General features: G+C 34.3%; 35 protein-coding genes (1 of these 35 only partly in view). 7 read left to right on the top strand and 28 right to left on the bottom strand.

Features of this window, described 5'->3' with window-relative positions; genetic code table 11:
- Positions 1 to 233: 233 nt before the first annotated feature.
- A complete protein-coding gene (locus tag ABMA78_RS08730) occupies positions 234 to 1,364 on the top strand; it encodes an ISL3 family transposase (protein WP_392859064.1) in 1,131 nt (376 codons plus the stop codon).
- 326 nt (positions 1,365 to 1,690) lie between these two features.
- Here ABMA78_RS08730 and ABMA78_RS08725 read toward each other — a convergent pair whose 3' ends face one another.
- Complete coding sequence (locus tag ABMA78_RS08725; RefSeq protein ID WP_392859062.1) at positions 1,691 to 3,301, bottom strand: ATP-dependent endonuclease; 1,611 nt, start codon at positions 3,299 to 3,301, stop codon at positions 1,691 to 1,693.
- 314 nt (positions 3,302 to 3,615) lie between these two features.
- On the opposite strand from ABMA78_RS08725, the gene ABMA78_RS08720 reads away from it, so the two are divergent.
- A complete protein-coding gene (locus tag ABMA78_RS08720) occupies positions 3,616 to 5,322 on the top strand; it encodes a DUF6119 family protein (RefSeq protein ID WP_392859060.1) in 1,707 nt (568 codons plus the stop codon).
- An 83-nt stretch (positions 5,323 to 5,405) separates the two neighbouring features.
- Here the strand turns inward: ABMA78_RS08720 and ABMA78_RS08715 are convergent, their stop codons facing one another.
- The 23 genes from ABMA78_RS08715 to ABMA78_RS08605 all read right to left on the bottom strand — a co-directional run bounded on the left by ABMA78_RS08715 (position 5,406) and on the right by ABMA78_RS08605 (position 24,922).
- Complete coding sequence (locus ABMA78_RS08715; RefSeq protein WP_392859057.1) at positions 5,406 to 6,239, bottom strand: hypothetical protein; 834 nt, start codon at positions 6,237 to 6,239, stop codon at positions 5,406 to 5,408.
- Positions 6,229 to 7,821 (bottom strand): alkaline phosphatase D family protein, encoded by a 1,593-nt coding sequence (locus ABMA78_RS08710; protein ID WP_392859054.1) that lies wholly within the window; start codon positions 7,819 to 7,821, stop codon positions 6,229 to 6,231. The genes ABMA78_RS08715 and ABMA78_RS08710 overlap by 11 nt, the downstream gene beginning before the upstream one ends.
- Before the next feature lie 209 nt (positions 7,822 to 8,030).
- On the bottom strand, positions 8,031 to 8,420 hold the full coding sequence (locus ABMA78_RS08705) for a hypothetical protein (protein WP_392859052.1): 390 nt from the start codon (positions 8,418 to 8,420) through the stop codon (positions 8,031 to 8,033).
- A gap of 28 nt (positions 8,421 to 8,448) precedes the next feature.
- Entirely contained in the window at positions 8,449 to 9,420 is a 972-nt protein-coding gene (locus ABMA78_RS08700) for a zinc dependent phospholipase C family protein (RefSeq protein WP_392859049.1), read from the bottom strand.
- A 60-nt stretch (positions 9,421 to 9,480) separates the two neighbouring features.
- On the bottom strand, positions 9,481 to 10,188 hold the full coding sequence (locus ABMA78_RS08695) for an RloB family protein (protein ID WP_392859047.1): 708 nt from the start codon (positions 10,186 to 10,188) through the stop codon (positions 9,481 to 9,483).
- Complete coding sequence (locus tag ABMA78_RS08690) at positions 10,172 to 11,443, bottom strand: ATP/GTP-binding protein (protein WP_392859044.1); 1,272 nt, start codon at positions 11,441 to 11,443, stop codon at positions 10,172 to 10,174. The genes ABMA78_RS08695 and ABMA78_RS08690 overlap by 17 nt, the downstream gene beginning before the upstream one ends.
- Positions 11,444 to 11,780: 337 nt before the next feature.
- Complete coding sequence (locus ABMA78_RS08685) at positions 11,781 to 12,878, bottom strand: tyrosine-type recombinase/integrase (RefSeq protein WP_392859042.1); 1,098 nt, start codon at positions 12,876 to 12,878, stop codon at positions 11,781 to 11,783.
- A 9-nt stretch (positions 12,879 to 12,887) separates the two neighbouring features.
- Positions 12,888 to 13,073, bottom strand: coding sequence for a helix-turn-helix domain-containing protein (locus tag ABMA78_RS08680; RefSeq protein WP_392859039.1), 186 nt, complete (start codon positions 13,071 to 13,073; stop codon positions 12,888 to 12,890).
- 8 nt (positions 13,074 to 13,081) lie between these two features.
- Positions 13,082 to 13,390, bottom strand: a complete 309-nt coding sequence (locus ABMA78_RS08675) for a single-stranded DNA-binding protein (RefSeq protein ID WP_392859036.1) — start codon at positions 13,388 to 13,390, stop codon at positions 13,082 to 13,084.
- A 17-nt stretch (positions 13,391 to 13,407) separates the two neighbouring features.
- Positions 13,408 to 13,812, bottom strand: a complete 405-nt coding sequence (locus ABMA78_RS08670; RefSeq protein ID WP_392859033.1) for a hypothetical protein — start codon at positions 13,810 to 13,812, stop codon at positions 13,408 to 13,410.
- Positions 13,813 to 13,998: 186 nt separating this feature from the next.
- On the bottom strand, positions 13,999 to 14,709 hold the full coding sequence (locus ABMA78_RS08665; protein WP_392859031.1) for a hypothetical protein: 711 nt from the start codon (positions 14,707 to 14,709) through the stop codon (positions 13,999 to 14,001).
- Complete coding sequence (locus tag ABMA78_RS08660; protein ID WP_392859028.1) at positions 14,709 to 16,229, bottom strand: helicase HerA domain-containing protein; 1,521 nt, start codon at positions 16,227 to 16,229, stop codon at positions 14,709 to 14,711. Before ABMA78_RS08660 ends, ABMA78_RS08665 begins: the two co-directional genes overlap by 1 nt.
- The gene (locus ABMA78_RS08655; RefSeq protein ID WP_392859026.1) at positions 16,219 to 16,776 is read right to left on the bottom strand and encodes a hypothetical protein; all 558 of its coding nucleotides are present in this window, start codon (positions 16,774 to 16,776) and stop codon (positions 16,219 to 16,221) included. The genes ABMA78_RS08660 and ABMA78_RS08655 overlap by 11 nt, the downstream gene beginning before the upstream one ends.
- Before the next feature lies 1 nt (position 16,777).
- Positions 16,778 to 17,560, bottom strand: coding sequence for a TrbI/VirB10 family protein (locus tag ABMA78_RS08650; protein WP_392859025.1), 783 nt, complete (start codon positions 17,558 to 17,560; stop codon positions 16,778 to 16,780).
- Positions 17,557 to 18,039: a hypothetical protein gene (locus ABMA78_RS08645; protein WP_392859022.1), complete on the bottom strand. Its 483-nt coding sequence runs from the start codon at positions 18,037 to 18,039 to the stop codon at positions 17,557 to 17,559. Before ABMA78_RS08645 ends, ABMA78_RS08650 begins: the two co-directional genes overlap by 4 nt.
- Positions 18,036 to 18,329, bottom strand: coding sequence for a hypothetical protein (locus ABMA78_RS08640; protein ID WP_392859020.1), 294 nt, complete (start codon positions 18,327 to 18,329; stop codon positions 18,036 to 18,038). Before ABMA78_RS08640 ends, ABMA78_RS08645 begins: the two co-directional genes overlap by 4 nt.
- A gap of 13 nt (positions 18,330 to 18,342) precedes the next feature.
- Positions 18,343 to 19,731, bottom strand: coding sequence for a hypothetical protein (locus tag ABMA78_RS08635; protein ID WP_392859019.1), 1,389 nt, complete (start codon positions 19,729 to 19,731; stop codon positions 18,343 to 18,345).
- Positions 19,728 to 20,387 (bottom strand): hypothetical protein, encoded by a 660-nt coding sequence (locus tag ABMA78_RS08630; protein ID WP_392859017.1) that lies wholly within the window; start codon positions 20,385 to 20,387, stop codon positions 19,728 to 19,730. Before ABMA78_RS08630 ends, ABMA78_RS08635 begins: the two co-directional genes overlap by 4 nt.
- A 1-nt stretch (position 20,388) precedes the next feature.
- On the bottom strand, positions 20,389 to 22,347 hold the full coding sequence (locus tag ABMA78_RS08625) for a VirB4 family type IV secretion system protein (RefSeq protein WP_392859015.1): 1,959 nt from the start codon (positions 22,345 to 22,347) through the stop codon (positions 20,389 to 20,391).
- On the bottom strand, positions 22,340 to 22,606 hold the full coding sequence (locus ABMA78_RS08620; protein ID WP_392859012.1) for a hypothetical protein: 267 nt from the start codon (positions 22,604 to 22,606) through the stop codon (positions 22,340 to 22,342). The genes ABMA78_RS08625 and ABMA78_RS08620 overlap by 8 nt, the downstream gene beginning before the upstream one ends.
- Positions 22,607 to 22,615: 9 nt before the next feature.
- Positions 22,616 to 22,936 carry a hypothetical protein gene (locus tag ABMA78_RS08615; protein ID WP_392859010.1) on the bottom strand — a complete coding sequence of 107 codons (321 nt, stop codon included), beginning with the start codon at positions 22,934 to 22,936 and terminating at the stop codon, positions 22,616 to 22,618.
- Positions 22,937 to 22,946: 10 nt separating this feature from the next.
- Positions 22,947 to 24,785 carry a hypothetical protein gene (locus tag ABMA78_RS08610; protein ID WP_392859007.1) on the bottom strand — a complete coding sequence of 613 codons (1,839 nt, stop codon included), beginning with the start codon at positions 24,783 to 24,785 and terminating at the stop codon, positions 22,947 to 22,949.
- Complete coding sequence (locus ABMA78_RS08605) at positions 24,782 to 24,922, bottom strand: hypothetical protein (protein ID WP_392859005.1); 141 nt, start codon at positions 24,920 to 24,922, stop codon at positions 24,782 to 24,784. Before ABMA78_RS08605 ends, ABMA78_RS08610 begins: the two co-directional genes overlap by 4 nt.
- A gap of 479 nt (positions 24,923 to 25,401) precedes the next feature.
- Between ABMA78_RS08605 and ABMA78_RS08600 the strand changes: the two genes are divergently transcribed.
- From ABMA78_RS08600 to ABMA78_RS08585, 4 genes are all read left to right on the top strand, one after another.
- The gene (locus ABMA78_RS08600; RefSeq protein WP_392859003.1) at positions 25,402 to 26,193 is read left to right on the top strand and encodes a hypothetical protein; all 792 of its coding nucleotides are present in this window, start codon (positions 25,402 to 25,404) and stop codon (positions 26,191 to 26,193) included.
- Complete coding sequence (locus tag ABMA78_RS08595) at positions 26,190 to 26,537, top strand: hypothetical protein (protein ID WP_392859001.1); 348 nt, start codon at positions 26,190 to 26,192, stop codon at positions 26,535 to 26,537. The genes ABMA78_RS08600 and ABMA78_RS08595 overlap by 4 nt, the downstream gene beginning before the upstream one ends.
- 73 nt (positions 26,538 to 26,610) lie before the next feature.
- On the top strand, positions 26,611 to 27,045 hold the full coding sequence (locus ABMA78_RS08590; RefSeq protein WP_392858998.1) for a hypothetical protein: 435 nt from the start codon (positions 26,611 to 26,613) through the stop codon (positions 27,043 to 27,045).
- A gap of 8 nt (positions 27,046 to 27,053) precedes the next feature.
- Positions 27,054 to 27,959 (top strand): hypothetical protein, encoded by a 906-nt coding sequence (locus ABMA78_RS08585; protein WP_392858996.1) that lies wholly within the window; start codon positions 27,054 to 27,056, stop codon positions 27,957 to 27,959.
- Between the two features lie 816 nt (positions 27,960 to 28,775).
- Here the strand turns inward: ABMA78_RS08585 and ABMA78_RS08580 are convergent.
- The 3 genes from ABMA78_RS08580 to ABMA78_RS08570 all read right to left on the bottom strand — a co-directional run bounded on the left by ABMA78_RS08580 (position 28,776) and on the right by ABMA78_RS08570 (position 37,782).
- Complete coding sequence (locus ABMA78_RS08580) at positions 28,776 to 36,890, bottom strand: RHS repeat-associated core domain-containing protein (protein ID WP_392858994.1); 8,115 nt, start codon at positions 36,888 to 36,890, stop codon at positions 28,776 to 28,778.
- Between the two features lie 26 nt (positions 36,891 to 36,916).
- The gene (locus ABMA78_RS08575) at positions 36,917 to 37,192 is read right to left on the bottom strand and encodes a hypothetical protein (protein ID WP_392858992.1); all 276 of its coding nucleotides are present in this window, start codon (positions 37,190 to 37,192) and stop codon (positions 36,917 to 36,919) included.
- A 329-nt stretch (positions 37,193 to 37,521) separates the two neighbouring features.
- Positions 37,522 to 37,782, bottom strand: coding sequence for a DUF3892 domain-containing protein (locus ABMA78_RS08570; RefSeq protein ID WP_392858989.1), 261 nt, complete (start codon positions 37,780 to 37,782; stop codon positions 37,522 to 37,524).
- A 135-nt stretch (positions 37,783 to 37,917) separates the two neighbouring features.
- On the opposite strand from ABMA78_RS08570, the gene ABMA78_RS08565 reads away from it, so the two are divergent.
- Complete coding sequence (locus ABMA78_RS08565; protein WP_392858988.1) at positions 37,918 to 38,709, top strand: helix-turn-helix domain-containing protein; 792 nt, start codon at positions 37,918 to 37,920, stop codon at positions 38,707 to 38,709.
- Positions 38,710 to 40,311: 1,602 nt separating this feature from the next.
- On the opposite strand, the gene ABMA78_RS08560 is transcribed toward ABMA78_RS08565, so the two are convergent.
- Positions 40,312 to 40,933, bottom strand: the final stretch of a protein-coding gene (locus tag ABMA78_RS08560) for an FG-GAP-like repeat-containing protein (RefSeq protein ID WP_392858987.1). 4,877 nt of this gene lie beyond the right edge of the window; 622 of the gene's 5,499 nt are visible here — the last part of the coding sequence; its start codon lies beyond the right edge, outside the window — the gene reads right to left on this strand; it ends in the stop codon at positions 40,312 to 40,314.

Below are 40,933 nucleotides of genomic sequence, written 5' to 3'. Positions count from 1 at the left end.
AAGTAGCAAAAAAGAAAGTTGTCAAAAAAGTAGCAAAAAAGAAATAAAATGGGCTCTTCACACTTGAAGGTGTTTTCACCGCGTTAAGCAAACTTAAGACAAGCATGAGATTTTAACCAGTTATAATTTTGGTTACCACACTAAAACTGTAACAAGGAAAATCACTCATGCTCGAGAAACAGCTTACTAAATTTTTGCTATTACCTAAATTAAAACTTTTAAAAATTGAGCATATGACTCATAAGAAAGTTCTAATATTCCATTGTGAATCCAACTCTAAGACCGGCTTTTGTCCTCATTGTGGACTGGAGTCTAAGCGAGTCCACGACTATCGCATTGTTCGTGTCCTAGACTCACCTCATGAAACCAGAAGGCGTGTTCTAAAGATTAAGAAGAAGCGCTTTCGTTGCATGGGTCTTGGATGCAAGAAAGTTTTCACGGAACAGCTTGACGGTATCACAAAGCACGCAAAGATTACTGAGCGTATGCAACGTCATATTCTCTACAAAGCTTCAAACTTCGCAAACCTTAAGGATGTGCAAAAGACACTTTCGATTGGTACTAAAACAATCTACAAGAAACATTACAAACAACTGGAACTGGAGTGGCGAAAACGAAAGAATGATCCATGGCCAAAGACTGTAGGTATCGATGAACACAGCTTTATACGCAACAAACAGTATGGGCACAAAGAATTTGCAACTGTCATTGTCGATTACAATAACAAGCGAATAAAGGAGCTTGTTCCTGGTCGAACGGTTGCAACACTTCAACATTCTTTGAGGTATATCAAAGGCCGTGAGAATGTTAAAAATGTGGCCATTGATTTGTCTCCTACTTACCGCTCATTTGCACAAAGTTATTTTCCAAATGCAAAAATTATTGCAGATAAATTTCATGTCGTACGACTTCTAAATAACACTTTAAATGTTTATCGAAAGAAGATCTTTGGCGACAAGAGAAAGCTTCGAATCAGAAAGCTTCTTTTGATGAACGCAAAAAATATCGACTACTTTACTCGCTTTGAATTTCATAAAGAGCTTAAGAAATATCCCGAGCTCTGGGAGATTTATATGGCCAAAGAAAGCCTTCACAAACTCTACAGGTGCAAAGGAGAGAAGTGGGCACGCAGAGTCTTTAGAAAGCTCACAGATGCCTTAGCGCTTACAAAGATAAAGGAATTACAAACGTTTAGACGAACCCTTCTGAAATGGCAGGGCGAAATCTTGAATTATTTTGAAAATCGTATTACAAATGCCCGGACCGAAGAATTCAATACTGTCTGTAAGCAGCTCCAGAAGCGGGCTTACGGGTATAAGAACTTTTATAACTATAGGTTGAAAGTTCTCTATGCTTGTCAATAAAGGATGAGTGCGGTGCGTACACCATTAAGGGAGGAGAGCCATAAAATGGTATTCTGCCACACCGTTGCCACACGACAAGGCAACCACCACGAAAAGCTGAATAATATTAAATAGTTAGAAGATCGTGGTGGAGGTGCCGACAGACTCATAAGGCTTAGTTTTCATTGAGATTACAAAGCGAAGTGTAGCCAAAATAGCCACAACGGCCCTTACTTTCGATAAACGTTCCCACTACTCGTTTGTGTAACGTTTTAGTAAATCCATTTTAATACTAATTATAAGTGTAGGCAAGGTTTGGAAACAATAATAACTAGGAATCAACATTCTCAAAGATCATTGCACTTTTTGATAAACTCAAGTGCTTTTGAGGCACTCTCTTTAAGATTATTTTCATTGATATCTTCTATTCCAAATTTCTGACTCTCACAGTAATCAATATATGCAAGAGCGATATTAACCTTTGTAATTGACTTTAACTTATCTAATTTATGAATGCTGCTAACAACATTAGAATATTTGTTTAGATTTAGAGGACCTTTGTTATCTAGTGCGCTTAACAATACTTCTGACTTAAGGTAATTTTCGATTGTCCTTCCAGTTGTTTCTAAAACTTTTCCTGAAGAAGACCTAACCTCTGCACTTAGTCGTGTTTTTGTTTCATCGAGTAAAGAATCCTCATCTTCTCTATCACTATCATAAGTGTAAATTATATTTGGGTTAATTTTTAGCATATCAATCAAATAAGAAGTTTCAGAAGACGTATTGGCACCAAAATGAGATCTAATCTTGCCACCATAAAAAACAAAGCTATAATGAACTCCTTCGTTTATTTCATTATCAGAAAGAAGTTTTATAAAATAGTTCCAATAAATCCTATCAGAAGGCCCTTCAACCCAAATCAAACAATTACTCATCAAGATATCACTTGGCATTGCTCCTAACTCTTGAACTAATTCAATTTTCTCTATGCTGTCTTTAATAAACTGAACGTTTGTACAGCCAAACTTCTTATACAAGCGGAAAAGAGTGGCTTGTTCCTTCTTAGATATGAAATCAATAATTGATGAAGAATGAGTTGTCATAAAACAATATGCATCAACATCAATTAACCTTTTATAAATATAAGCGATAAGTTTTTTTAAAAGTCCGGGGTGGAGTTTATTCTCTATTTCTTCAATTAAATACACGTACTCCTTAGCATTCTTATCTTCATACCATGGCAACAGTTCAAACATGGCAACAATCTGAAATATAGAGTTCAATCCATCACCACTCCTAAAAACAGAGTAGTAGTTTTTATCGTCTTTAACTTTAAAAGCTAAAACATCTGAAGCACCACTCGCTTCAATATTAAACTCTGTAATTGGCCGATCAAGATTTAATATCGAGTTCACAATTCTAATATATTCATCTAAACGAGACCCATTTTTTCGTTCACCAATAATTAAACTCTTAATTAGCTTAGTAGTACCTTTACCATCAACACTAAATACAAAGCTCCCACTAGATACTTCTTGGTGTTTTCGACGGTCATGAAGACGAACAACAGTCTTGTTTTTAAGTACATGATCTTTTTCTAGAGGTCTTTTTAGCTCTTTACGAAGTCCATCATCCCTAACTTCATAATGAATAGGAACTGGACATATGGTTAATCCCTTAGTTTCTTGCTCTGATTGAATTCTCTGTCGTACAATCCTTCCTGATTCTTTATCAAACTCCCACTCGAATGAAATTTCAGGGTAATGTATTTTATCATGATAAAACTGTTTATCAGAATCATTAAAAGACCTACGAATCAAAGATGCTACCGCATTCTCGATAGTTGTCTTCCCTGCATTATTTTTACCAATCAAAACATTAAGATTACTTATAGGCCTCAAACTAACACCTATTTCATTAACACCAAGGTAATTTTTAATGAAAATCCCATCACTCATAACTATCTTTTCAATTACTTTTTATTACGAATATTGAAAGAAAAAATAATCAAATCTCCCATTTATATTATTGTATAACTACGACATTGTGTAGGCAATAACCGTATAGAATATAAAACTAAGTAAATGAAATACAAAAAACATTCTAGAGATAAAATTAAGATTTGAAACATACATCACTGAATTTACTCTAGCGATTATCTCATGCTTATTATTGACATCTGCAATAGACTCTCAACAACTAAAGAATTAAGTAATAAAGGTCGAAAAAAGGGATATACGTTCATAAAAAACTAACATTTCAGGAAGTACAAATGCCAATAAAAAAAAATACTCGCTATAGTATTTATATGTCACTCGAAAAAATAACAAAGAGATCTTTAAAGACGGGGAAATCAGAGAAAAGAGCGATAAAGCAAAGTGATTGTATTTCAATAGATAAAGATAGTCCAAGCGTCAAATCATATAAAATAAATACTTCAGATTTGAAAGGGAACCTTTATATTACAAAAGGAAAAAGTAATCCTCCAGACTGGATTGATATGTGTGAAAACTTAACAAGTGGCGAAGACTTAAAAAAGTCTTACAAAAGACATTCTATTTCAGCTGTTGCCATAGTCAAACTAAAAGGATCGAAAAGATATTTTATACTTACTTTTGGACATGGTCACCAATATGTAAAAGAAAGCTCAGTAGAGAAAAATTTTGGGAGAAACGTAATTCTTAATACGGTCGATGCTGATAATTTTAAAGCACTAAGATCTCTATCCTACGATAACACACCATGGCATAAGGAAACGCAGGCAACGATTGCTTCAAACCTGGCTCTTTTCGAATATAATGGTGACTATGAACTACTAAAGCGAGTTACTGCTGAGTTTAATGAAAATATCCCTAAAAAATTTTTCAAAGAAAAAAGGTCTAAAGAAAACTTAGTCTCCTCAAGTGTAACAGGCCATGAATCACTTAGTCTAAGCTCAAAAATAGGAATAGACGAATTCCCTGATTTTTTTAAATGGATTGAAGGGCAGTATAAAAGGAAACAGTACAAAAAACTTATACCGAATATTGACGCATTCGAGGAAATTAAAGACCTAGAGAGAATAAACAAGTTAAATAATAGTCTTATAAAACAAATCCAAAAAAGGCATAAAAGACTAAATGTTATAATTCCAGACTTTATTGATATGGAAAAAGTTGATGCTTATTCAATCAATGATCTAGAAAAAAGCGATGAATTATCATCAGATGAAGTATTATTGTACCTACAAAACAAAGAAAAAATTACGATTGATATTTTAAAAAGTAATCATATTAAAGTATATTCTGGTGATACAATACAAGACAAATGGACTATTTATAAATGCATAACGACAGAAGTTATTATTGGCTCTAGTACATATGCACTAATAACCAACAACTGGTATAAAATAGATAAAGACTTTTACTCAAAGATGACGACAAATTTAAACTCTTATTTGGTCCAAAAAAAGACACATTCTAACTATTGCGATCTAAAGAAATTTAATAAGTCGATACATAATAACGAGGCTGGTTATAATTCTGATCACCTTAACATCAATGATCAAAAATATGTACTAGACCAGAAGTTTGTATATTTTAACAAAGGGACAAACAAGATTGAATTGTGTGATATATTATTTAAAAACCAACTAATTCATGTAAAAAGGTTTGGCAGCACAACAGGAATATCCCACCTTAACTTTCAAAGTATAATCTCTGCTCAAGTCATTAAAGAATTCCCTAAAGAAGTTGAAAAATTAATAAAGAAAGAAATTAATAATAGCACACACGAAGATTACATAATTTCAAAATTAAAAGAATTTGACTTTACTATTCACTTGGCCATAATTTGTGAAAACAATAGTTATGATAAAAGTAAAAAAATAAAAAACTTCTCAATATTTAATCTTATTAGTTTAAGTAAAACAATAGAAGAATTAAATAAGACTATTGGCCCAGGAAAATGTTTTATACAGTTGATTGAATGTACAAACTAAAATGGTGTTACTGATGAAAACACAATATATAAATAACAGTCTATAAATACTTATAAACTGTTATTTTTTATTTCTAACAATAATTAATACTCTATACAATATTGATCACTAAAGAGATCAACAAGACCTTTATGTGCACAGGCTCTATTAGACACAATCATTCTTTTCTTTACCATTTCAAGATATTCATTCTCTCGAACACAACCTTTAAAGTCATTTCTTCTAAAAGAATCAAGGTTATTATTCTGCCTAATATATTTCTCCATTCTCTTCTCTTTAAACGGTATTATTTTTGACTCTGCAAATTTCCCAACACCATTATTCAAGAGGTTAAAGCTAATTGTTACAAATAAAAATACCATTCCCCTCTTTAAATTCCTGACTAAAAAACGCCCCGAAAACTTAATATATAAAACGGAAATAAAAGGAACCAGTAACATTAGTATCAACGCCACTAATACACTAACTTGTCCACCATAGCCGTTGTATAGACAATTACGGATAAATAAGACCAACATATTAATTTCTAGATATATTGCTAGCTCAGTAAGCCCAAACGCAATAAAAAACAAAGTACTGACCGCCCCTAATAACTTCCAGAAATTTATTTTAAATTCAAAGAACTTAAATAGTACTGTTAAGACTATAAGCATAAAAGAAGTCGAATAAATTACTTTCACATAATCTAGTACGATCAATCGAAAAAAGGGAGTTATCCCTTCCTTTACAGGCGAATAAGGATAGTCATCAACAAAGAAAAACTCACTGTAATTATTAACTATAAATTTCAAGCTAACATAATAAATTATGCTTAACGATATAAAAAGAAAAGCATAGTCATCTACTCTCCATACCTTCTCTTTAAACAATAGTAATTTCCTGATTGCAAAGTCCAGTATAATCTTCTTAAATTCCATAAGTATCATCCTTTTTCTTTGTAATCTCTTTTCTTTCTACATTAATTGTATTAATTAAATCATTAGTATTTATCTTGTATTTCTGATTGATTACTTTTGAATACTCAAAATGATGCGAAGATTGTAAAAACTCTTCATCAAACGTCATAAGAAGAAAATTTCTTTCAGCAATATACTCATTATTTAACTGATATATATTTACTTCTTCTGTACTAATAAGATTAATTCGACTTTTTGATGTCGTTAATTTTTCAACAAAGGAACTCATTGGTTCATAACCGATAGGACTACTTACTAATATAGGAACTTCATATACCTGTTCCTCAGACTTAATATATAAAGTAGCACTTCCTCCAATGTGAATATCACCCGATAGGAACTGAAATGAAATGCCATTACTTAAAGGAGGAGTAATTATTTCCATTATCTTTTTAAAATCTTGACGATTCTTTGAACTCCCTAAAGAATCATCAAGGTCATCAACCAGATCTGCTACCATAGTTTTTCTAAAAGCTTTTCTAATATATTCATCTGTTCGACCAAGTTGTCCAATTGTACTTAACAGCAACGACCTCAAGTAACTTAATCCCTTTCCAAAATATCGTACGCCACCATCTAAACAAGAAGAACTTCGTGCTATTATAACGGGAGAAACTATCGTCACATTTCTGATATTTTCTGGTAGGCCCAATATACTATTTCTGAAATCATCAAAATCATCCTTAGACATTAATCTTCCTTTAGAAGAATCTCGATGTGTTCTTAGATCTAACAAGTAAATTCTAGTATTCAATATATCAAGATAAGTACTATGTGATTTTTTGAATTGATTATTAGGATTTCGTATAGCCTGAAATGCAGAGAAGCACTCATTTGCAACCTCAAAGTATTCTTGCCAACGTTTTCTACTATTTTCCGACTTGAACTGTTCTGGTCTGCTACCATAACCATCAGTAATATCGTGGTCATCCCACATAGCAATAGAAGGTATTCTAGCTAACAGCTTTTTACGGGATAATATTCCGAAATATGCTAAATAGTTTCGGATGAACTTACGACGTAACTCAGAATGGTTGATATCATTTTTCATATTCTTTTCAAGATTGTCGTTGTATACCTGATCACCTGCTAGAATCACTAACTCAATGTCCGCCTGAATTGCTTCGGTATAGAACTTATCCCACATATTGAAGCGTTTTGACTTAGTTTCTTTAAAATGAAATGGGTTATTACAAGATACTGAAGCTATCTTTTTTATTTCTGATTGTTTTATATTTTTAAAATGTAAGTCATCAAAAATTAATCCATCGATATCTCTAATTAACTCTCCATTCCTTTTAAATAGATATTTTACTTCAGTACCAAAAGGAATCTCATCAGGTAAATCAAAAATACGTAAACCAAACTCTTTGTCAAAGTTATGAGTTCTTGACTCAACCTCTAAGTGCTTTGAGCCTGAAGTGAACACACATGTAATTTTACTTTGAGATTCATCAAATGGAAGTGCAAGATATACACTATAAGATTGTTGATTAAATCCAATAAATGGACCTACATACTTAGGTAGTTGTTTTCGACTCATTACAGTCCCTCCTGTGGACATTTAAGTTTAAAAACTCTTGACTTAAGTATGGATTTGATGTGAAGATAATGATCCGACCCAATTATCTTTACAAATCCAAGCTTAAGCTTCAAGTTTTGTGAATTTAATTTTTATAACTGGAGGACACTTAATCCTCCAGTTCTATTTTTCATATAATCACTACATATAACCTATACAAAATATAATTTTCATAGCTCAATTTTCTTGGAAATCTCTTCTAAATTTATTGGCCATTTCTTTTCTCTTTTATAGTAATCTAAACCTGCTGTTCGCGCATTATCACAAAGTATGACCTCTGCTTCAGAAGACTCAATACAAACTACAAAATTTATCTCAGATGTTCTGAAAAACATATTAACAGAATAACCAGTTAAAAAGCTTACATACTCTTTCTCACTATCAACCGACCACTTCTCAATTAATGCCAAATAGTTCTTGTCATTCAGTTCAGCAAATTTTAACTGTTCTTTCCCTCTGTTTATTTTTGCTCTTAACGTTTTGTTGAAATGTGCCATATCAGTTTTAATATCAACAAAGTCATTATCTGTTGGAGTAATCGTACAACTTAGTACACACAAAAATACTATCCATTTAACAACATACATCTCACAGCTCCCAGTAAACCGCTGGTTCATTTAAATTATACCCGTCAATTCCATTTGATAAGTCTATCCTTCTTCCAGTATCTAAATTTATCGCCGGTAAATCACTATTATCAAATTTATGAATATTATCAGTTTCGTAAACATACCCATATGCTTTTTGAGAGATTGGCTTTAAAGCTTCAAAGAACTTAGGTACACAATCTTTTAAAAAATGTGTTTCAGAGTTTCTAAAGTTAGCAGATCTTCCATCTATCGTTTTATTAGTTAAAATCAAGTCGTCACTTATTGATGCTAAAATATCTGATTTATCCTTATATAGAAAACCACTTAACCCAGGTACTATAGAGTAATATTGATTATTTTCATTTGCAGCAGACTCAAATAATAGTTCCATACACTTAACCCACATTTTTATATCTGACGAATTGGTGTACTTTGAATATGAAGAGTTTATACATTTTGAAAATAATTCTGCAACATGATCAAAACTAGCTAAAGGGTTCTTCAACTCATCTTGAAAATTTGCACAATTTAAGTCAGCTTTTTGAATATAATCAGAAAATATAACATCTAATCGCATTTCAAGTAATCTGTGTTTTGTAGCATTATCACCTTCTTTGTAAGGACCAACTTTGTCTCGAACAAAAGGATGTATAATACCATCAGCCACAATATGACTAATGAAACCAAGAAAAAAGGCAAAACACTCATCTTTCTGATCCCCAACAGGCATTCTTCTAATTTCTTCTAGTGCTTTTATTGGTATACATGTTGCATCTGTATTATGAAATAGGTCCGCTATTTCCTTCATCTCTTTACTAGTTACTTGAGAATATGGTAAGTCAGGCCCAACAGCTCCTAATTGAAAATAATCAAGCTTCTCATCAAGTAAGAATCCTAAAGGTGAATCATCCAGCCCCGATTCATTTGTAAAATGTTTCGCAAGTAAAATATGAGTAAATCCAGCAGGCATAACTCCCCCTATGAGTTTATTATTCTTAAAAACATCTCTATAATATATAAAAGATATCTTCTATTCTCGACTATTCCTTTCTGCTATTTTATTTAACGTACAAACTAATTCATACATTTTGGTATAAGGATTTTCTTGCAACCAGAAAACAGGATTTTCAGCAACTGCTAACTTGTCTTCAAAGATAGCCTTTGCTCTTGAAGCTGCTTCATCTATTTTTGGGAGCAAGATCTCAAACATTTCTTTGGTAATTCTCTTGTTAAAATTTTCAAAACCTGGAATCATTCGAAGTTTTTGTAGAACTTGACCTTGATCCATAGGAGGTACTTCATTCTTAAAGTGTAAATAGAGCCAATAATCAAACGTTGGATTAGATATTGCGAATTCATAAAAATCACAAGAATTAATTATTTGAAACCCTGTATTCGCATTCTCAATTAAACTTTGACAATACTTTCCATCTTCACCAACAAGGTGTTCATCCCCATCACAAACTACAAAGCCTTTATCACCTGCTACTTCATTAAATATATCTTCCTTTCTTTGTTTCTCAATTTCCCTCTCTAGCTCTTTTACACATGTCAACAAGTCTCCACCGGGAGCTTTCTTAATCGTTACAATTGGTTCTGCAATGCCTAAAGCCAATCTTAAACGATCAAGATAATCATACTCAGTCTCCCCCTCGACAACAATAACCAAACGAGACGATTTCCTTATGGTTTTTGGATTACTTCTTTTCCTATAAGACATATCAACTAATTCTCTCAATTACATGATACTCAAAAACCGAAAGACTATCTTGCACATCTTCACGAAACAGTTTATCACTCTTTAAAACAGGTAAACCGAGCATTCTTCCCGACAAGTATTTCTTCAAGAATGGGTCCCTCTGTCTTATATCCTCAATCTCTATAAGAGAAGTAATTGATGTTACTGCAGATTTATTTTTTTCTGCTAAATATATCTGCTCCCTACAAAATATTAAATTATCAAGTAGATTCAAATCATGAGATGTAAAAACTAATTGAGCACCATTCTTATTGAGCTCACTATCTTGAAACATCATAATAATTTTCTTACTTATTAAGTGATGTAGATGAGCATCCAGTTCATCAATAACTAACACAGTCCCCCTTCTGAAGGTATTTAAAATAATTGCAGATAATCTAAACATTTGCCTGATCCCTTGAGATTCTAAATACAAAGGCATATCATACTCATTATCGTTTACCTTCAATACAACCATAATTTCTTCATTTACAGACTTGATATCAACAATCGATGGCTCAAACAATGAAAGAAAACCTGTGACAGCCTTTCTGAAAGACTTATATTTCAACTCCCGTAAAAGAAAATTCTTTCTAGCTAAAGGAATATCATCTTTCCCTCCGTCCTCTTTCAACGGAACCATTTTCAAAGAAAGAATTAAACGACTCAATTCTTTTAATTCTTCATTGTCAAATGACAAAGAGTAAAACGAAAAGAAGAGCCTCTTATCATCAAGATTATCCGCTAGCTTTCGGTGCATTTTAGGAATCTCATACTTTGTTGGAGTTCCTATCCCCCAGTTCCACTGATACCCCCCACCTAAAAACTCTCTTTTAAATATATCAAAAAATTTATTATTCTCACCTTTAGAGTTTATTACTATTGATAGTTTTTCAAAAAGAACCCTCTCTTTATTTAGGATTAGAGTGTACTCATAAATATTCTTGTCAACACCAAAAACAGAGAAGAACTCAATAGGAGATTCCTTTGAGTGTTTATCAAACATGTAAGTAGAAAATCTAACCTTATCCTCGTAACCACTTACGCTTCCATCGCTTACAATATGAGCAAAGAAACTCATGGCCTCTATCAAGTTTGTTTTACCTGACGCGTTAGCACCAAAAACTCCAGCAACAGGAGATACTGGAAACTTTGAATACTCTCGCGTTAAACCAAACCCTTCTTGTGCAACAGACTTTGAAGTGAGCTCAAAATCAATGGATTGATTTTCTCTCAGAGACTTATAATTCTTCACAGAAAAATGAACTAACATACTGTTTTTCCTTGGTTAAATTAATTATATCACAATCCTTCGGTTTTTTTTACCACACTTTCAACATAATTCAACAAATATCTTTAATATCAATAACTTAAAAAAACTGAAACAATTATATAAATTCAAATAAGTACTAGTTTAAGAATTTTTGAAAATCGTATACTTAGAAGTCATTAATTCAATTTGAATTGATAATATATGTAACGTAGATGTGTAGAAAGCAATAAATTAAACTCCAGTATTATATTTCATTTTTAGAATTTATATTATCATCGCTGTTAACAAAATGAGTTTAAAATCTAGAGCTTTAATCAGTCTAGGGTAAAAAGCAAAGCCCCTCCGTAGCCCCTCTCTCATCAATCCCGGCCAACCTCAAGTAAACACCAAGCGTCTTCAAGTCACGCCACCCACAAATCTTCATTACCTTAACCGGCTCAACACCTGTTCCAATTAACTGTGTCGCAAAGCACGCCCTCAATGTATGAAAGCGAATTTCAGGTAAGCCAATAGACCTGCAAAAAAGTTTTAAAACCTTAGCCTGTTTTCCTCCTATCCAAAGAATAGGCCTTGGAAGAATATATTCGCGTGTCGCCCCACTCTTTATCTCTAGCAGCAACGAGCGAAGCTCAGAAGATATCGGAACGCTTCTCCAGTAACCAGCTTTCGTGTCTTTGTATTCACCTACTTTAAAGTTATATGACCTCTCCACCTTTATTAGTGATGCCTCAAAATCCACATCTTCCCATCTAAGAGCAAACAACTCTCCATTTCTCATTCCAGTAAGAAGGGCCAACGCCCAAATGTAGTACCAGTCATGCTCCTGAGCCTTAGCCTCATAAAGAAGTTTTCGTATTTCGTGGGGCTTCAGAATCTCGGGCCTCTTATCTTGTTTAATGACAATTTTTAAACCAAAGACTGGACTATGTGGGACTCCTCGAATTGTTCTATTTTCGATGGCCCAGTTGTAAATCATGTTGATGGTATTTTTGAGACGCTTTTGAAATGCTTTACTTCTACCTTCCTCGATAACACGATCGAGAGCTTCACGGCCGTCGCCTTTTGTAATTTGAGAGGCGGGCCTATCGAGCCATTCCACCGTCCAACGATGGAGCATTGAAACATAGTCTCTGATGGTTGCAGGGTTATAGCTCTTTTCAATATAAGAAGGCTGGGCGACTTCAGCCGCCCACTTCGCAATGATCATTCTCCATGTAAAACCATGTCCCTCTTCTTGTGCAACCTTTTGAGAAAGCTCCTTAATGAGTTTCTTTTCTCGACGGCTTGCCTCTGCCTTTGTCTTCAACCCTTTCACACGTTTTTGGCAACGGATATGTGGCATTGCGCGACTTCTAATGTTTACATATACAGAAAATTGAGAGTTACCACTTGGCAAAATTTCTTGAGTAATGGCCATCACAACCTCCTACAAAAATGATGTTTCTAATAATTGATCTAGCTCGGCCCTTTTAAAGTAAAGTCTTCGATTCCACTTTCTTTTAATTAGTGTTCCTTTACTTACGAGAAGCCATACAGCATTACGTGTCTTGCCAAGATACAATGCTGTTTCATCTGTATTGAGCCACGTTTTATTCAGGAAAATTTTCTCCAACGATCCTCCTAGTTAAGATTAGTGAATCCTACGAGACGAGCATTCACTTCCTCATAAGATTTCATATCACCATCAACTGTTTTGAATGACTTTGTTTCAGCACGTCCTTGAACAAAAACCTCATACCCTTTCTTAAGATATAGATTACAAAGTTCTGCTTGTTCATCCCAAACCGTAACCTTTCGCCAATGTGGAGGATTATCTTTTCCCTTATAGATAGCTACAGATAAATGGCATACTGGTTTTCTTTCTTTTGTATACTTAAGTTCTGGATTTCGCCCTAATCTTCCTATAAATGTTTCGTATGTATTTTCCATCTTCAATCTCCTTGCTATTAATTAAGTCCAAGCTTCTTTAGTAAAAAGTCATCAAAGGACAAACTCTGCTTATTTTTCTTATTAAAATCCTCCCAAGCCCTTTCTAGTAATTCTCTTTTGCTTAAGCTTAATTCTTGAATCTTTTCAATGTCCTTTGGACTAATCTTCTCAATTCCAAATAAGGATAAGTCCTTGAAAGTAATTTCTTTGCCGTAGTCTTTATTGTTAGAGGCAACAAGAAGTTCCATTACTTTGCTAAGGCTTTCCTTATCCTTTGATAAATCCACAAAAAACTTAGTTTGCTCTGGATTTATTTGGAATTTAATCTTTACATTTTTTGGCTTTCTTCCGCGCTTTTTTATTTGCACAGTCTTCGCACTAACACCCAAGCTTTCTTCTTTTCTTCCTTCCCCTACACTCATTACTAAACACTCCTTTTATTTTTTTCGCCCCTGCCATTTTCTTTTCCTAGGGACATAGAGAGTGACTTTTTGACCTCCTTCACTTATTCGTAGAGTGAGGGAGGTCAAAAATCATCTCGATAATGGCCCGAAATCATTCAATAAAATGGCAGGGGCGAATTTTGTTTAACTTCATTTGACTCTAATTTAACCTTTCTCATCACCAAAAAGACTCCTAAAGCTCAATTCTCTACCTAGATAGAAGCACTCTGACTTTTCATAATTAAATTTGGTTGCTGTCATTTGCTTATCTAGTATTAGGACTATGGCCTCTTGAATATCTTGCTTCATCTCCTCCAAAAAGCGTCGGTAAGTCTTAAATAATGTCTCCTTATTCGTGATAAAGACTCCATAAGTGAAAACACTTCCAGTTGCATATCGACGGTACTTTTCTTTGACTCTGTTTTGTGACTTTTGAGTAAGCTCGACTTCTAATGCAAGTCTGAATATATCCTTTCCCTTTCGCACGCTGGCCTCAGCATCTGGTAAGAGCTGATCTCCTGATATTTGATGAAACATTCTTCCATTCATAAATGAGTCGTTCTTTAATAATTCTTTTAGAACTCGACTTACAATTAGATCATGGGTTAAATTCTCATCACAAATTTCATAGGTGTAATCATGGTCAGTGTATTTAAGCCCTTTGTTCGTTAGATAAATGTGCTTATTCTTTCTGCCAAGAAGTACCCCTTTAATAAGTCCATGCGTTTCAAGCTTTCGGACTTTCTTTAAAAGGTTATGATAACCAACATCGTAATTGCACATTTCACTTAGACTCTTCATGTCCACGACTTTCCATTGCCCAACAATATTGATGATGTCCTCATAAACCCCTTGGGGAATAAAACTAGTTTTCATCACCTACCCTCAATTAACAAAGGGCTACGTTTTTTTACTGAATAAGGTTTGTTTTTTTTGGATTCTCTAGTATTCTCTTTTTCGATAACTACCTCCTTATTTATAAATTTGACGTTATCCCAAACGATCTTAGGGTCGATATACTTCACGTTAAGAAGATCAACTTTTGTTGGGTAGTGCCTCAAAAACACACATTGCCCTACGTTTAAATTCTTTAAGATATTGGAATGAACAATTAACTCCTCAACTGTTCTCTGTGATCCTTGGGCCTGCTCTTCCCCATCTTGAACACGTATTGTCTGTTTCTTTGACTCCATCGTTCCAATAGACTCAGCAAATAATCCTGCACCGTCTTTTATTCTTTGCTTAAAAAGAAACCAATTAGAAGTATTCTCTAAGACTTGGGCACAAAGTTCAGAATCATATTTTGCGATATCACTTGGAGACTGAAAGGCAAAAGTAAGCTCCATCTTTGCCCCTCTTACCTTATTTAGAATTTCGATAAACTCATCTGTAATAATTGCTGATAGCTCATCAATATAAAGTCCCATCTTATCAAGGTGACCTTCGTTAATAGGAGTTATATCTCGATAGGTTTTATAAGCTGAATAAGAGATGTCTCCTAAGATCACTTTCCCAAGAGACCTGGCAATTTCAGCAAAGCCTAGAACAGATAATCCGATATAGACGCATTTATTGCTCTTCCTAATATCAGAAAAACTAAGACCATCTGCTCTATTAAGCTTCTGACCAAAGTCTGATCTCATAAGCTTTTTAAGACGTGATAAAATCCCTTGAATGTCATCTCGCTTATAAAGGCTTTCTTCTTTATTCTTAGAATCACTTATTTCAATAAGCTTGTTGTAGATGCTTTCAAGGTTAACTAACTCATCTTTGCTTTTAAGAATTGAAACCGCATCCTCGATAGCATCACGACAAATTTGGGCGTAATGTTCCTCACTCCATGTAAAGGATTTAAAAATACGATCTGCGATATTCGTACTTGAACCATCCTTAACAGGATTTAAGGCACTAGCTCCCTCGCCATTCCAGTATTCAGAAAAGACATAAAAATCCCGTCCTGTTAACTTACAAAGATTGATAAAGTTCAAAAGAGAGCCGTTATCGCCCTTAGGGTCAATAAAGACCACAGGCTTTCCTTGTCTCATGTCTTCAAACATAAGAGCATCAAGAAGAACGGTTTTTCCGGAACCACTAGCTCCGACCACCGCCGTATGAGCTGATTTATTAATTTCGCTTCCCATAATATTTCGTTTGGATGTTACGGAATAACCGATAGCCTCATCAAGTAGAGTGCGTCTGTCATTTTTAAGATCATCTCTTTCAATCTTTTTAATGGTATTCTTATTATTTCTTTTAAAGACATACTTATCCATTCCAAGAACAAGTCCTGTGGCCATTAATTGGCTTAGTTTTAAAAGAATCTCTGACATTAGATCAATTACAGGGACTAAGGCTTCTCCAAGCCCAAAGTCTCCTGATTGCTTCTTATTGCTCATTATTTTCTCCTTCTGAATTGTTATTAATTGAATCAGGTGTCTCTCCATAGGCGTGTTCATAAACATCAAAGGCCGGAATATAAAAAGTTTTGTTCCCTTTTTTTACGTAACGCTCTTTGGATTGATATTTGATTAGAAATTGTCTATTTACTTTGCCCTTAAGCTCTTCAGGTAACTCCTTAACTGGAACCTTGTAAGCTTCTTCTTTACTGAGGTTGGCATCTATATTGAGATTTCCTAGGCCTATCTCGATTACATTAGGATCATACGGAATATTAGTTTTCTTCTTATCCACAAGCATTTGATTGAGCTTATAGTTTCGAGGATCATCCTTATAAAGGGCATAGCCAGCAAGAGCCGCCAGTCCTGCTCCCACAAGCCCAAAGACGGCAGCATTTGCACCACGACTTTCTTTATTAGGACTAAGCATTGCTCCTGCCGTGGCTCCTGTTGCTCCACCGGCTAAGGAGCTATAGATAAGAGTTTTCTTCATGGTTGAGCATGAAGTCATGCTCAAAGTTAAAATTCCTAAAAGTATTCGTTTCATTCTATTCTCCATCTAACTTTAAAGACTTATTAAAAAAGACAAGAACTTCTTTTCCAGAGTTCACATAAGAGATCGTTAAATTCTTCTCTCCTGACTCGATCATCTTGTTCTTGGCATTAGTTACGATACTACTTAGACCGTCCATGATCTTATTCTTGGCCGTATTTTGATTAAATGTGCCAAAAGGAGAACTTACTCCACCTTTGGCCACATCAAACGTAGCTCCTAGAAATGACGCAAAAGAAGAAGTTAGAAAGGTTTTCTCTTCTCCTGAGTAGTAATAATCAGCAATGATTCCTTCCGCTCCGTCTAAATCCCAAATATCCACATCAACGTCGTATTCTTCGCCATCTATAACCAAGAGGTCACACTGGCTCGGAACACGTTTTTCAAAGCTAAATCCAAGACATCGAAGTTCAGCTCCGTTCAAATCAGAGTTTTCACTATTTATTCTCACGATAAATTTTGAAGGCTTTACATTCATGGCCAAAACTGAATTTAGAATAATTCCACGAACGCGTGTAAGGGCCATGATTTTCTCTTCCTTCTTTCTAACGATGACTCGCTTCTCAGACTTCTTTAGCAGTTCTAAGATCGCTTGATCCTTTTCAAGTAGACTCTTAGTATGTTCATCAAGTTCGCTCTTTTTATTCTTCCTAACAGTTCTTTTTTGAACCTTCTTAGGTACTGGCTTCTTGTACTGATAGCGATTTGAAGCAGGGATCTCACTAAATCCCGCTTGAGCGTATGAATGTAGAAGTAATAAGACAAATACCCACTTCATAGAGCACGTCCTTGGTAGTAGATCATCTTTCCATCTAAGAAGATTGGAGGCCCTTTAGATAAGTAGCTCTTAGCCTTGATTGTTAATTCATTAACCTTAACTGGTCTTTTAGACTTATTTACAAAGAATAAAGACTTAGGACACTCAAAGAGCTGATATTCTTTCGTCTCTTTTAAGAGAGTAAAGTAAGTGCATCTTTCTGCCTTACGAATCTCAACGTCCTTATTTGAGAAATTCTCGCTATATTTCAGATTGAAATGATATTTTTCCTCTTTGAGAAACGTTATGAAATTTCGGCTAAAGCCTTTCTGCTTTGGCTCGTAGACAAGACTTTTTCCTTTATTTAACTCATAAATCTTAAAGTCTCCCTCTTGGCCTCCTACATAGTCTTGAACCTTGTTTGGAAAGTTCACGCTTGTAAGGTGCGACATAGATAGAAAGATCGTAAATATATGTCCTGTAATGATGTAATAGATCATAGTGAGTCCTCCCATTGATAACGAGAGGCCAGTCTTTGCTCTTTCACATCAGCAATTTTATAGAAATGAGGAAAACTTGCATTCTTCTCCAAAGCAACTCGAAAACTTCGATGCCCCTTGCTATCTTTGGCCACAACATCACAACGAAAGCCACTTAATTGCTTTATGAGTCCAATTTCTTCAATCTCAAAGGTATGCTCTTTAACGTCCTTTAAAACAGACTTGTTAAATAGCTTCTCCGTAGGATTATTTTCAAATAACTCTCTCATTCCCATGTAACACGCTTCCATTGCACTAAACCTCTTATTGTCTTCTTTGTGGTTGATTAATATTCCTGTTCCTAGAATGAGGATGTGAGTTAGTGCGCTTATTAGAGCGATATATATTAGAGGTCTTTTGATGTGGTCGATGGACTTTGCCATGCTTTTGTACTGTTCCATTACTTACACTCCTTTTATTGCTTTGCAGATTAGTAGATTCTTTTGGGCCTACCTTAGGATTTATTTGGTGAACTTGCTTAGACTTATAAGCAGGGTTCTTTCTTGTTGGAGCTGAAATAAAATCAACTCCTGATGATTTACTTGAATTTTTAAGAGTCACATAATCCGAATCATTCACATGAGGTGGGATATGACCTTTTATATGTGTATGCCCAAGTCCAGTATGCTTAACTCGTTCTGCCTGCTTTGGTGCTGGACGAGAACTACCTCCACTTGATGTGAATTTATTCATGCCTGCAATCTTGGCCTTCTTAGCGAATTGATAGCCACCTTTGGCCATTCCTTTAGCAAATGTTGCCTTTGGGCCAAGTGGGCCTCCGGTTGCCATCATTGCTGCATTATTGACGGTGTTTTTTGGTAGATTCATCACGTAATTGGCCCCAATACTTGCGATAATTCCACCGGCCTGAGAGATACCGCTTCCATTTAAAATCATGGCCCCAATAAGTGGAGTAAAAGCGATAAATAAAGTCAGGATAAAGAGAAGAGTTGTTCCCATCATCGAGCCACCAATGATATGTCCTGAGACATAGCCCTTGTTAATCTCTGTTCCAATCATTGAAATAATAAAGACAAGGACGTGAGGGACAATTAAGCACCACAAATAGCTTAGAATTGCCCCTCTTAGGATATTTCCCATAGATGGAAATAGATAGATCAGGCATGGAATTCCAATGAGCCCATACCCAAGATAGTAAACGAGAGAATACACAACTTTTAAAATCACAAAACAAAGCTTTGTGATGAAATAAATCGTTATAGTGAAACCATCATTAACGAATGAATCAAAGAGGTGGTATTTCAAAAAGGCCAATGCACCAGTAAAGGCATTACTATCTTTAAAGAAATCCTTCTTCTTATCCTCAGTCATTGAATCCCAATGCTTAAAACCATCAAAGAAATCCATTAAGAGAATATTTTGTTGTTTCTGCTCTCTTAAAACTTGATCAGCTGTGTCCATTGATGATGCTATTGAGCTTTCATAAACACTTGTAACCGTCGTTAAAATTAGAATAGAGATAAAAGCTCTCTTCACTAACGTAAATGGCTCTAGGCGATCAAAGTATTCAATGATTACTGCAAGGATAAAGACACTTGGAAGGAGGCTAAGAAAGAAAAGCCTATACTCTTCAATAAGTGTGCTTAGGTTGAAGCTTTGAACTAAAAGAAGGTCTCGCATGATACTTGTCATAGCTTCCCACCTTTCGTAAGAGCTTCATTTACATCTTCTTTTTTGCCATCAACTCCAATCCAGTTTTTATAAAATTCTTCACGACGAAGTTTTTCGACGGTCTGGCTCTTCTTAATGCCAAGATCAACTTTTTGGTATTCAAGATTATCTCGCCTTATTTTAGAGAGAATCTTCCCGTTAAGGGCCGTATTCATGGCCGTGTTTTGAGTATGTTTACTAATTGAGCCCTCACTTGCACTCATTAGCTCTTGATTATGTGACTCTCGCTCATCGGCCATCGAATTTACGACTTTCTCCCAATAGCGATCTGTAAAGTCTTGAGCCTCTAAAACGTCCTTTGCCATAAAGTCGATATTGCTCTTTAAACCTTGTAGATTCATCTTAAGTCTAAGCATGACTTGGTTGAGCTCTTGAAGGTTTTTAGGCTTCATTTTATTAGCTTCTGCTATATCAAGAACGTGTTGCTCAATACGACGTGCAATGAAGTAACGCCTCATTGCGATAAAGTTATATTTATCTATCTGATCACTTGTTTTCTTAGCGACCTCTAGGATTTTTAGAGTATTTGAAACGGTTGATGCTGTATTAGAAACAAGCATCACAAGTGCCGCTGTATCGCTATCTGGCATAAAAAATGTGCTCGCATTTGCTCTCATGCTAAATATCAAAGTAAATGACATTGCTATTTTGAAAATCTTCATGTCGTAACCTCACATAGGCCTCAATAGCCTCTTTACTTGAATCAAAGAACTCTTCAAACTTAGAAAGAAAGTTTTCTAGCTGTTTGTCTTTGCCAGCTTCTGTATGAAACAGCTCCAACTCCAAGGGAGTTAAGTAGTTTCTAAGAATTTTTCTAAAACGATTGTCGGTGGATTTTAGATAGCACTCTGAAAAGACTCCTTTTTGAAACTCTAGGGAGCCAATGTTTTCAACATCAAAGGAAGTGATATCGTGTCTTTCTTCCATCTCTTGAGGGAAGAAGACTTTAAAATAGCAGTTGTTTGTTATTGAATTAGCGAGATCATCTCCAAGACTAGAGAAGTCTTTAAGAGATTGGGAAATCGCAATAGGAAAAGCACCTGTCTTTCTAAATGTCCTAAAGCACTCGTCAATATATGAGCTGTGATCCCCAAGAAAACTCCAACACTCATCAAAGACGAGAATCTTTTCTTTTTCAGGTATATTTTTAAAATATTCCAAGATAAAGATGATAATTGGTGCAATTACGCTCTTTGGGTAGTTTTCTACGTCAACGTATAGGATGCTCTTTGTATCTATATGCTCATCACATATGTAGTCTTTAAAGTCTTCAAAATAGAGATCAATTTCAGCGAAGTCTTCTTTTAGATTATCTATAAATCCAAAAAAGGATTCGCTTTTTGGTAGGGCCTCTTTTATGGCCCTTAAAAGCTTTCCTTTTTCTAACTTTCCAAATCTTTCCACATCAACAACAGAGAGAATAATTTCTCTTAAATACATTGGGTCTTTAAATTGAAATGGATTGAACTTGTATTCAAGATTACTTCCTCCGTAATACTTTGTGAGCTTACGAAAAGAGCCTCCCTTATCTAGAATTACAGTTGGGTGATCCTCAATGAGGTGATGGACAATCTTGTTTACAAAAACAGACTTGCCACCGCCACTAATACCAGTAACGAGCATATTTCTGTTTTTAATAGCGTCTGTGAATGGATCAAAATAGATTGTTCGCCCTGAGTTATCATGAAGCTCCATTCCTTCGTCCATAAGAAAGCTTCTCTCAACTGGTAAGAGGTAACGTAGATGGCTTGTCTTATTTGGAAGAGTTCTTAATCCTAAGCGAGGCTTAACTCCAGGAATAAGTTCATTGAAGATTGAAGTTAGTCCTGATTTAAAGTTTCTAAGTGATTGCCCCTCTGCAAAGACTTTAATCCCGCGTGAAAGCATCTCGCTAACAAAAGCCTCACTCGTTGAGTTTAGCTCTTCTAGAGAATTGGAGCGTAGTAGAAAGAACATCTCCATCTCAAACATGGATTCACTTCCATGAATAAGATCATGCATGAGCTCTTCTGCTTGAGAATATGCTCCTTCACTTGAAATATCTCTTTTAGACTTTAGAAAACTAGATAAATGTCCTGTTCTAATTCGCTCAAGCTTATTAATGGACTTATCTTTGGCCTTCTTCTTAAAACTTAGAACATAGTCAACATCTTGAGGGATTAAGTGCTCATGGGCCTCATCATCTGAAAACTCGCTTACTGAAAACGCTCTTAAGTATTTCCCGTTAAAGCTTATGTAGTCATCATAGATTCCAACTTCTGAGAAAATCTGGCTAGTTTGAAAAAAGCACTCTAAGGGCCTATTTTGTTCCTTAAATTCAATTCCTGAAAAACTTGGAAGTTGAGTTCCATTAGTTTCCAAGAAAGAACAATCAGCAACTTTATAGAACTTGAAATAGCTATCAAGATTTAAGTTATTAAGGCTTCTGGCTAAAGACTCAAAAAATCCATCTCTTTCAACATAATCCATCTGTGAAGTATCAGATGGAAGCATTGAGTAAAACCATGAAACATCACCATGTATAGAGGTAAGCCTATTGCCCTGAACTTCCAATACTGGAAAAGTCGATTTACTCATGACGACCTCCAAGCTCAAACTGCCAAGAAAGTTTCTTGTCATCATTTAGGTGAGCAAAGAAGCCTTGTTTTAGTCTTTTGCTTACAAACTTTAGGCACACTAGAGTCAACGCAATTATTGCGAGAGAGTAAAGACCTGAAAATTTCATCCAAGAAAGGATCAGGTAACTTGAACCAACTACGAGAAGATCAATTCTTGTAAGGCTTGCAAGCATAGTGGCCTTCTGGTTTAGCAATGTGGGAAAATGGTTTCTACTCATCTATGACTCCTAACTAAAGCTTTGAATTAGGTTTCTAATCAGCTCTAGCCCCGAGCCAGCAAAGATTGATAGAATCGCCACATTTGCCGCTTTCTTTTGGTATTCGTCCTGCTTAAAAAATGAAAGTGTGACGAACATAATAAAAGAAGCTCCGGCCACCGCCCCCGCAAGGGGGATGAGATAGGTGGAGGTGATGGTTTCAAAACCATTTTTGAGCTTGCTGAACGCAAATGTATGGGGAGAATATATCAAACTCGTTACTGCCATTGTCCACGCTAAAGGACAGGCAATATCAATTCGTCTTTGACTTTTAACTGATATGGTTTTCATTATATGCCTCTTAATTGTAAAAATTTGTTACAGAACTAGTTACAGAAAAGCTAAAGTCGAGAACTTCCTCTCTATTTTCACCACGTTTAACTTTTGACCAATTAACCCAATGCTTCCACTTGTGAAAATCTTTAGACTCTACTGACAATGGGATATTATTACCTTGAGCAAATCGCATGGTTGCGTCAGGGCAACTATAATGCCCAGTCTTTCCAGACATCGAGTCTAATTTAAAGCCATTGAATAACTTTTCACGAAATGTAGGGGTGTATAGTGATAACGGTTTCTTGCCAACCTCACCTTTCGAAAAGAAGAATGAAGGTTCTATAATTTCATATAAAAATAGTCCTTCAAGATCACTTCTTTTAATGACACCTTTTGAAATTAAGTCATCGAGTAAGTATACTCTATCATCAACTTTAATTTTAAAGACACTTGAGCTTTGCTCAATATCAAACTGTGCTCGGAAGACATTTCCCGTGTAATGCCTTAATGATATGACACATACAAAGTCTCTAACCATACAGTTACCTCGACAAGGAGCAGGCCTTATCGTATCAACCATCTTAATGACCTCATCACCCCATATCTCATTTACATCTATTAAGAATGATATTTTGGAGTGAATCCCAAAATCTCCTAAATTTAACTCGGGAGATTTATCCGAAATGACACTTCTATATGATCTCGTATAGCCTTCGATTTGATTAGACAGCTTGTTACCAGTCATATAAGAGAGAGTAATACTGTCTTGAGGAGTAAAAGGATGTGTTAAGTAACTTTGATCAATCTTATTAGTGTAAACAAACCATCTCCCTTTTTTGTACTCATCTCTAACATCAATTAACTGCTCATAGCTTTTTAGGTTATTTGAGTACTCCCCAAGCCTTGTTAATGCATTTTCAGATATTTCATATTCATCTTTATAAATAGTATCTAAGACCTGTATAAAAGACTTCCCACTATTAGTAGATACATATTCAACTCTATGCTCATCTGGATTAAAAATATTAACGGTTGTAGTTTTAGACTTAATACTCTTAATTAGGTTTTTAAAGTTTGTCTTAACTTCAGTTAGTTCATAATCAAGTAGCTTTAGGTAAACAAACTCCCCTTTTTTAAGGAAGCTCTCCATAACAAACTCCTCAGGTATATCTGATACTTCGATACTAACTTCTTCTAAGACATTTTCTTTTAGTACTAGATCAAGACTAACTCTTTTGAGGACTTGATACTTCTTATTCTTATAGTCATAATAATAAATACCAAATACAGGATTTCTAACTTCTTTAAATAGTGGATGCTTATTAAGATATAAACGTGCCTTTATATTAATTGATATTGACTCAATACTTGATTTTGGTTTACTCAATAACTTTTTTATCTTCAGTTGAGACTCAAAACGACTTAATTCATTATCTAGGTCATATTTAATTAGATAATTATCAAGTTCAGAGATTTCACCAAAACTATGTCCACTAAACCGTCCAACTTTAGCAGAGTTTTGAGATGACTTATCCCACAATAAGTTTTTTCCATAAGTGTAGCTAAAATCAAAGTCATCTTGTTTTACTGAATCTTGAATAATAACTTCTTCTAAGGTTTCATCGTTATGAATATTTAACTGTAACTTATAACCTTGGCCAAAATATAAATCGAGCTTAGGGATATCTGCGATTTGGTTATCTAATCCAAGTTCATTCTCCCTATCATTTGAGATCATATCTCCATCAAAGTCTCGATCTTCTAGTCGCTCAATATTTGAAACGAAGTCACCTTCCTCTTTCTCTGAAAAACCACAAGAGATAAATCCTATAAAGACTGTTAATATTAATATGTTCAATTTCATGCTCTATCTCCTTTCCAATCACCAAGATATTTTCGAAGAAACTTCACTTGATGACTTAGCTCCTTATTCTCAATTAATTCCTCTTCACTAATTAAATTAATCACCTCTTTAATTTTCATGATCACCATTTCTTTCATTTAATCCCCCTTGAGAAATTAATAAGCTTTAAGGCTTCACAAACCTTCTCCATTAAAACCTTGTTACTAAAAAGCTCCTTTTCAGATATACTTCCGACTAAACTTCGAAAACAATCTGTAGCTTTTCTTAATTCACACCTCATGAATTCCTCCAATTTCTATTCTTGTTGTTAAATAAGTGAATGCTGGTTTACATAGGATCGAGATTAAGAATCAAAAGATTCCTACAGTGGGAAACGAAACTTCTTACCACGGTAAGAAATTTTCCAATCTGGGAAACGTTTTTTAGACACTTGGGTGATTATTTTTCACCGTGGGAAGAAAGTATTCCATTTTGGAATAAGACTATTTTGAATTGATAAGTACTTATAAATACATAAGCCGTGTATTTTTCACATATTTTGTGAACTTATACTTGATTATTGGCCAACCAGTTAGTAATAACAAAAGGCATCAAAATTAACGGAGTACGAAATAACGTGTTAGACGCAAATCAATTTGCAGATTTACCTGACTTTCTAGAGTCTTGTGTTAACAAGATAAAGAAGTCATACCCACGTTTTTCTAGCCTACAGCTTTCTAAGAAACTAGGTATTCCTAACTCAACATTTGATCGTATTGCTAAAAAAGAAGTAAAAAATCCTTCTTTCAATTATGCTTTAAAGATTGTCCAAGAAGTATCTACAGAAGAAAATATCCAAACGTTTATTAAGAACTTCTATCCAAAGATGTATGAAAACTTTGAAAGCGTATATCCGGGAAATAAAGACGTACCTTTTGTAGTTCCTGAAGCAGAGGCTTACTTTCAAGATCCATCTACTTATGAGCTTCTGATCATGGCCACATCAAGTGAAGGTCTTACTAGAGAACGAACTCTAGAGGAGTTTGGAAGAAGAGGATTAGGAATCCTAGATAAGCTTATCACTAATGGAATATTAAAAGAAAATAATGGAAAAGTTTCAATTGAAGGGCCAATTAATGCTAAACAAGATACTGTTAAGCAAGTTCTTCAAAATCTAATCAAGTTTAATTATGATCTTGATTCTTTTGGAGATAATAAGAACTGGCTTTCTGTACAATATGAGTCAGTAAATACAGAAGTTGTTATTCCACAATTAAGAGATATCTGTATCGAAGCAAATCAAAAAATAAGAGAAGTAATGAATAATCCAGAATCAAAAGGACGTGACGTCGTTTGGGCAGGAATTGCAATGGATAGCCTAGTTAAGCATTCTGATCTTCTAATTAATAACAAGAAGGTGCTTCAATGAAATATTTAGTTATATTATTGGCCCTATTTAATCTTTCTCAACATTCACTAGCAAGTGATGAGTCTATAAGTACGACAATAAATCGTAGAGCAAATAAGATATCAATCCCAAATGATAAACTAGAAGCACTAATTTCAAAGTCCGGTGTATACTCTAGAGTTATAGACATTCAAGAAGAAATTGAAAAAATTCGCGGTGTTCACTCTACACCAACGAATACAATGATTGATTTAAATGATCTTTCTAATCTTGATCTTAGATCTATATATTTAAACAACGGTCGCAAAATTGACGTTAATGCCCTAAGAAGATTAATCGATGGTGGAGATATGGGGGGCGGATAGTTATTCCACTACACATTCAATAAGTAATAATCATAATCTAATAATAAAAAGTAAATTGAAATATAGGTGCAAAATGGATTCCTTAGGTACTGTAATAGCAATTCTGAATGAAAAAAACTTACTAATTAAAGTAAATAGAAATGCTAATCATCTAGAAGGTAGAACATTTAAAGTCGTTGAAAAAGTTAAACTCCCAGAGGATAGAAAAGTTGAAAATATTGACAGTATTCTTTTCCCAAAAGGCCGAATTACTCTAATGCTATATCAAGGTGAAAGTATCTACTTGGCAAATGTTGTTACAGAAACAAAAACAGTCACAAAAAAAATAATTAAGGAAGGTGGTCGCAAAGCACTTAGCAGTTTACTAAACCCTTTTGATACTTACGGCGAAACAGAAGAAATAACACAGAAAGTTCCACTCAAAAGCTCAGCTCAACTTTCCAAAAGTCAAAGCTTAGAAATTAGACTAGAAAATGAAATCAAGATAGGTGACTATATAATTGAATAGGGTGAAAAATGGAAAACAGCAATATTCAGCTAACAGTTGATCAACTCTCTAAAATCTTGTATCAATCTGCACAGACTCAAAGCACGAACAATATTCCAGAACTCTTACTATGGTTTGCCTTTATTGGTGGGTTAACAGTAACTTCATTCCAAATATTAAAGTTTATAATCCAATTTATTGTTCCTTCTAAACTAGATATTCGACTTTCAAAGGAAGTCTTTTTTAGAGTTTCAGAATGGGGTGAGAGCTTATTTCCAAATATTATTCTAATAAGCCGAAGAAAAACAAGTGAAATTAAAAGCATCTCTTTTGAACTTAAGAAGGTTTCCAAAGAAAACTCTACATCTGAACATAAGTTTCTTGTTAAGCCTAAATACTTTGGTGAAAAAACAAAAGTTGATGGAGTACCTATAGCCGAGAACTATTTCCATACTCAAAGCTCTCTTTTCTTTATTCCTGTAGACAAACCGATTAGAATGGTTGTATTAGCGATAGTGGATGGTTCAGAAGAAAAGTTTAGTAAAACGATTACTGATTTCAAGGTAGCGATTGAAGGATTCAGAGATGAATATTCAAACCAAACAGATGAAGTCGACCAAGAATTTATAAATAATCTTCGCACTAGAGCAGATGGAATTATCAAGGAGTACTCTTCAAAAATACTCGACATCATACAACTAAAACCTGGTAAGTATGAGCTAACATCAAGTATTGAATATAAAACGTTACATTTACTGGCAATGAAACGCACATCAAATTCTAAAATTTCTTTTACTGTTGAAGATGGAATAAGAGACAACTACAGGATTAAGCTTGAAGCCACTCTTCGGAACATTCTACAAGACAACATATCTAACAAGCAATCAACATATAATTTCCCAGAATATTATCCTATAAATGTTAAGGAGCTATAAAACCATAACTATCAAGGCTAACTTTCTATTCTAGCATTACACCACAAAAGATTGATAATTTTCGACGCTTACTAATCAATTAGGTAGATACTATTTCAACACTACAAAAATTCAACGACTTTAACTTACTTTAAAAGTCTTCAGCATCATCAATTCTTGATATTTTGTCTTATACAATGAAGGTATTAAAGTTTTTTGTTTCAATCGTTATTTCAAAGAAGTTAAAGCGCTCGCCCCAATCTCCGCAGCCGCAACTCCACCAACAGCACTTTCTATTATAGAGTAAAGTCCTACATTTTTCGCAAACGAACCAGAAGGATAAGCCTCACATACAAACCTTCTCACTCTCGTGCTGGAATAATAGTGTATTTATTTTCAGGAACAATAACAAGGTAACTCCATGCCTTAAAAACTTTAACTTCTCCGTCCGCGACATCAGTAGAGCAAAGATAGGAAGTCTTACTTTTTAGTAGCAAACATCCATTTACTCCCCTCTTTGGATAAGTAATATTTTGAATAATCTCGTAACCATTGCTTACACTGGAATACACAACGACAGAGTTTATGCTTAATAGGAGCAAAGCATAAATGGGTAAGTATAATACTAAGATGGCAACTTTTTCTTTTATAATTAAGTCATTAAATACAACAAACTCAACTATGAAGAAAATCAAAAACATTAATATACATGAAACATAAGCAGCTCCCGTATCATTTATGACCCAATACCTAGGATTAAACACGTTAAACACTAGAAATATGATACTTAAGAAAAAAGCTATAACTAGTCTATATTTTATTTTTTTATTTACCACTTTAAAGCCCCATACAAACGTTGTAATTATGCATATCACCTCTTGCTGCAAACGGTGCACACTCAATCTTCAACATATTATCATAGAATATCTTATATGTTTTCTGAGCAGCTTCATTATAAATCTCCCCCACAGCTTTTGTTGCCTTATCCGTTCTAATACGTAACTTTCCAGATTGATCAAAGCCAGAGCCTGATACTTTATCAGCAAGAACCTTTCCTACTCCTGCAGCAGCACCTCCAATGACAGCTCCAATTATTACTTTTCCTATATTCTTAGAATTAAATGGATTCTCTCCCTCTAAAGCGAGAGATGTACTTGTAGCACCTCCTCCAGCTAGAGCACCTGAAAGAATTGTTCCTACCAGCCCCTTTCCAAAAGCAAATGAACCCAAGGCTCCGAACGCAGCACCTGCAACACCAACAACACCACCAATAGCCATTCCTTTTAGAATTCCTATCGCATCCTCTCCCGAGAAAGCAGATACCAAACCACCAACAGCAGCACCGATAAGGAATGCTGAAACAACAAATTCCCCGGTCGGATCAACAAGGAAGCCAGGACGATTAGATGCGTACGTATACTTATTAATAACAGATACAGGTAGTAACTGATTACCACTTACAGGATCGACTTGAAGAAATCGTCCCGCCAATGGATCATATGTTCTTTTCCTAAAATGATATAAATTACTTTCCTCATCAAACTCACGTCCCGTAAATGTAAAATGAGCTTTTAAGGGTAGTGAATCTATATCGACAATATCACCTTTACCATTTTTCCCTGAAACAACACCAAATGAAGTGTAATCATAAGACTGAACAGAGGTTCCATTGTTATCGACAATATCAACAACAGATCCTATGTGATCTTTAAAAAAGAAGTAACTTCCAACCACTGTCGAAGTATTGTTTTCTTTTCCAGCCTGTGAAATATCTACAGCTAAAACATCATCTGTCCTCATCATAGAATGTGTATATTTTGCTAATATTTCATTGTTTTCATTAAATATATGTACAATCTCATCACCATCAAAAGAAAATCGCCTTATTTTTGACTTATTATCTTTAAAATCATTTATAACTTTTTCAACCCTACGTCCGATGGCGTCGAAAGTATAAAATGCTTCTATTTCCTTGCTTATTCCTTGTTTAAAATACTGATAACCAATCAATTGATTCTCAGAATTGTAAATATATTGATGAGTATCGTTATTTTGTTTATCAATTTTACTTGAAAGATTTCCAGCATCATCGAAGTAATACAAATACTTCCAGTCTTCAGTCAGACGTTGCCCTGTTTGATCATAAGAGTAAGAGCCATTGTCATCCGAAATTCTATTACCTAAATTATCATATTCGAAGATTTCGAGTGGAACTCCACCACTAGAGACACCCACTAATTGATCATTGTTGTCGTAGCTGTAGTCTTCGACTGATGCAGGTGTTCTTTTTTGTGTAATGTTTCCGACTCCATCGACTTGATAAGTAAAGCTATTAATTATTCCTTGATTATTTTCATGGATAATTGATTTAACAGCATTATTATCAAAGTATGTATATGATGATGTACTTCCAGGCCTTGTAATCCTTGCCAGTCTATTTTTAGAATCGAAGTCAAAGTCAAAGACCTCACCCTTATGATTAACTAAACGACGGAGCCTATTTATTGAATCATATTCGTAAGTATTTACCTGATCTCCATCTCGGAACTCAGTACGGTTACCGCGAGAGTCATAAGAATACTCAAAGTCAAGACTTGGAAGATCTGTTCTTTCTCCAACCCCAAATGACCCAGCAATATTTACAACATCGCCAATTTCTAGATGTTCGTACTCAAAGTTTACCTGAGTCACATTATTACGTGCCATTGTTAGATTTCCACGGCTATCGTATGCGTACTCGTATAGATTATCAGGTAGAATCTTTTTAGTTAGCTCATTTGCACTGTTATATTGATATTGCTTAATAACACCATTAGGTAAAACCTCTTTAGTTACGTTATTATTTAAATCATATTCAAGTGAAGTTACTCTTCCAAGAGGGTCTACTTTTTCAATTAAGCGATCAAGCGTATCATAAGTAAAACTTGTAACTTTTCCATTTGGATCGAGAATATTAGCAAGCTGACCAGTTGCTGAATATGTATATGATGTTTTATCTCCATTACCATCAGTAACTGAAAGCAACCTATTAAATTCGTCATATTCTCTTAAAACATTTTGACCTTTAGCATTTGTTATAGAAGTAATATTACCTGAAGCATCTCTTACAAAGTCAGTAACGTTACCAAGTTCATCCGAACTGGCGAGAACATTTCCTACATCACTATAAAGATATTCAACAAAAGTTCCATCGGGATTTGTCTTCTTACTTACCAATCCCATAGAGTTGTATTCATATGAAACTGTTTGACCGATTTGATTCTTTTTAGAAACAAGTTGTCCCAGTTCATTATAGAAGTTTTCTTCTACAACATCTCCATTTTCTGTCTTCAGAAGAAGTTGACCAAAGTCATTATATGTATATTTTACTCGTACACCTGTAGCTGTATCATACTTCTCAATTAAATCATTAGAGAAGCCGGCATATACAAAGGAAACTTCAGTTCCATCAGGTCGTTTAACAGAGACTGGACGTCCTATAGAGTCTCTTTCGATTTCAGTAGTTTGTCCTTTTACATCTGTAATAGTGTTTACAAATCCAGTGAAGTCCTTTTTCATTGCAACTTCATTGCCTTTTGCATCAACTATGTAGTCAGCGATTGCAGGATCATCAAAGTCTTTTAACTCCGTCTCATCACTTCCATTACCTACAGTATTAGAAGTTCCAACCTCAACAGAAGTTTGTGCACCATTAGCACTTTCACTACTTACTAACTGATCGTAATCATCGAAGTAATAATTTGTGGCAAAGTTATTCTTATTAAAGCTTTGAATAATTTTTCCAGCTTCATCGTATACAAACTTTTCTTTTGTTTGATCTGGATATATAATTTCTGTGAGCTTGGAATCCTCATATACAAACTGAGTTTCTCTTTGTGCTTTATCCACAACTCTGTCTAATAGCCCATCGTAATAGTAGAAGTCATAAAGTTTAATATTATCTTTAATAACCTCAGTTAATAGCTCATCTTGATATTTATATTCTAGTGTTGTCCCGATTAAGCTTTGTGATAAGTACTCACGACCATTATTATCAAAGAACGTTTGAGTTCCATCACGCATAGTTAGCTTAATTTCACCATTATCCAATCTTTCAAGAGTAGTTCCATCATTATCTTTTGTAAAGAAAGCTAGGTTATTTACACCAGTATTTAGAATTACACGTCTAATACTCCTGTGTCCTTTATCAAAAATAAGAAGATTATTATTTTCATCTAGTGCGACTCTTTCAGGAGAGCATAGAGATGCAGATGTAGCAGGGACATTTTCTTTAATCGTAGCACGACATTCACCATCTCCTGCAACAACATAACTGTCTAAAGTTGTTAAATTAATCGCAAGAACACGATTATTTCCAGAGTCTGCAACATATAAGATATTCTTAGAATTATCAATTGCCATTCCCTTTGGAAATGTCAGTGCCATCTCTAGAGCATGGCCACTTAATGCAATTTTTCCTCCATCTTGTGTATTAAGACCTGCAATTTTTGTAATATATCCGGCTGAATCAACCTTACGAATATAACCATTTTCAGTAGATATATAAACATTACCTTGCTTATCAGCAACGATTCCATTTGGATGATACATACTTGCAGCTCTAGCAAGGCCACCATCTCCATTATCTAGAGTTTGTCTATTTCCTGCAAATATCTCAACTTGATTAGTCTCCATATTTACAGAACGAACAACATTATTTCCAGAATCGACGATTAGCAGAGAATTAAACGGAGTAGAAATAAAGTCAGTTATATTATTAAACTTTGAACTTAAGCGATCACCAGCAACATAACCAGAATTAATTCTTTGCCCACTACTTGCAGGAGGGGTTCCACACGATACTCCATTATATTTACTTAAATAAACATCATTCGAACATTCAAATCCAGTCGTTGCACAGGTATTGTTCTTATAAGAATTAGATGAAGATCGACCACTACTTACACCTACCATATTAGTAACATTTCCAACTATAACTTCTTTTGAAGAGTTGTCTATTTGAAACAATGCACCATTAATATCTGCCCCAACAAACTTACCTTCCTCATTTTTAAATACTTTAGAAAAAACATGATTTTGTACATAATCTACTCTGCGATTATTACATCTATATCTATTACATTTTTTCAGACCAAAAGAACCACAGCTATACTTTCCTTCATATCTAACAAAATTATATCCTAAAGTTCCTTCAAACCTCGGTGTTTGTACATTATCAGTAATCTCACCACTATTTGAGTCCAGCTCAACTATTTCTCCATTTGTTCTCGATATATACGAAGAAGAACCGTAAAAACTTGCACTAAAAATATCCTCTTCAGATGTATAGACAGTTTGTATCTGATTATTCGCATAGTATGATTTAACTTCACCACTTGGCGATTCAAGAGCGAGAACAGCAGACTTTGGATCTAAAATCTGACTATTAATACCAAGCTTCCATCCTTTACCAAACTCTGACGTTGACCTATTTTGTACAATTACGTTTCCTGAATACGCATATGGATATAATTCTTCAATTAATTTTGAATCTGGACTACTCATGGCTTGTTTAATTTCCCCAGACAATAAATATAATGCAGAACTTGTTGGCATTAAGTAATATGTACCAAGAGTCATTGTTTTCAATTGGATTTCATATTCAGAGAGGTATGGATGATAACCAGACTTTTGATCTTTTAAGTCTAATGCATAAGAAATTACAGAATTATTTGGTACTCCAGTAAATGGATATCTTTCACTTGTGTAATCGCCTACAGATGCCCATGCCCATACATTTTCAGGCTCAACCCACTGTTTCCCTTCAAAAGAAACATTAAATCCTTTTCCTTCAATTCTCTGTTTCCCAAGGCTCGTTCTCTCGATTTTCCTTTCTTGCTTATCGACACTAATGATGTTTGAAACAACTAACTTAGGATTTGCCCATGTACTATTGTAAACGAAACTAGGTGCGAAGTCCTTACCTGCTATCTTCATTGAAGGTATGCTCGCTGATAAAGATAAACCGTTCTTTCCAACAGTTGCTTCATTTACTGCATCATCAGAGAAGCTAGATAGCTTAGGAGCAATAGGTGCTACAAAAACTTCAGAGAAATGCGTGATTCCTCCATTCTCAACAGATTCAACAGTTTGGCCATCATCCGAAACTTGAGAAAGTCCATCAATTTCCCATATTCCCGTATCACTATTTTTAGAATAAACGATTAGCTGAGTTTTTGGTGGAAATTCATTATCATTTGGTAAAACTAGATTTGCAGGCTCTCTAAACTTTAGTCCAGATGGTTCAAGAGCATAAACAAACTCAGGCTTTACATATTCTGGAGGTCTAACATTTAAATGTTCAGAAGCAAGCTTACTGACACTTATTGTTCCTGTTTCAGTTCCGTCAGGAAATACTGTGTTACCAGAATCTACACTTAGAGCAAAGCCTTCTACATTTGGGTTAGTTACAGTAGTTGAAGTTGTTTCATCAACGACTGTCTCATTTCCATCAATTACGAGAGGTACCAATGTTATTGGCTTACTTAATACATTTAATTGATTACTTCCGAGTGAAAAAGCAACACTAGTCTTATTATATCTCTCCTCATAAGTCTCATCTTCATTTGCTACGTTAATACCCGACGCATCAAAAGAAACCTTTTGGTCTCCTGTTGCTGGATTCGAAATTGAAAAAATACCTGATGCATCAGTAATGGCACTCTGATTTGAATTAATAATAGTAACTGTTACTCCGGCCATTGGTTCGCCATGAATATTCTGAACCTTTCCTGAGAAAGTAGTATCAATATTATATCTTAGAGTTACATACTCAGTTCTATCATAGACATCATCAACACCTTTAAGTGTAACTTCTGAAGCAATAGGAAGTTCAATTTGAAAACGGCCTCTCTCATCTGAATTAATTGAATTAAAGCCGAAAAACCCTGTTGAAATCTCAAGACCTGGTTGAGAAGCCCACTCTGCCCCAGTAACGACAATTGTATATGGGTCATTTTCTTTTGGCTTAATTGATATAAGCTCAGCTCTTAAAACCTCTAAAATAATAACAGCATCAATTTCAACAACAGTTTCATTAGATGCATAATCAATAGCTGTAATTTTTAAATGAAAGTCACCTTCTCTTTCTGCTGTAAAAATATGACTTATATTTAAACGATTTGATGAAATATCAATTTCTTCGTCATTTAGAAGAACTCTATCTAGTTTCTCACTACTTTTAAAACTTACTGGAAAAGTAATTAAATCAATGATTGAGTTATGAATTGGTGAAATATCACTCAGTTCAGGAGCTATTGTGTCTAACTCAATAGCTGGATAACTAACTTCATTTACGTTACCTGCTCTATCCATTACACGAACGATAATATTATTCATTCCTTCAGTTAATGTTATGAATCCACTAAAAAGGCTATCTTCTACCGAGCTAACAAGTTGATTATTATTAAAAATATCAATTTGTGTCGGAGACTTATCTGTCACCATAACGTCTGATTGAAATAATGTTTCGTTAGTGATTAGCCTTTCAACATTATTTAAGGCAATTTCTGGAATTACAGTATCCCAAAAGAAAGTATATTCTAATGTATCAGTAGCATTACCAGCATGATCAAATGCAGTAGCTTTAAATAGGTATTCACCATCCGCTAACGAATTAAAGTCGATATTAATATCTAATACTCTGTCTTCGCCTACATTTTGATTAATACTTGGTAGAGCATGCTCTGTTAAAGACCCATCTACAACCTTAAACAGCTCAAACTTGGACTTTGAAGTATCAAGATCACCAAAATCATCACCGGCCTGTAAATTTATAGAAAAGTCTGAATTAAAGTAATTATTCTGTCCTTCATATGAAATATGAGACCATTTTGGAGAAATTAAATCCTCAGCTACAGGAATTGTATAATCTAGAGACCCGTATACAAATTCTTTTTCAGACTTTTTACCTTTTCCTTTAAAATCAAGATTTAGTTTTTTAAGAAGATCAAGTCTTAAGCTATTGGCCTCAGAAATACTTAGAGATGATATTTCTCTGTTGATTTCCAACTCATTTCCAAAAGACACTTCAATATATCCCGTATTAGAAATTTCAACACTTTTATGAGATAGAGACAAAGCATACTGATTTAGCCCATCATCTTCAAATGACTTATCATGCTTATCATTTTTCTCATCTATCTCAGGAAACCAAAAACTTTTCTCTGATAGGTTCTTAGATTTCGCTTCAACATTTACACTTCTACCTTCAATTGGTGATCCTAGTGGTACTCTAAGAGACATTTTATGCCCTGAGTAAAAACTAGAATAATAGAATGGAAAAGATATTTGATTATCGACTTGAAGTGGTACTTTTATCTGAGCTAAAACAGAAGTATCCTCTTCTACTAAACTATCAATATTTTTAGATACTCTTTCTAGTCTAGATTTAAGCTGCTCTAACCACTCAACTAAACGGTCTGTTAATACACGCCCTTCTAGTTTTGCTATTCTTTTTTCCACTAAAAGAATTCTCTTATTTAGCTTGGCTTGGAGTTTTTCATACTTCTTTATTCTTTTATCTTCTTTAGCAACTAAGATATGAAGAGTATTTTCTGTACCAGTGCTAAGCTCTGGCGTAGAAAAAGTCCATTTATATTCATGGCCATGCTTCGTCACCTGAAGATGGTCAGTCACTTCTGTCATTGCATCTGGAAAGTAAGCTCTTATAGAAACATTACCATCTAACGTTGCTCTACACTTTTCTTTATTATGAATAGAAGAATATTTAGAGACACAAATTGAACCTGAAAGTTCAGTTGTTGAGCCAGAATTATGCTTAACTTCACTAGGAGCCGGTGTATCGTACTTAATGACAACACCCTTTCTATTATACTTTGAACCAACAAATGCCAAAGAACTTAGTGAGATTGAAAATAATAAAATAAGCTTAGTGAATAAGTTTCTATTCATGATCATACGTCCTGCTATTATTTTAATTAATTAGTTGCTGAAGAGTTTGAATTAGCTAAGGCCAATAGTTCTTGATAATCTTCATCCGAAATTGCCCCATCAGCTTTTAAGTCATCTAACTCTGATTTAGATAAGCTATATGGGGTTTCTTTTAACGCTTCTTTAAATTGAGCGATTTCTTCTGACTTAGACTGTGAGAATGATTTATTAGTGCTAGAGACCTTTAAGCCATCTCCTGTTCCAGAGTTACAGCTTAATAGTATTAAAGAACAAAAAACTAAAACTATGAATGAATTCTTCATTTATCCCTCATCAAATATTTATATTTAATTGAGTATCGGGCACAACAAATTTTTCTGAAAAAGAAAATCCATATTTCTTTAAACAGGCAATAAAATCGATAACTTATGTGACAAAACTCAAGAAATTGCACTACTCCTACACACAAAGAGTACTCTAACAAAGGCATCCGAAGTTGTTTCTAAAGATATTCTTAAGAAAAAGAGGAGTTATTCAAAATAGAATTGTAAACATTGGATGAAATACACGAAATATTGGCAATTTTCTTAAAAATAAGCGTACCTAGTTAAAGGCACGCTCCGTTGTAGCATAGCTAACTTTTAACAACCTTTTAACAAGGAGGTAAGTTATCTAAGTTGTTCGAGCTATAGTTATCTGGGGCAGTCGTTAAATACTCACTCCCTCCGTTTGACTTAACTAGAACATCTACCTTGTTCCCACCTACATTAACGAAGTAAGAGTGAAGTCCTAAATTGATATCTGAGATTACCTCAGATGATTTCCTTGGTGACCAATCAGAACCCAAGTTACAAACACCAAGAATGTTATCGTTTGAGTCCTTTTTCACCTTCTTAATCTCTCTCGTAGCCATTTCTGCCTCCCTATTTGTGAGATTTGTTTCTAAAGTCAACCTTTTACATTTAGTAGACATATTTATCAATTTTATTTTCTAACATTGAAAAAAATATAGACGATAAGTTATTTATAAAACTTTGAGTGGTAATTTATGAGCTATAAAAACTTTAATGAATTAAATTTTTGTAAGAATCTTAAAAAAATAAGAAAGTCATCTGGATATACACAGGCACAGGTGGAAGAGAAGCTAGACTTAAGGCCAATGGCAATCTTCGATTTTGAAAGAGGAAGAATAAAACTTAATATTGAAACAGCAATACAGCTAGCAAATCTATATGACTGTACACTAGAAGAAATATACTCAATTGAAATAGAAAAAAACAATACAGAAACAAAGGAAACATCAGATTTACGTTTTCTACCAGTACTTCAAACAGGAATCTCAAATAAGAACTACTACATAATACATCATCACCTTATAACTGATCCAATAATCATGGCCGACCTTGGCCTTAATGAAGTACCTCTTAGAAAATCACCATTTGATAGAATTACAGACAAGCTAACAGAGAACCAAAAAAGAAAAGTTACAATCGAAGTATTAAAATACATGAGTTCTCTAATAAATATAGACAATAAAATAACAACTGAAGAGAAGATTATATTTAATGAATTAATGAGCTCCCTAAGCTTTCCTCTAACAGAACAAGAGAAAGCATCAATAAACAGAGCGAATAAGAAAACATATCTAGGAAAGACATCTCCAAAGTATTTCAAAACTGATGCAATAAAGCGATTTTTAGTATGGCTCCTAATAATTACTGCAAAATCTGATAATGACTTCGCAGAAGAAGAGGAAAGCTACATTAAAAAGATAGTACAACATATAGGTCTTAGACTTGATGACTTCGACTATATAAAGAAGAAAGTCATTAACCTTTAATTAAATATAATCAAATTACTATACTCAACAAAACACTTTAAACCTTGAATTTGCACTTAATCAGTTCTTAAAACTCTTGATTGTTGATGATTCTGATGTATATGCCTTAATGTAGCAGATGAGTCGAATGAAGCGATTTTCTACTCTTCTAAGAATACGTGATAAATTGGGTTACCTGAACTCACCTCTGTTTTAATTTCCAATATATTCAGTTTTATTTATACCTACAGACTTCTCAACTCGTATCCTAATAAGACTATATAACCTTAGAAATTAATTACCTAACTATCTAGCCATTTAATAACCCCGAAAATAAGAATGTTGTATATGAATATAACTAAACAATAGAACAAGTGGGACTTTGTCTTTCTTACACGTAATATACAGTCCAATTTAAGCTTTATTACTTTATCTGAATCTTGAACTTTATTCACTTCGATTAATGATTTAAATACAGTTGGGTCAGTATACCAATTCTCGAACCATTTATTTGGTTGCTCACTTCTTAATAAACTTATTAGCTTTCTTATATGCTTTATTGATTTCAAACGATACAATGCCATATAAAGAAAACTCCCCATCATTAAAAAGAAGTTAAACAAAAGAACATATTTTAAAACTTCATTCGACATTATTGAGCTCTGCTGGACTATTCATATTATCTATTATGCCGCTTCTTCCGCATAACCACTTCCCATATGCAAAGATTAAAAATAATTGGAGCAATTTTCCTTAATTTTCTTTATTAGTCTTCCATGAAAATTGGAATTATTGAGCATACTTGGTGAAATCAATAGTTTAACTATATGAATTTTCTCATTAAAATTAGCCCCGCTACAAGCGTGACCAAACCTCTCAACGCAGTACTCTGTTAAGTTGTGATCACTATAAGAAAATGTAGAAAAAGCAATGTTTCCCAATTCATCATTACCTAACCTTATAATTAGAAAATATTTTATAATAGTATTTTCTAAATGGTTGAGTAACTTGCTACTTCTTACATTTTTTGTATTAAGTATTAGTTTTATGTAGTTATCCCCACACATTTCTATTTCTGAATTCATACATAGGCCACAACTTATTAGACTATCATTTAAAATAACGAGTTCATATTTTTTATTAGAAAAAAAAATCCCATTTTAACTTCATTTTTCTCAAGGCTTACTCCAGGAGTAATTGCTAACAATAATAAACCAATAAGAAAAGCTACAGTAATCCCAAATAATAGAAGCCTATTAACTCTGAAGGTCATTTAATTTCCTAATCATCATCTCCCCTTTATAACTCAAGTTGTTGAATATTAAAAAGTATAAATGCTACTCTAATTCTTCAACATAAGATTTGAAGCGAATAAAGGCAAACAAATAAGTAGAATCCCTAATACTAGAAAATATAATGCATGTTCTGCCTTCTTTTTATCACTTTCACTCCATTTTTTTGGATTGGAAAATTGAGTATAAAAGATTTTCCCATTCTGCTTATTACTATTACTATTCACTAAATATAACTTTACAATACCGATAACTACTAATAAGGATCCCAATAAAACTAAAGGATACACCAATATCAAGTTAACGCTTAAATAAATAAATGCTGAAGATATCACTGTTGAAAAAATTCCATTAAATTATTCCAAAGTCCATCATATAAAACTTTTGTATTATTATCATGTGTCTTTGTTTCAGAAACATGTCCTCCAGCGAAAACTTCTGTAGGAGTACCAACACCCAAAGAAACTGATGCAACAGGAGTTCCCTCTCCAGACCCTCCTAAGCTTACACCACCGTCTGCTTTTAAAAATGGTCCACTAACTGAAGCTCCACCAGAGATTCCATTTAATTCTTTTATATTATCATTTCCTATAGTTGCCGTAACTTTCATACTAACACTGGCGCCACCTCCAACACCAAAGCTACTAGTTTTTGTTTCAAAAGTACCGACTTCCGTTCTAAGAAAGTTTTTTGAAATAGGGTTAAAGTCTACTGTACCAACTACACCATACTCTTTCCCTGCCATCCTTATTAAACCACCTGATCCTGATCCACCTAAAGACAAACCAGCCAAGCCATTAGGATCAACATTATTGACTGGATCATTCCCAACATAAGAATAAACATTCATCTCAAGTGGTCTCATACCTCTCTCATTCATCTCTTCTAAGTATAACATATCAGCAGATGCAAAACGTCCTACATTTTGAAGATAGTAACGATTTTTATAATAA

Origin of the sequence: Halobacteriovorax sp. RZ-2 (genome assembly GCF_043196685.1) — a bacterium.
Taxonomy (GTDB): Bacteria; Bdellovibrionota; Bacteriovoracia; order Bacteriovoracales; family Bacteriovoracaceae; genus Halobacteriovorax_A.
The sequence above is the reverse complement of the archived record's forward strand: the minus strand, read 5'-3'. Positions and strand labels throughout refer to the sequence as shown.

Coding starts and splice junctions, on each gene's coding strand:
- ABMA78_RS08730 (WP_392859064.1), top strand. CDS start 234: ATGACTCATAAGAAAGTTCTAATATTCCATTGTGAATCCAACTCTAAG.
- ABMA78_RS08725 (WP_392859062.1), bottom strand. CDS start 3,301: ATGAGTGATGGGATTTTCATTAAAAATTACCTTGGTGTTAATGAAATA.
- ABMA78_RS08720 (WP_392859060.1), top strand. CDS start 3,616: ATGCCAATAAAAAAAAATACTCGCTATAGTATTTATATGTCACTCGAA.
- ABMA78_RS08715 (WP_392859057.1), bottom strand. CDS start 6,239: ATGGAATTTAAGAAGATTATACTGGACTTTGCAATCAGGAAATTACTA.
- ABMA78_RS08710 (WP_392859054.1), bottom strand. CDS start 7,821: ATGAGTCGAAAACAACTACCTAAGTATGTAGGTCCATTTATTGGATTT.
- ABMA78_RS08700 (WP_392859049.1), bottom strand. CDS start 9,420: ATGCCTGCTGGATTTACTCATATTTTACTTGCGAAACATTTTACAAAT.
- ABMA78_RS08685 (WP_392859042.1), bottom strand. CDS start 12,878: ATGGCCATTACTCAAGAAATTTTGCCAAGTGGTAACTCTCAATTTTCT.
- ABMA78_RS08675 (WP_392859036.1), bottom strand. CDS start 13,390: ATGGAAAATACATACGAAACATTTATAGGAAGATTAGGGCGAAATCCA.
- ABMA78_RS08670 (WP_392859033.1), bottom strand. CDS start 13,812: ATGAGTGTAGGGGAAGGAAGAAAAGAAGAAAGCTTGGGTGTTAGTGCG.
- ABMA78_RS08665 (WP_392859031.1), bottom strand. CDS start 14,709: ATGAAAACTAGTTTTATTCCCCAAGGGGTTTATGAGGACATCATCAAT.
- ABMA78_RS08660 (WP_392859028.1), bottom strand. CDS start 16,229: ATGAGCAATAAGAAGCAATCAGGAGACTTTGGGCTTGGAGAAGCCTTA.
- ABMA78_RS08655 (WP_392859026.1), bottom strand. CDS start 16,776: ATGAAACGAATACTTTTAGGAATTTTAACTTTGAGCATGACTTCATGC.
- ABMA78_RS08650 (WP_392859025.1), bottom strand. CDS start 17,560: ATGAAGTGGGTATTTGTCTTATTACTTCTACATTCATACGCTCAAGCG.
- ABMA78_RS08645 (WP_392859022.1), bottom strand. CDS start 18,039: ATGATCTATTACATCATTACAGGACATATATTTACGATCTTTCTATCT.
- ABMA78_RS08640 (WP_392859020.1), bottom strand. CDS start 18,329: ATGGAAGCGTGTTACATGGGAATGAGAGAGTTATTTGAAAATAATCCT.
- ABMA78_RS08635 (WP_392859019.1), bottom strand. CDS start 19,731: ATGACAAGTATCATGCGAGACCTTCTTTTAGTTCAAAGCTTCAACCTA.
- ABMA78_RS08630 (WP_392859017.1), bottom strand. CDS start 20,387: ATGAGAGCAAATGCGAGCACATTTTTTATGCCAGATAGCGATACAGCG.
- ABMA78_RS08625 (WP_392859015.1), bottom strand. CDS start 22,347: ATGAGTAAATCGACTTTTCCAGTATTGGAAGTTCAGGGCAATAGGCTT.
- ABMA78_RS08620 (WP_392859012.1), bottom strand. CDS start 22,606: ATGAGTAGAAACCATTTTCCCACATTGCTAAACCAGAAGGCCACTATG.
- ABMA78_RS08615 (WP_392859010.1), bottom strand. CDS start 22,936: ATGAAAACCATATCAGTTAAAAGTCAAAGACGAATTGATATTGCCTGT.
- ABMA78_RS08610 (WP_392859007.1), bottom strand. CDS start 24,785: ATGAAATTGAACATATTAATATTAACAGTCTTTATAGGATTTATCTCT.
- ABMA78_RS08605 (WP_392859005.1), bottom strand. CDS start 24,922: ATGAAAGAAATGGTGATCATGAAAATTAAAGAGGTGATTAATTTAATT.
- ABMA78_RS08595 (WP_392859001.1), top strand. CDS start 26,190: ATGAAATATTTAGTTATATTATTGGCCCTATTTAATCTTTCTCAACAT.
- ABMA78_RS08590 (WP_392858998.1), top strand. CDS start 26,611: ATGGATTCCTTAGGTACTGTAATAGCAATTCTGAATGAAAAAAACTTA.
- ABMA78_RS08585 (WP_392858996.1), top strand. CDS start 27,054: ATGGAAAACAGCAATATTCAGCTAACAGTTGATCAACTCTCTAAAATC.
- ABMA78_RS08580 (WP_392858994.1), bottom strand. CDS start 36,890: ATGAATAGAAACTTATTCACTAAGCTTATTTTATTATTTTCAATCTCA.
- ABMA78_RS08575 (WP_392858992.1), bottom strand. CDS start 37,192: ATGAAGAATTCATTCATAGTTTTAGTTTTTTGTTCTTTAATACTATTA.
- ABMA78_RS08570 (WP_392858989.1), bottom strand. CDS start 37,782: ATGGCTACGAGAGAGATTAAGAAGGTGAAAAAGGACTCAAACGATAAC.
- ABMA78_RS08565 (WP_392858988.1), top strand. CDS start 37,918: ATGAGCTATAAAAACTTTAATGAATTAAATTTTTGTAAGAATCTTAAA.